The sequence below is a fragment of the Janthinobacterium saanense genome (assembly GCF_014200675.1).
Taxonomy (GTDB): Bacteria; Pseudomonadota; Gammaproteobacteria; order Burkholderiales; family Burkholderiaceae_D; genus Janthinobacterium.
In genome coordinates, this window is sequence record NZ_JACHCI010000030.1 from 1 (window position 1) to 52,804 (window position 52,804).

At 61.1% G+C, this 52,804-nt stretch carries 49 protein-coding genes and 1 riboswitch; of the genes, 22 read left to right on the plus strand and 27 right to left on the minus strand.

Annotated elements, in window-relative coordinates:
* The first annotated feature begins 166 nt into the window (after positions 1-166).
* The 20 genes from cobT to yacG all read left to right on the plus strand — a co-directional run bounded on the left by cobT (position 167) and on the right by yacG (position 18,750).
* Positions 167-1,207 carry a nicotinate-nucleotide--dimethylbenzimidazole phosphoribosyltransferase gene (gene cobT / locus HDE72_RS26040; protein WP_183748168.1) on the plus strand — a complete coding sequence of 347 codons (1,041 nt, stop codon included), beginning with the start codon at positions 167-169 and terminating at the stop codon, positions 1,205-1,207.
* A 2-nt stretch (positions 1,208-1,209) separates the two neighbouring features.
* Positions 1,210-2,016, plus strand: coding sequence for an adenosylcobinamide-GDP ribazoletransferase (locus HDE72_RS26045; protein WP_183748170.1), 807 nt, complete (start codon positions 1,210-1,212; stop codon positions 2,014-2,016).
* Between the two features lie 10 nt (positions 2,017-2,026).
* Complete coding sequence (locus tag HDE72_RS26050) at positions 2,027-2,572, plus strand: histidine phosphatase family protein (protein ID WP_311735289.1); 546 nt, start codon at positions 2,027-2,029, stop codon at positions 2,570-2,572.
* Between the two features lie 44 nt (positions 2,573-2,616).
* Positions 2,617-2,859: riboswitch (cobalamin riboswitch) on the plus strand.
* 83 nt (positions 2,860-2,942) lie between these two features.
* Positions 2,943-4,928: a TonB-dependent receptor family protein gene (locus HDE72_RS26055; protein ID WP_183748175.1), complete on the plus strand. Its 1,986-nt coding sequence runs from the start codon at positions 2,943-2,945 to the stop codon at positions 4,926-4,928.
* 131 nt (positions 4,929-5,059) lie between these two features.
* Positions 5,060-6,085, plus strand: coding sequence for a FecCD family ABC transporter permease (locus HDE72_RS26060; protein ID WP_183748177.1), 1,026 nt, complete (start codon positions 5,060-5,062; stop codon positions 6,083-6,085).
* A 19-nt stretch (positions 6,086-6,104) separates the two neighbouring features.
* Positions 6,105-6,878, plus strand: coding sequence for an ABC transporter ATP-binding protein (locus HDE72_RS26065; RefSeq protein ID WP_183748180.1), 774 nt, complete (start codon positions 6,105-6,107; stop codon positions 6,876-6,878).
* Entirely contained in the window at positions 6,875-7,507 is a 633-nt protein-coding gene (gene cobO / locus HDE72_RS26070; protein WP_183748182.1) for a cob(I)yrinic acid a,c-diamide adenosyltransferase, read from the plus strand. Before HDE72_RS26065 ends, cobO begins: the two co-directional genes overlap by 4 nt.
* 7 nt (positions 7,508-7,514) lie before the next feature.
* The gene (gene cobU / locus HDE72_RS26075; RefSeq protein WP_183748184.1) at positions 7,515-8,081 is read left to right on the plus strand and encodes a bifunctional adenosylcobinamide kinase/adenosylcobinamide-phosphate guanylyltransferase; all 567 of its coding nucleotides are present in this window, start codon (positions 7,515-7,517) and stop codon (positions 8,079-8,081) included.
* The gene (gene cbiB / locus HDE72_RS26080; protein WP_183748186.1) at positions 8,075-9,028 is read left to right on the plus strand and encodes an adenosylcobinamide-phosphate synthase CbiB; all 954 of its coding nucleotides are present in this window, start codon (positions 8,075-8,077) and stop codon (positions 9,026-9,028) included. The genes cobU and cbiB overlap by 7 nt, the downstream gene beginning before the upstream one ends.
* The gene (gene cobD / locus HDE72_RS26085) at positions 9,021-10,013 is read left to right on the plus strand and encodes a threonine-phosphate decarboxylase CobD (protein ID WP_183748188.1); all 993 of its coding nucleotides are present in this window, start codon (positions 9,021-9,023) and stop codon (positions 10,011-10,013) included. The genes cbiB and cobD overlap by 8 nt, the downstream gene beginning before the upstream one ends.
* On the plus strand, positions 10,010-10,921 hold the full coding sequence (locus HDE72_RS26090) for a cobalamin-binding protein (protein ID WP_183748190.1): 912 nt from the start codon (positions 10,010-10,012) through the stop codon (positions 10,919-10,921). The genes cobD and HDE72_RS26090 overlap by 4 nt, the downstream gene beginning before the upstream one ends.
* Complete coding sequence (locus tag HDE72_RS26095; RefSeq protein ID WP_260176966.1) at positions 10,918-12,372, plus strand: cobyric acid synthase; 1,455 nt, start codon at positions 10,918-10,920, stop codon at positions 12,370-12,372. The genes HDE72_RS26090 and HDE72_RS26095 overlap by 4 nt, the downstream gene beginning before the upstream one ends.
* 97 nt (positions 12,373-12,469) lie before the next feature.
* Positions 12,470-13,942: a DHA2 family efflux MFS transporter permease subunit gene (locus HDE72_RS26100; RefSeq protein WP_221291410.1), complete on the plus strand. Its 1,473-nt coding sequence runs from the start codon at positions 12,470-12,472 to the stop codon at positions 13,940-13,942.
* 87 nt (positions 13,943-14,029) lie between these two features.
* A complete protein-coding gene (locus HDE72_RS26105) occupies positions 14,030-15,226 on the plus strand; it encodes a type II secretion system F family protein (protein ID WP_183748192.1) in 1,197 nt (398 codons plus the stop codon).
* Positions 15,227-15,312: 86 nt separating this feature from the next.
* Positions 15,313-15,660, plus strand: a complete 348-nt coding sequence (locus tag HDE72_RS26110) for a type II toxin-antitoxin system RelE/ParE family toxin (protein WP_221291411.1) — start codon at positions 15,313-15,315, stop codon at positions 15,658-15,660.
* Positions 15,657-16,007 (plus strand): helix-turn-helix domain-containing protein, encoded by a 351-nt coding sequence (locus HDE72_RS26115; RefSeq protein WP_183748196.1) that lies wholly within the window; start codon positions 15,657-15,659, stop codon positions 16,005-16,007. The genes HDE72_RS26110 and HDE72_RS26115 overlap by 4 nt, the downstream gene beginning before the upstream one ends.
* Before the next feature lie 118 nt (positions 16,008-16,125).
* A complete protein-coding gene (locus HDE72_RS26120) occupies positions 16,126-16,995 on the plus strand; it encodes a prepilin peptidase (RefSeq protein ID WP_183748198.1) in 870 nt (289 codons plus the stop codon).
* Positions 16,996-17,005: 10 nt separating this feature from the next.
* Positions 17,006-17,650, plus strand: coding sequence for a dephospho-CoA kinase (coaE, locus tag HDE72_RS26125; protein WP_409254987.1), 645 nt, complete (start codon positions 17,006-17,008; stop codon positions 17,648-17,650).
* A 123-nt stretch (positions 17,651-17,773) separates the two neighbouring features.
* A complete protein-coding gene (zapD, locus tag HDE72_RS26130) occupies positions 17,774-18,529 on the plus strand; it encodes a cell division protein ZapD (protein WP_183679945.1) in 756 nt (251 codons plus the stop codon).
* Positions 18,530-18,564: 35 nt separating this feature from the next.
* Positions 18,565-18,750 (plus strand): DNA gyrase inhibitor YacG, encoded by a 186-nt coding sequence (yacG, locus tag HDE72_RS26135; RefSeq protein ID WP_183748203.1) that lies wholly within the window; start codon positions 18,565-18,567, stop codon positions 18,748-18,750.
* Positions 18,751-18,752: 2 nt separating this feature from the next.
* Here the strand turns inward: yacG and HDE72_RS26140 are convergent, their stop codons facing one another.
* The 8 genes from HDE72_RS26140 to secA all read right to left on the minus strand — a co-directional run bounded on the left by HDE72_RS26140 (position 18,753) and on the right by secA (position 29,564).
* Positions 18,753-19,901: a PepSY-associated TM helix domain-containing protein gene (locus tag HDE72_RS26140; protein WP_183748205.1), complete on the minus strand. Its 1,149-nt coding sequence runs from the start codon at positions 19,899-19,901 to the stop codon at positions 18,753-18,755.
* A 22-nt stretch (positions 19,902-19,923) separates the two neighbouring features.
* A complete protein-coding gene (locus HDE72_RS26145; protein ID WP_183748207.1) occupies positions 19,924-22,407 on the minus strand; it encodes a TonB-dependent siderophore receptor in 2,484 nt (827 codons plus the stop codon).
* A gap of 128 nt (positions 22,408-22,535) precedes the next feature.
* On the minus strand, positions 22,536-23,546 hold the full coding sequence (locus tag HDE72_RS26150; RefSeq protein WP_183748209.1) for a FecR domain-containing protein: 1,011 nt from the start codon (positions 23,544-23,546) through the stop codon (positions 22,536-22,538).
* Positions 23,546-24,070 carry a sigma-70 family RNA polymerase sigma factor gene (locus tag HDE72_RS26155; RefSeq protein WP_311735290.1) on the minus strand — a complete coding sequence of 175 codons (525 nt, stop codon included), beginning with the start codon at positions 24,068-24,070 and terminating at the stop codon, positions 23,546-23,548. The genes HDE72_RS26150 and HDE72_RS26155 overlap by 1 nt, the downstream gene beginning before the upstream one ends.
* Before the next feature lie 107 nt (positions 24,071-24,177).
* A complete protein-coding gene (locus HDE72_RS26160) occupies positions 24,178-24,591 on the minus strand; it encodes an NUDIX domain-containing protein (RefSeq protein ID WP_183748211.1) in 414 nt (137 codons plus the stop codon).
* On the minus strand, positions 24,588-25,454 hold the full coding sequence (locus HDE72_RS26165; RefSeq protein ID WP_183748213.1) for an ATP-binding protein: 867 nt from the start codon (positions 25,452-25,454) through the stop codon (positions 24,588-24,590). Before HDE72_RS26165 ends, HDE72_RS26160 begins: the two co-directional genes overlap by 4 nt.
* Entirely contained in the window at positions 25,451-26,689 is a 1,239-nt protein-coding gene (gene argJ / locus HDE72_RS26170) for a bifunctional glutamate N-acetyltransferase/amino-acid acetyltransferase ArgJ (RefSeq protein WP_183748215.1), read from the minus strand. The genes HDE72_RS26165 and argJ overlap by 4 nt, the downstream gene beginning before the upstream one ends.
* 109 nt (positions 26,690-26,798) lie before the next feature.
* Positions 26,799-29,564 carry a preprotein translocase subunit SecA gene (gene secA, locus HDE72_RS26175; RefSeq protein ID WP_183748224.1) on the minus strand — a complete coding sequence of 922 codons (2,766 nt, stop codon included), beginning with the start codon at positions 29,562-29,564 and terminating at the stop codon, positions 26,799-26,801.
* A 283-nt stretch (positions 29,565-29,847) separates the two neighbouring features.
* Between secA and HDE72_RS26180 the strand changes: the two genes are divergently transcribed.
* On the plus strand, positions 29,848-30,357 hold the full coding sequence (locus HDE72_RS26180; RefSeq protein WP_183748226.1) for a DciA family protein: 510 nt from the start codon (positions 29,848-29,850) through the stop codon (positions 30,355-30,357).
* Position 30,358: 1 nt separating this feature from the next.
* Here the strand turns inward: HDE72_RS26180 and lpxC are convergent, their stop codons facing one another.
* From lpxC to HDE72_RS26195, 3 genes are all read right to left on the minus strand, one after another.
* A complete protein-coding gene (gene lpxC, locus HDE72_RS26185; protein ID WP_183748228.1) occupies positions 30,359-31,294 on the minus strand; it encodes a UDP-3-O-acyl-N-acetylglucosamine deacetylase in 936 nt (311 codons plus the stop codon).
* Positions 31,295-31,369: 75 nt separating this feature from the next.
* A complete protein-coding gene (locus HDE72_RS26190) occupies positions 31,370-32,212 on the minus strand; it encodes a DMT family transporter (protein ID WP_183748230.1) in 843 nt (280 codons plus the stop codon).
* A 140-nt stretch (positions 32,213-32,352) separates the two neighbouring features.
* Positions 32,353-33,126, minus strand: a complete 774-nt coding sequence (locus tag HDE72_RS26195) for a helix-turn-helix transcriptional regulator (protein WP_183748233.1) — start codon at positions 33,124-33,126, stop codon at positions 32,353-32,355.
* Between the two features lie 113 nt (positions 33,127-33,239).
* Between HDE72_RS26195 and HDE72_RS26200 the strand changes: the two genes are divergently transcribed.
* Positions 33,240-34,007, plus strand: coding sequence for a class I SAM-dependent methyltransferase (locus HDE72_RS26200; RefSeq protein WP_183748235.1), 768 nt, complete (start codon positions 33,240-33,242; stop codon positions 34,005-34,007).
* A gap of 47 nt (positions 34,008-34,054) precedes the next feature.
* Here the strand turns inward: HDE72_RS26200 and HDE72_RS26205 are convergent, their stop codons facing one another.
* The 16 genes from HDE72_RS26205 to mraZ all read right to left on the minus strand — a co-directional run bounded on the left by HDE72_RS26205 (position 34,055) and on the right by mraZ (position 52,126).
* Positions 34,055-34,561 (minus strand): peroxiredoxin, encoded by a 507-nt coding sequence (locus HDE72_RS26205; protein ID WP_183748237.1) that lies wholly within the window; start codon positions 34,559-34,561, stop codon positions 34,055-34,057.
* 224 nt (positions 34,562-34,785) lie between these two features.
* The gene (gene ftsZ / locus HDE72_RS26210) at positions 34,786-35,994 is read right to left on the minus strand and encodes a cell division protein FtsZ (protein ID WP_183748240.1); all 1,209 of its coding nucleotides are present in this window, start codon (positions 35,992-35,994) and stop codon (positions 34,786-34,788) included.
* A gap of 156 nt (positions 35,995-36,150) precedes the next feature.
* Positions 36,151-37,383 (minus strand): cell division protein FtsA, encoded by a 1,233-nt coding sequence (gene ftsA / locus HDE72_RS26215; RefSeq protein ID WP_183679971.1) that lies wholly within the window; start codon positions 37,381-37,383, stop codon positions 36,151-36,153.
* A 57-nt stretch (positions 37,384-37,440) separates the two neighbouring features.
* Positions 37,441-38,253 carry a cell division protein FtsQ/DivIB gene (locus HDE72_RS26220; RefSeq protein WP_183748242.1) on the minus strand — a complete coding sequence of 271 codons (813 nt, stop codon included), beginning with the start codon at positions 38,251-38,253 and terminating at the stop codon, positions 37,441-37,443.
* A gap of 1 nt (position 38,254) precedes the next feature.
* On the minus strand, positions 38,255-39,223 hold the full coding sequence (locus HDE72_RS26225; RefSeq protein ID WP_183748244.1) for a D-alanine--D-alanine ligase: 969 nt from the start codon (positions 39,221-39,223) through the stop codon (positions 38,255-38,257).
* Position 39,224: 1 nt separating this feature from the next.
* Positions 39,225-40,628, minus strand: a complete 1,404-nt coding sequence (murC, locus tag HDE72_RS26230; RefSeq protein ID WP_183748246.1) for a UDP-N-acetylmuramate--L-alanine ligase — start codon at positions 40,626-40,628, stop codon at positions 39,225-39,227.
* Positions 40,629-40,638: 10 nt separating this feature from the next.
* Entirely contained in the window at positions 40,639-41,694 is a 1,056-nt protein-coding gene (gene murG / locus HDE72_RS26235) for an undecaprenyldiphospho-muramoylpentapeptide beta-N-acetylglucosaminyltransferase (protein WP_183748267.1), read from the minus strand.
* A gap of 44 nt (positions 41,695-41,738) precedes the next feature.
* Positions 41,739-42,950, minus strand: coding sequence for a putative lipid II flippase FtsW (ftsW, locus tag HDE72_RS26240; RefSeq protein ID WP_183748248.1), 1,212 nt, complete (start codon positions 42,948-42,950; stop codon positions 41,739-41,741).
* The gene (gene murD / locus HDE72_RS26245; RefSeq protein WP_183748269.1) at positions 42,950-44,509 is read right to left on the minus strand and encodes a UDP-N-acetylmuramoyl-L-alanine--D-glutamate ligase; all 1,560 of its coding nucleotides are present in this window, start codon (positions 44,507-44,509) and stop codon (positions 42,950-42,952) included. The genes ftsW and murD overlap by 1 nt, the downstream gene beginning before the upstream one ends.
* Before the next feature lie 17 nt (positions 44,510-44,526).
* A complete protein-coding gene (gene mraY / locus HDE72_RS26250) occupies positions 44,527-45,702 on the minus strand; it encodes a phospho-N-acetylmuramoyl-pentapeptide-transferase (protein ID WP_183748250.1) in 1,176 nt (391 codons plus the stop codon).
* A gap of 2 nt (positions 45,703-45,704) precedes the next feature.
* On the minus strand, positions 45,705-47,141 hold the full coding sequence (locus tag HDE72_RS26255; RefSeq protein ID WP_183748271.1) for a UDP-N-acetylmuramoyl-tripeptide--D-alanyl-D-alanine ligase: 1,437 nt from the start codon (positions 47,139-47,141) through the stop codon (positions 45,705-45,707).
* 2 nt (positions 47,142-47,143) lie between these two features.
* The gene (locus tag HDE72_RS26260; protein WP_183748252.1) at positions 47,144-48,658 is read right to left on the minus strand and encodes a UDP-N-acetylmuramoyl-L-alanyl-D-glutamate--2,6-diaminopimelate ligase; all 1,515 of its coding nucleotides are present in this window, start codon (positions 48,656-48,658) and stop codon (positions 47,144-47,146) included.
* Between the two features lie 8 nt (positions 48,659-48,666).
* Entirely contained in the window at positions 48,667-50,445 is a 1,779-nt protein-coding gene (locus HDE72_RS26265) for a peptidoglycan D,D-transpeptidase FtsI family protein (protein WP_183748254.1), read from the minus strand.
* Positions 50,445-50,714: a cell division protein FtsL gene (ftsL, locus tag HDE72_RS26270; RefSeq protein ID WP_183748256.1), complete on the minus strand. Its 270-nt coding sequence runs from the start codon at positions 50,712-50,714 to the stop codon at positions 50,445-50,447. Before ftsL ends, HDE72_RS26265 begins: the two co-directional genes overlap by 1 nt.
* Positions 50,711-51,688, minus strand: a complete 978-nt coding sequence (gene rsmH / locus HDE72_RS26275; RefSeq protein ID WP_183748257.1) for a 16S rRNA (cytosine(1402)-N(4))-methyltransferase RsmH — start codon at positions 51,686-51,688, stop codon at positions 50,711-50,713. The genes ftsL and rsmH overlap by 4 nt, the downstream gene beginning before the upstream one ends.
* Positions 51,689-51,697: 9 nt before the next feature.
* Positions 51,698-52,126, minus strand: coding sequence for a division/cell wall cluster transcriptional repressor MraZ (mraZ, locus tag HDE72_RS26280; protein WP_183748259.1), 429 nt, complete (start codon positions 52,124-52,126; stop codon positions 51,698-51,700).
* Positions 52,127-52,804: the final 678 nt, after the last annotated feature.

Consider the following 52,804-nt stretch of genomic DNA (forward strand, 5'->3'; position numbering starts at 1 on the left):
CCTTCTTTTTTACTCGCTTCATTCAGCATTTGCATGCATCGTTCAGCGAGGGGGCGAATTATAGCCAAGGCTAGCCGGCGCCGCAAGGGCTATTTTGCGGGCTGGTCAATATTGCCTTGTGCTATCGTAGCGCTGGCAACTCAGCCACCTCCCCTATCCTGACCCTATGCCTATTCCACACATACTCTCCACCACCAATCCCGCCCTGGCCGGCGAACTCGATCACGCCATCAATAACAAGACCAAACCCCTGGGCAGCCTGGGGCTACTGGAAACACTGGCGCGCCAGATTGGACTGATACAGCAAAGCACGCAACTGAGCTTGCGTGATCCCGCCATCATCGTGTTTGCGGCGGACCACGGCGTAGTGGACGAAGGTATTTCAGCCTATCCGCAAAGCGTGACCTGGCAAATGGTAGAAAACTTCCTGGGCAATGGCGCGGCCATCAATGTCTTCGCCCGCCAGAACAATAGCGCCTTATATATAGTCGATGCGGGTGTGAAGCACGATTTCGGCCCGCGCGATGGACTGATCGACCGCAAGCAAGGCCCAGGCACGCGCAACTTTGCCCAAGAGCCCGCCATGAGCCGCGAACAATGCCTGGCCGCCCTGCAGGCGGGCATGGACCTGGCCGCCACATTACAAGGCAATGTGCTGGGCTTCGGTGAAATGGGCATCGGCAATACCACCGCCGCCGCTGCACTGATGCACAAACTGACCCAAACGCCGGTGGAACAGTGCGTGGGTGCCGGCACCGGCCTGTCTGCCGACGGCGTCCTGCACAAGCAGAAGGTGATCGAGGCGGCCGTCGCGCACCATGCCGGCGTCACCGATCCGCTCGACGTGCTGGCCACGTTTGGCGGCTTCGAGATCGCCATGATGGCCGGCGCCATGCTGAAGGCCGCTGAACAGCGCATGATCCTGCTGATCGATGGCTTTATCGTCAGCAGCGCATTGCTGGTGGCGGCGCGGCTGCAACCGGCTATCCTCGACTACTGCGTGTTTTCGCACTGCTCCGATGAAAACGGCCACCGCCAGCTGCTGGCCAGCCTCCATGCGCGCCCGCTGCTGCAACTCGATTTGCGCCTGGGCGAAGGCACCGGTTCCGCACTGGCCCTGCCGCTGCTGCACGCGGCCGTCAATTTCATGCGCGAGATGGCGACGTTCGCCTCGGCCCAGGTCAGCGAAAAGTCAGCACAAGACTAAGCATGGCCAATCCCGCTTCCGCCATCCTCCACCAGTGCCGATTGTTTTTTATCGCGCTGCAGTTTTTCACGCGCTTGCCGATACCGCGCTGGGTAGGCTTCGAGCCTGACTGGCTGCAGCACGCGTCGCGCTACTTCCCACTGGTGGGTCTGGTCGTGGCGGCGATTTCCAGCGCCGTATATCTGCTGGCAAGCTGGTGCTTGCCGTCGACGGTGGCCGTGCTGCTGGCGATCGCCTCAGGCATTTACCTGACGGGCGCCTTCCACGAAGACGGTTTCGCCGACATGTGCGACGGTTTCGGTGGCGGCTACACGCGCGAGCGGGTACTGGAAATCATGAAGGATTCACGCATCGGCGCGTATGGCGCCATCGGCATCATCTGCCTGCTGGCCATCAAATGCCTGGCGCTGGCCTCCTTGCCACCTGCCGTGGTGGTGGCAACGCTGTTGGTCGCCCATCCACTGTCGCGCCTGGCCGCCGTTTCGCTGATCTGGTGCATGGATTACGCGCGTGATGAAGGCAAGGCCAAGCCCATGGCGCAATCGATGGGTACGGGCGAATTGATCATCGCTGCCATCTGCGGCCTGCTGCCAGCCATCGTGTGCGCTCTATTGGGGATATTCGCCTGGAGCGCGCTGCTGACCGCCATGCTGGCAGCGGCCGGCGCCGCCTGGTGGCTGGGCCACACATGCCGGCGCCGCATCGGTGGCTACACGGGCGATTGCCTGGGCGCGGTGCAGCAAGTGGCGGAAGTACTGATTTACCTGGCCATCCTGTCCAGTTTTCAGCCACCTGTGCACCTTTATTAATATGCGCCTGATGCTCGTCCGCCACCCTGCGCCGCAGGTGTCCAGCGGGATTTGCTACGGCCGCAGCGACGTGGCCGTAGCCTCCCATGAAAGGGAGAAAGTACGGACCAGCCTGCGGCACAGCCTGCCGCCCAATATACCGATCTACACCAGTCCCTTGCTGCGCTGCCTGGATCTGGCGCAACAACTGGCGGAAGATTTGCCCGCCAGCGCCCTGCATATTGACGCCCGCCTGGCCGAGATGGATTTCGGCGCTTGGGAAATGCGGCCCTGGCAGGCCATACCCCGCATGGAAATCGATGCCTGGGCGGCCGATATGGTCCATTACCGGCCTGGTAGCGGCGAAAATGTGCTGGCCATGGCCACTCGACTCCAGGCCTTCCTGCACGATCTGTTGCGCGAACAACACGGTGTAGCCATCCTCATCTGCCATGCGGGCACCATCCGACTGCTGTCAGCATTGCAAGAGGGTTTGTCATTGGAGGAAACTGCCTTGCTGGCCGCTACTTCTGCCCACAAAATCGGCTATGGCGCGACAATCACTGTCAACTTTTGATGATTGAGTGTCAAGTCTGATATTTCAGGCCAGCTCCGCTCCACGTATAATGGAAGGGTTTTGGTGCCCGCGTTCATGTCCATGAGCGCAGTTAAACGGGAAACACGATGCCGCCAGCGCGGCGAACGTGTGCTGCCCCCGCAACGGTAAGCAAGTGTCGCCCACTTATATGAAGAAACGGGCGACGAGCGATCTCTGTCAACCACTGTGCCTGTCATTATCAGACATGGGAAGGTGAGACCGCCGCACTTGCCAGCCCGGATACCGGCCAGGACAGGTGGAAGTGCGAGCCTCGCAAGGCGACGCTCCTTCTGTTGAATCTGGCTTGCGGGGACGCAGGCCGGATGATTTTTCCGAAGAAAACGATATCATGACTCCTGTATTACACCGTCGCGCGCCGGCATTGGCGCCGCGCGCCCTGGTTTCCGCCATTTCCCTGTGCTTTATCGCCGCTGCTCCTGCATTTGCGCAAACGGCCGGCCAGACGCTGGACCAGATCGTCGTGACCGGCTCGCGCTTCAATAGCGACCCGGCACTGCAGCCTATCGGCGCCACCATCATCACGGCCGATGAAATCCGCCGCGCCGGTGTCAGCGATGTAAACCAGGCAATCCGCAAAATTGGTGGCGTCTATGGCCGCCAAAGCCTCGATGGCAGCCCAGACTTCACCCTGGATATGCGCGGCTTCGGCTCCAATAGCAGCCAGAATATGGTGGTGGTACTCGATGGCGTGCGCCTGTCGGAAAACGAGCTGGCCAATCCCCTGCTGTCGACCATCCCCATCGACAGCGTCGAGCGCATTGAAGTCACGCGCGGCGGCAGCAGCGTCCTGTACGGCGACGGCGCAACGGGCGGCATCATCAATATCGTGACCAAGCGTCCTGACCAGCAAACTGGCCGTGGCACCATCTATACGGAAGCGGGCCAACTGGGCAAGCGCGAAGTGCGCGGCTCCATCGCCCAGACCTGGAACAACGTTTCCCTCGACGCCGCTGTCGGCAAGCAGGAAACCGATAACTACCGCGACAACAACGACTACAAGCAAACCACCTTCAGCGGCGGCGCCCAATGGGTAGGCAAGGATGTCCGTACCGGTGTGCGCATCGACAGCACGCGTCAGGACTCGCGCTTCCCTGGCGGCTTGACCCTGGCACAGTTCAATGCCAACCCACGCCAGGCAAAAACCCCGAATGACTTCGGTTCGCTCGATAGCGACCGCTACACCGCATTCGCAGAAGGCCGCCTGGGCCAGTTTGACCTGGCTGCAGAACTGTCGCACCGCGAAAAAACGCTGAAATCGACTTACTTCTTCGGCGGCTTCCCGTCGCCATCCCAATACAAGAGCAAGCAAAACCAGTTCTCGCCACGCCTGCGCCACCTGGGCCAGTTTGACGGCATGCTCAATGAAGTCGTCGCTGGCATCGACTTCATCAAATGGAACCGCGTGACGGATGCATCGTACTCGCAAGCCGACGCGAATCAAAAATCGCAAGCAGTCTATGTACGCGATGAACTGAAGTTCGCCGGACCTCAAAACGTCCGCGTGGCAGCAGGCGTGCGCCATGAAACCTTCGACAAGGATTCCGTGGATCCTGCGCCGTTCACCAGCGCTACCTATAACACCAAGCAAAGTTTCAATGCCTGGGACGTACAAGCGAGCTTCGACGTCATACCGCAAGTCAATCTGTACGCCAAAGCCGGCCAGAGCTACCGCGTCGCCAATTCCGATGAAAACGGTGCGACGCCAGTGGCCAACCAGCCTTTGAAGGGCCAGTCTTCGCATGATCTGGAATTCGGTGCAACCTACACCAACAGCATCGTCAAGCTCGACGCACGCGCCTTCCGTAACAAACTGACCAATGAGATCTATTACGATCCGACGGCCGGTGCATTCGGCGCCAACACCAACCTGGATCCAACCAAACGCCAGGGCTTCGAACTCGATGCCAGCGCCAATATCGCAGCCGACTGGCGCGTCAGCGGCCACCTGCAGCACGTGCAAGCGTCCTTCACCGACGGCAGCAATGCTGGCAAAGAGATGGTACTGGTGCCCAAGAACACACTGTCGACACGTTTGTCGTGGGTGCCGAAAGATGGCCAAAGTGCGGACATCGGCGCACAATGGGTGGACAGCCAGCGTTATGGCGGCGATTTCAGCAACACCTGCACCGCTAAAATCCCCTCGTTTACCACCATCGACGCACGTTATGCGCGCAAGTTCGGTCCATGGGAAGTGGCTGTCAGCGGCTTGAACCTGACCGACAAGCACTACTTCACCAACGCCTTCCGCTGCCAGGGCAGCATCTATCCTAGCGATGGACGTCAAATGAAGATCTCGGCACGCTACGATTTCTAATTCGGCCCCGAGATGATTACAATGGCCCGTACGCGCAAGCGCATGCGGGCCATTTTTCATAGACGTTCCAGCAACGCATCCGAACAAATCGGCAACATCTTGCACCGCTCCCGTTTTACCTGAGGCAGTACATGCACCCATTTTTCCGCAATCTGCGCCACCGCGCCATCTTGATACTCACGGTGCTGATCGTGTGCGCGATTGCCAGCCTGATTTTCTCCGGCATGACCGGCTCCGTCGCGATTCCGCTCGCCGACCTGCCTTCCGCCCTGCTACACCTGATCCAGGGCAAAACCGATACGCTTGCCGCCACCCTGCTCGAGCTGCGCCTGGGCCGCGCGCTGACCGCCTTCGTCACCGGCGCGGCGCTGTCGCTGGCCGGCGTGATGATGCAGGCGCTACTGCGCAATCCGCTGGCCGACCCGTATGTGCTGGGCATTTCAGCTGGCGCTTCCGTGGGCGCGCTGGCCGCGCTGCTGTTCATGTGCGCGCTGTGGGTAGTCGATGCGGCTGCCTTCGCTGGCGCCGTGGGTATCTCCATGCTGCTGTATCTGTTTGCCCGGCGCGACCTGCGCGGCGGCACGGCGGCCGAAGGCGGCGCTTCGCTATTGCTGCTGACGGGCGTGATCCTGTCGTCAGCCTGCATGGCCATCGTCACCCTGATGCTGTCGATTGCGCCCGAAAGCCGTTTGCGCAGCATGGTGTTCTGGATGATAGGCGATTTGTCCGGCGCACCGGCGCGGCTGATGCCCTGGCTGGTACTGGCCGCCGCCCTGGTTTTTGCGCTGCGCAGCGCGCGCGCCATGAATGTGATGGCACTGCATGCAGAAGCGGCCAGCACCCTCGGCGTGCGCGTGGGCGCCCTGCGCAAAGGACTGTTCTTTTGTTCGGGACTGCTGACGGCCAGCGCCGTCACCAGCGCCGGCAGCATAGGTTTCGTCGGCCTGATCGTGCCGCATGCGCTGCGCTTTGCCTTCGGCCCTGACCACCGCCTCTTGACCCCGGCCGCGGCACTGGTAGGCGGCACTTTCCTGGTACTGGCCGACACCGTGGCGCGCACCGTGCTGGCGCCGCTGCAACTGCCCGTCGGCGTGATCACGGCGATGATAGGCGCGCCCGTCTTCCTGTACCAGCTGCACCGCTTGCGCCGTGGATGACAAAGTGGATGAACAAGCGATGATACGTACCGACCAACTGAGTTTGAAAGCGGGCACGCGCACGCTGGTGGACAATTTAAACTGGAGCATCCGCGCAGGCGAATGCTGGAGCGTGATCGGCCGCAACGGCGCTGGCAAGAGCACCTTGCTGCGCAGCCTGGCCGGTCTGCGCGAACCCGATGCCGGCCAGGTCACGATACAGGATCGCGCATTGAAAGACTGGCCGTTGGCGGAACTGGCGCGCGAGCGGGCTTTTCTGGCACAAGCCCGGCACGACGCGTTTTCGTATAGCGTGATCGAGACGGTGCTGTCGGCGCGCCACCCTTATCACGACAACCATTACTGGGAAGGCAGCGACGACCAGCTGATCGCCCTCACGGCGCTGGCTTCGATGGAAGTCGATCATCTGGCCGCGCGCGACGTGCGCAGCCTGTCGGGCGGCGAACGCCAGCGCGTGGCGATTGCCGCCATGCTGGCGCAGGATACGCCCTTGCTGCTGCTCGACGAACCGGCCAATGCGCTGGACCTGGCGCACCAGGTCAGCGTGATGGGCTTGCTGGCAAAACTGTGCCGCGAGCAGAAAAAAACCGTGGTGATGGTGGGCCACGACCTGAACCTGGCGCACAGCGTCTCGACCCACGCACTGCTGCTGATGGGCGATGGCAGCTGGCTGGCCGGCCCCGTGGCCGAAGTGATGCAGGCATCCATACTGGGCGACTACCTGGGCCATCCGATCGAGATCATCGAACACGGCAAACGCAAAATATTCATACCGAAAGAGGACATAGCATGAGCGAGAACAAAATCATCGAAGCAGAAACTGCAGCGATCAACGAACGCCACCGTGTGCGCATGGAGCGCAAGAAGGCCATCATCGATGCAGCCATCGCCAAGGCCGACAAGGAAATCGGCATCATCATCGTCAACACGGGCAACGGCAAGGGCAAGAGCTCCAGCGGTTTCGGCATGGCGATACGCGCCATGGGCCATGGCATGAAAGTGGGCGTGGTGCAGTTCATCAAGGGCGCCATGTCCACCGGCGAAGAAAAATTCCTGCGCCGCTTCCCCGATGAAATCAGTTTTCACGCCATGGGCGAAGGCTATACCTGGGAAACCCAGAACCGCGAACGCGACATCGAAAAAGCGGAACTGGCGTGGGAACAGGCAAAAACCTTTTTGGCTGACCCCAGCTACGGCCTGGTGCTGTTCGACGAACTCAATATCGCCCTCAAATACAAATACCTCGATGTACACAAGGTCATCGCCGACCTGCTGGAGCGTCCGGCCATGCAGCATGTCGTCATCACGGGCCGCGGCGCGCCCGAAGAGTTGATCGCGATTGCCGATACAGTCACCGAGATGGCCGTCGTCAAGCATGCGTATGCGGCCGGCATAGTCGCGCAAGCCGGCACCGAGTGGTAACAGCGCCATGACGCGCACCCTGGTCTTCGGCGGCGCCCGTTCCGGCAAGAGCGCCTACGCCGAACAACTGGCCCGCAGCTCGGGCAAGGAAGTCATCTACATCGCTACCGCGCAAGCCGGCGATGGCGAGATGGCCACACGCATCGTCCACCACCGCCTGCAGCGCCCACCTGAATGGATCACGCTGGAAGAACCGCTCTGCCTGGGTGAAGTCATCCTGCAGCAGGCGCGCCCCAACCGCTTGCTGCTGGTCGATTGCCTGACCCTCTGGCTGAGCAATCTGCTGTTCTCCACCGGCGAGACTTATCCGGACGTGGGCGATATCACCCTGCCCGAACGGTTTCACAGTGAACGCGCGCTGCTGCTGTACGCGCTGGCCGACCTGCAAGATACTGGCTGCGACATCGTGCTGGTATCGAATGAAGTCGGCATGGGCATCGTGCCCTATGGCGCCATTTCGCGCTGTTTCACCGATGAAGCGGGGCGCCTGAACCAGGCGGTGGCGGCCATCTGCGACAAGGCCGTGTTGGTGGCGGCCGGCCTGCCGCTGCACCTGAAAGGCGGGCCATGCTGAGTGGATTGTCCCTGCCCATGCTGGCCGCGCTGATGACGGCCGGCGTACTGCTCGACATTATCCTGGGCGAGACGCGCCGCTGGCATCCGCTGGTGGGCTTCGGCCGCCTCGCCAACGCCATCGAACGCTTGCTGAACCGGGGCCGTGCACGCTTTGTGCGCGGCACGCTGGCCTGGCTGCTGGCCGTGCTGCCGATCACCGTACTCACCGCTTGGCTATGCGGCCTGGCTGGCGCCGCGCTGCACGTGTTTTTGCTGTATCTATGCCTGGGCCTGCGCAGCCTGCGCGACCATAATCAACCGATCGCCGATGCGCTGGCGCTCGATGATCTTGACAACGCGCGCCTGCTGACGGCGCGCATCGTCAGCCGTGATACGGCCAACGCCGACGCGGCCAGCCTAGCCAAGGCCAGCACCGAATCCCTGCTCGAAAACGGCAATGACGCCGTCTTCGGCACCCTGTTCTGGTTCGCGGTGGCGGGCGGCCCCGGCGCCGTGCTGTTCCGCCTGGCGAACACGCTGGACGCCATGTGGGGCTACCGCAACGAGCGCTTTGACTGGTTCGGCTGCTGCGCCGCCCGCATCGACGATATCCTCAACTACCTGCCGGCCCGCTTGACAGCTGTATCGTATGTCTTGCTGGGTAAAACCATGGCGGATAAAAAGCGCGCCTGGTGTTGCTGGCGCACGCAAGCACCCGCCTGGGGCAGCCCGAACGCAGGACCCGTGATGGCCAGCGGCGCCGGCGCCCTGGGTTTGGCGCTCGGTGGCGACGCCATCTACGACGGCGTACTGGAAAGCCGCCCGCCGCTGGGCAGCGGACGCCCGGCCGAGGCGCGCGACATCGACCGCGCCTGGCGCCTGGTGGCCGAAACGGCCGTGTTATGGCTGATCTGGATGGCGCTGGCGGCAGGCCTGATTTATTTGCGCGGGGTCTTCCATGCTTGAACACGGCGGCAACCTGCGCGACGCGGCACGCGAATATGGCCGGCCACTGGCAGACTGGATCGACCTGTCGACCGGCATCAACCCGCACGGGTATGCAGCGCCAGCACCGAACGCCAACGCCTGGCACCGCCTGCCGGAAGCCGACCCGGAACTGGCGGCCGCCGCTTGCGCCTATTATGGCGCGCCAGCCATGCTGCCAGTGGCAGGCACGCAGGCAGCCATCCAGGCCCTGCCCCGCTTGCGCCCACCATCGCGCGTGGTCGTGGCTGCACCGTCGTATGCCGAACATGCGCACCACTGGGGCCAGCACGGCCACCAGTTGCGGCAAGTGCCGTATGCGCAATTGGCCGACGCCGTCGACAGCTGCGATGTACTGGTGATCTGCAACCCGAACAATCCCACCGGCGAACGTATCGCGCCCGAGCTGCTGCTGGACTGGGCCGGCCGGCTGGCCGCACGCGGCGGCTGGCTGGTCGTCGATGAAGCATTTGGCGACACGGAAATACCAGCCAGCCTGGGACCGCATACTCATACGCCCGGCTTGATCGTGCTGCGTTCAGTCGGCAAATTCTTTGGCCTGGCGGGATTGCGCCTGGGCTTTGTCGCTGCCCATCCACAGCTGCTGAAAACGCTGGCCGATTTGCTGGGCCCATGGGCTGTCAGCGGCCCGGCGCAGCAGGTGGCGCTGGCGGCGCTTACCGATACGCCGTGGCAGGTGGCGATGCGCAGCCGCTTGCAGCAGGATAGTGCGCGGCTACGCAAACTGCTGGCCGCGCATGGCGTCGCCAGCAGCGGCACCGATCTGTTTCAATGGTGGCCCGAAGCGCGTGCCGAAGACTTTTGGCGGCATATGGCAGAACGCGGCATCTGGGTACGATTATTTCGCCAGGCCGCGCGCGGCATCCGCCTGGGCCTGCCGCCCAACGACGCCGCCTGGTCAAGCCTGCAACAGGCACTCACCGCATGGAACAAGGAAAACACATGAAACACTTGCATCTCGCCGCCCTACTGGCTACCTTCGTCTCACTGAACGCGCACGCCGCCATCACCGTGCGCGATGACGATGGCAATCCCGTCACCATCGACAAGCCGGCGCAGCGCATCCTGGCGCTGGCGCCGCACATCACGGAACTGCTGTTTGCCGCTGGTGGCGGCGACAAGATCGCCGGTGTCGTCAGCTACAGCGATTATCCGGAAGCGGCAAAAAAGCTGCCGCAGGTGGGCGATAACCGCCAGTTCGACATGGAACGCATCATCGCCATGAAGCCCGACCTGATCGTGGTCTGGATGCATGGCAGCGCCGAGCGCCAGATCGCCATGCTGCGCCAATTGAAGGTGCCCGTCTTTCACAGCGAACCGCGCAAGCTGGCCGACATTCCCGACAGCCTGGAGCGCCTGGGCCAGCTGATGGGCACGGAAAGCGTGGCCAGGCCGGTGGCCGCCCAGTTGCGCGGCAAGCTGGCCAGCCTGACGGCGCACTATGCGCAGCGCCCTCCCGTGCGCATGTTTTACCAAGTGTGGGACAAGCCGTTGTACACCTTGAGCGGCGCGAGCATCGTCAGCGACGCCATGCGCGTGTGCGGCGCGCAAAATATCTTCGCCACGCTGAGGGTAGTGGCGCCTGTCGTCACACAGGAAGGCGTGCTGCAGGAAGACCCGGAAGCGATCTTTGGCACCAGCGAAAAGAGCGATCCGCGCAGCGAAGGCGGGCTGGCCATGTGGCGCGCCTTCCCGTCGATGAAGGCAGTGCGCAGCAATAACCTGTTTCTCCTGAATGGCGATTTACTGAACCGCGCCGGCCCGCGCATGATTGAAGGCACAGCCGCCCTGTGTGAAAAAATCGAACTGGCCCGCCTGCACCGCACCAATCCAACGGCACAAAGCGCGCCATGAGATCGCCATCGCTCTTTTCCACCCTGATGGTGCAGGGTACGACCTCGGATGCGGGCAAGAGCACGGTGGTCGCCGCGCTGTGCCGGCTGCTGAAACGCCGTGGCATCTCCGTGGCGCCGTTCAAGCCGCAGAACATGGCCTTGAACAGCGCCGTCACGGCCGATGGCGGTGAAATCGGCCGCGCCCAGGCGCTACAAGCCCTGGCGGCCGGCATTGCACCGCACACGGACATGAATCCGGTGCTGCTGAAACCATCGTCGAACACGGGTGCGCAAGTCATCATCCATGGCAAGGTGCGCGCCGAGATGCAGGCGCGCGATTATCAACAATACAAAACGGTGGCGATGGGCGCCGTGCTGGAATCGCATGCGCGCCTGCGCTCGCAATATGAGGCCATCATCGTCGAAGGCGCGGGCAGCCCGGCCGAAGTGAATTTGCGCGCGCGCGACATCGCCAACATGGGTTTTGCCGAAGCCGTCGATTGCCCGGTGATCCTGGTGGCCGATATCGACCGTGGCGGCGTGTTCGCCCACATCATCGGCACCCTGGCCTGTTTGTCCGACAGCGAACGGGCGCGCATCATCGGTTTCGTGATCAACCGCTTCCGCGGCGATATCTCGCTGCTCACGCCGGGCCTCGACTGGCTGGAACAGCAGACGGGAAAACCGGTGCTGGCCGTGCTGCCGTATCTGCAAGGGCTGTTCCTCGACGCGGAAGACGCGGTCGAAGCGACGCAAGCGGAACGGGGCGCGTTCAAGGTGGTGGTGCCGCAACTGCCGCGCATCAGCAACCACACGGATTTCGACGCGCTGCGCTCCCACCCGGGCATCGACCTGCAATTCATCCAGCAGGGGCAAGCGATACCGCCGGCCGACCTGGTGATACTGCCCGGCAGTAAAAACACGCGCGGCGACCTCGATTGGCTGCAGCAGCAAGGCTGGCCGACCTACCTGGCCAAACACCTGCGCTATGGCGGCAAGGTGATCGGCATTTGCGGTGGCTTCCAGATGCTGGGGCAAAGCGTGCACGATCCGCTGGGCGTGGAAGGCGCGGTGGGAAGCTCGTCGGCACTGGGCTTGCTGGACATGGCAACGGCGCTGACACAGGAAAAGCGGCTGGAGCAGGTCAGCGGCCACTGCGCATTTGACCACGCGGAAGTGCGCGGCTATGAAATCCATATGGGCGTGTCGCAGGGTCCGGCGCTGTCAATACCCGCCTTTATCATCGGCGGCCGGCCGGAAGGCGCCGTGTCTGCCGATGGACAGATCCTGGGCAGTTATTTGCATGGCATGTTCGATACGCCCACCGCCTGTTCGGCGCTGCTGCGCTGGGCCGGAGTCGACTCGGACCATACGGTCGATACCGCCGCCCTGCGTGAAGCAAGCCTGGAGCGCATCGCCGATGCAGCCCTGCCCTTGCTGGACGCACTGGACAAATTAAACCAGGGGTAAAAGCTCAAACGCGCACGGATGGCGGCGCGCTAGCGCCTTTTGTGTAACAATTCGGGGCACCGTTGGCTCCGTCCCAACCTCCTCAGGCTCCGCATCCATGTCCAGTTCTGCCGCTAAAAGCTACCTTCCCTGGGTGGTCGCTACCGCCCTTTTCATGGAGCAACTCGACTCCACCATCGTCAACACCGCCATTCCCGCCATGGCCGCCAGCCTGAACGTGACGCCACTGAGCCTGAAGGCGGTGGTCACCAGCTACATCCTGAGCCTGGCAGTGTGCATCCCCGTCAGCGGCTGGATGGCCGACCGTTTCGGCACGCGGCGCGTGTTTTCCGCCGCGATTGCCATCTTCACCATCGCCTCCATCCTGTGCGGCCTGTCCGTCAATTCACCGATGCTGGTGGCGGCGCGGCTGCTGCAAGGCGTGGGCGCGGCCATGATGATGCCGGTGGGCCGGCTGGCGATCATCCGCACCTTCCCCAAGTCGCAATTGCTGGCGGCGATGAATTTTGTCATCATCCCTGCCCTGATCGGCCCCTTGCTGGGGCCTACCGTGGGCGGGCTGATCGTGCACTGGCTGTCGTGGCGCGAGATTTTCTTTGTCAACGTGCCCGTCGGCCTGACGGCGCTATACCTGGCGCACCGCTACATGCCCGACTATTATGGCGACAAGCAACGGCCACTGGACTTGATCGGCCTGGTGCTGTTCGGCACGGGTATCGCCTTGCTATCCTGGCTGCTGGAAATTTTCGGCGAGCACAAGCTAGACCTTACCTCGGCCGCCGTGCTGCTATTCATTTCCATCAGCCTGCTGGCCGCCTATGCCTGGCATTCGCGCGAAGTGCTGCATCCGCTGCTGCGCCTGACCCTGTTCAAGATCCGCACCTTCCGCGTTTCGGTGGTGGGCGGTTTCGTCACGCGCTTGGGCGTGGGCGGCTTGCCTTTCCTGCTGCCGCTCTTGTACCAGCTGGGCCTGGGCTTGCCCGCCTGGCAGTCGGGCTTGCTGATGATGCCGTCAGCGGCCGCCGCCATGTTCATGAAATTCATTTCCGCGCGCGTACTGGCCCGCTTCGGCTACCGCCAGGTACTGGTCATCAACACGGTGCTGATCGGCGTCACCATCGCCATGTTTTCGCAAGTGGGCGCCAACACGCCGATTTATGTGATCGTCGCCATCAGCCTGTGCCTGGGCTTTTTCAATTCGCTGCAGTTTTCCAGCATGAACACGATTGCCTATGCGGACGTGGACAAGACAGACTCCAGCATGGCCAGCACCATCGCCAGTTCGATGCAGCAACTGTCGATGAGCTTTGGCCTGGCCTTCGGCTCGCTGATCACGGGCTGGTTCCTGGGCGACATGCCGCAATCGGACCGGGTCCAGCTCACCAGTGCCTTGCACCATGCCTTCCTGGCCCTGGCAGCGCTGACCATTTTGTCTTCGCTGACCTTCTGGACCTTGCGCCGCGACGATGGCGAAAGCATCAGCAAGGGTTCGGACAGCGATGACGATGATGCGGACGAGGTCAAGGCCCAGGCCGTCGTGCAAACGGAAGTGCAGACAGCGAAGAACTGAGCCGCAAGCTGAGCCGCATCAAAGCCGCCGGCGTACACGCTGGCGGTTGTCACCCCGCCGGTGCTAAGGTAAGCGCTGGGGGTGCACATGACGGGCGAACGGCAATTTGCGTGGGTAGGCACTGACCGCCACGGCAAGCGCGTGCAAGGTAGTCTGCGTGCTGCCGATGCCGCCGCCGTCATCCTGGCCTTGCGCCGCCAGGGCATACTCGCCACCCGCGTGCGCGCCCGCCGCCATGCGCCGGGCAAGGCCATCACGCACAAGGATATCGCCCTCTTCACACGCCAGCTGTCGACCATGATGGCGGCCGGCGTGCCCCTGCTGCACGCCTTCGACATCGCTGGCAAGGGTCACGCCAAGCCGGCAATCACCGAGCTGATGGCGGACTTGCGCCACGATATAGAAGCGGGCAGCAGCTTGCAGCAAGCCTTCCGGCAATTTCCCAAGCTGTTCGACAGCCTGTATTGCAGCCTGTTGGCCGCTGGCGAGCAAGCCGGCATCGTGCAGGAATTGCTGGCGCGCCTGGCCACGCACCAGGAAAAGAGCATCGCCCTGCGCCGCCAGTTGCGCGGCGCCATCATGTATCCGCTGGCCATCGTGTTCGTTGCCATTTTCATCACAGCCATCATCATGAGCTGGGTCGTGCCCGCCTTTCGCCAGGTCTTCGACAGTTTCGGCGCGCCCTTGCCCCTGCCGACCTTGATGGTAATGGCCATCTCGGCCTTTCTGGTGCGCTACTGGCTGGCCATGCTGGCCGCCTTGGCGTTGCTGGGCCTGCTGCTGCACCTGGCCTGGCGGCGTTCACCCGCCCTGCGCACGCAGCTGCAATTGCAGGCGCTGCGTTTGCCCCTGTTCGGGCCGCTGCTGCGCCGTGCCGCCATCGCACGCTGGACGCGCACCCTGGCCGCCATGTTTGCCGCCGGCGTGCCACTGCTCGACTCGCTGGCACTGGTCGGCGCCGCCTCCAATCACCCGCTATACCAGGACGCCACCTTGCGCATCGAACGCGAAATCCGCGCCGGCGGCAGCCTGGCCCTGGCCATGGACCACAGCGGCGTGTTTCCTGAACTGTTGACGCAACTGGCACTGATCGGTGAAGAATCGGGCGTGCTCGACACTATGCTCACGCGCGCGGCCGACATCATCGAAGCAGAAATCGCCGCCACCGTCACCATCCTGTCCTCGCTGCTGGAACCGGCCCTGATGGTGGTGCTGGGCGTGCTGGTAGGTGGCCTCGTGATTGCCCTGTATTTGCCGATTTTTAAATTGGGTGCCGTCATTTGACTGAAGCAGATGATTGATACCGATCAAGCTGCTTTTATCGTGGTGTCGCATGAATGTATAAAATTTGATACAATCAAGGAGTTGTGATGGAAGAGAAACCCATCGACTGGCGCGGCAGTTCTTTGGCCGACCTTAAAAATGATCATATTTTCACCATCGATGCACGCCGGGAAGCTGGCCACCAGCTGAGCCAGGTGCAAGCCGGACTGGAAGCGGATCGCTGGAAACCTTTTGACGAGGTCGGTACTGGCACCAAGGAAATCATCATCAATCTCGATGATGGCTGGTTCAGAGTAATGTACGTCGCCAAATTTCCCGAAGCCGTCTATGTTTTACATTGTTTCAAAAAGAAAACAAACACCACTTCCAGGCAAGACAAAGAGATTGCAATCGTCCGCTACAAGGCCGTGGTCAACATGAGGACACAGAAATGAACACCAAGCTCAAGCAGCACAGTGACAGCGAATCAGCGCACATCACGCCCGCCGGCGGCAATATCTTTGCCGACCTGGGCTTTGCGCCACAGGAAGCGGCCGCGCTGCAAACACAATCCAGGCGCATCATCTCCGACAAGATCGCCATCAAGGAAAAGTTGATGGCCGAGTTGGCGCTGTGGATAGACTCGGAAAACCTGAAACAGGCCGATGCCGCCCAGATATTGGGCGTGAGCCGCCCCCGTGTTTCCGATGTGATCAACAAAAAAACGCCCAAGTTCACCATCGACGCCCTGGTCGACATGCTCGCCAGGGCTGGCCGGCGCGTGGAGTTCCGGATTGCCTGAGATTTACAATATCCAAGGCTAACGCTCCTGAAAACATCGCCACGCGCTGGCGGATGTTTTACACTGCGGCAGTGCCAGGCAATGTCTGCGCGGCACTATTTCCTCGGACCACACCACCATGCTGCAAGACACCCTGCTGTTCGCCGCGCCCGGCAATCTGTTCGTCACCCTGGTTGCCGCCCTGTTTGGCCTGATCGTCGGCAGCTTTCTCAATGTGGTGATACACCGCATCCCGAAAATGATGCAGCGCGAGTCCGATAACTATGTAGCGGTGGAAAGCGGCTTGCCTCCCCCCCATACCGAACGCTACAACCTGATGCTGCCGCATTCGCATTGCGGCGCCTGCGGCCACAAGATCAGCGCCATGGAAAACATTCCCGTCCTCAGCTATCTGGTGTTGCGTGGCAAGTGCCGCGCCTGCCAGGCGCCGATCTCGGCGCGCTATCCGCTGGTCGAACTGCTGACGGGCGCCCTGTCGGCCGTGCTCGTCTGGCATTTCGGCAGCGGCTGGGCAGGACTGGCCAGCCTGGTGTTTCTGTGGCTGCTGATCTCCATGACGTTTATCGATGCCGATACGCAAATGCTGCCCGACGACCTGACCTTCCCCCTGCTGTGGGCAGGTTTACTGGTCAACATCAACGGCACTTTCGTGCCGCTGCAGGACGCCGTGATCGGCGCGGCCGCCGGTTACCTGGCCTTGTGGAGCGTGTACTGGGCCTTCAAATTGGCGACAGGCAAGGAAGGTATGGGGTATGGTGACTTCAAATTGCTGGCGGCGCTGGGCGCCTGGCTGGGCTGGACGATGTTGCCGACCATCATATTATTGTCGTCGCTGGTCGGCGCCGTGGCCGGTATCGCCCTGATCGTGCTTGCCAGGCGCGGACGCGACAAGCCGATACCCTTCGGCCCTTACCTGGCCGCCGCAGGCTTGATCGCCATGCTGTACGGCACGCCGTTGTCGCACTTGACGCTAACCCTGATCAGCTAAGGGCACGGAGATGAACATGGATGCACCTTACTTCAGCGTAGGATTAACCGGCGGCATCGGTTGCGGCAAGAGCACGGTGGCCGACCTGTTTGCCGCGCGCGGCGCCTCGATTATCGATACCGACCAGATCGCCCACAGCCTGACGGCGCCCGATGGCGCAGCCATGCCCGCCCTGGTGGCTGAATTTGGCCCATCGTACGCTGATGCGAATGGCGCGCTGGACCGTGCCAAGATGCGCGCACTGGTGTTTTCCGATGCAAACGCCAAGGCGCGGCTGGAGGCGATACTGCATCCGCGCATCCGCCAGGCCACCTTGACGGCGGCGGCCGAAGCGACGGGCAGCTATGTCATCTTTGCCGTGCCCCTGCTGGTCGAGTCCGGTGGCTGGGTGGAGCGGGTCAACCGGGTGCTGGTCATCGATTGCCTGGAAAGCTTGCAAGTAGCGCGTGTGATGGCCCGCAATAATTTGGCAGAAGAGCAAGTCAAAGCCATCATGGCAAGCCAAGCCACGCGCACCATGCGGCTGGCGGCGGCCGACGATGTGATCGATAACAATGGCGATTTGGCAGCGCTGGAGCCGCAGATAGCCCAGTTACACGATGTATATCTGGCATTTTCAAAAAGAATCACTGGAATGGGCTCGCAACGTTTGTAATTTGTCGACGCTTGGTTCAAAATCACGGAATTGTTTGCGGGTTCATAGTCACCGCGTTTTCAGACGTACTTACAGCAACGGGCAACCTATCGTTTTGCCGGCTGTTACCAAAGGGATGTTATTTTGATTGTCTACGAATACCCTTTCAACGAACGCATACGTACGCTGTTGCGGCTGGAAGACCTGTACGACAAATTCAAGTTCTTTATCCAGCAAGAACACGCCATGCAACATCATGTTGCCTTGGCGACAATCTTCGACATGCTCGAAGTGGCTGGCCGCGCCGACCTGAAATCGGACCTGTTGCAAGAACTCGAGCGACAGCGCCAAAGCCTGCTCGGCTATCGCAGCAATCCCAATGTGGAACCGCATACGCTGGACGCGATACTCAGCGAACTCGACAGCGTGAGCGGCGCGCTGGTGTCGGCGCAAGGCAAGACGGGCCAGAATATCCGCGACAATGAATGGCTGATGAGCATACGCGGACGCACCATCATTCCGGGCGGCGCCTGTGAATTCGATTTGCCGTCTTATTATGCGTGGCAACAACGCAGCTCGGAGCAACGTCTGGCTGATATCCACGCCTGGTTCGCCCCGCTGGCGCCCCTGTTTGCCGCGCTGGCCCTGGTGCTGCGCCTGCTGCGCGACTCGGGCGGCCCCGTCAAGCTGATCGCCAGCGCCGGCAGTTACCAGCAGATGCTGCAAGGGAAGGTTTACCAGATGCTGCGCCTGACCCTCGATGAAAGCAGCGGCGCCATCCCGGAAATTTCCGCCAACAAATATATGTTGTGGGTGCGTTTCACCACTCAGGGCGGCGACTTGAAACCGAAGCCGCTGGAAGAAGATGTGCCCTTCGAGCTGACGCTCTGTAATTTTTAATTGCTAGTTCTTATACATTACCAATTGCTGCACTTATGACTACCGTTAATTGCCCTACCTGCGCCGCCAAAGTCGAATGGACGGAAGCCAATAAATTCCGCCCCTTCTGCTCGGAGCGTTGCAAACAGATCGATCTGGGCGCCTGGGCCGAAGAAAAATACACGATACCAGCCACCAATCCGCTGGACGACCCACTGGATGAAGATGGCTTGAAGGAATAGTCTCAAGGGCCCGTCTGCAAGGACAAACGGGACCGCACCGCCTTGCTGCGAACCAGCCACAGATACACGCCGCTGCCCAGCACGACAATCGTGATCAGGTCGAACACCGCCCACAGTAGCTTCAGCGGCAAGCCGCCATAATCGCCAAAATGCAAAGGCCGCGCCAGTTCCAGCGCGCGCAAATACCACGGCATCCGCACTTTCGCCGTCAACTCCCCCGTACGCGCATCGATCATCACCGGACTGAACAGCCGCGACGTCAGCGGCGTCTTGCCCTTGGCCCAGATCAGATAATGGTAGGGCGTGGCAAACAGATTGCCCGGATATTCAACGCTGACGACGCGCATGTCCGGCAGCGCCTTGCGGGCCTTGTCGAAAGCCGCATCGAGCGAATACAGCGCGCCCGGCGCCAGAGCAGGCTTGCCTTGCCACCGTTGCAGCATCGCTTCCATGTCTTGCTGCTGCCACAGGGCAAACAAGGGTGTCGTCAGTTCATTGAGCGCGCCCGTCGCCCCCACCAGCCCAGCCCAGGCCACCGTCGTGATGCCCAGCAAATTATGCATATCCAGCCATTTCACCCGCGCCGAGCGGCCACTGCGGATAGTGCCGAAGGCCAGCTTTTTCATGAAGGGGCCATACAGCACGACACCGGACACTATCGCCGCCAGAAACAGCAGCGCCATGGCAGCGAACAGCAATTCTCCAGTCAGCCCCGCAAACAGGTCGGTATGCAAGCGCCGCACGAACAGCATGAGCTTGAAACTGTCCCTTGGCTTGCTATGCAGCGAGTCTTCCAGCAGCACACCGGTGCGCGCATCGAACTTCAAAGCATGGATGCGCTGCGGCGCGTCGACCGCCAGTTGATACGACGGCGCCAAACGCACCCGCACTTGCGGTTCCGCATCGTCCATGAAGGCGGACAAGATCACGTCCGCCGGATAACGCCGGCGGCTTTCCGCGATCAAGCCGTCGATGCTGGCCAAGGGTGTGTTGGCCGGCAGCACCGCGTACGGCGGCCCCTGGTCCAGCCACTGCGCTATTTCCTCTGAAAAAATCAGGGGCAATCCCGTGACACAGACCAGCAGCAGGAACAGCGAGCACAGCAAGCTGCTCCAGCGGTGCACCAGGCCCCAGGCGTGCAAGCGGCTCATGTCATTGTCCTATGCACCACGCCTACCATTTGTATTTCAGATTGGCCAGTATCGAGCGTTCCATGCCAAAGATGCAGGTGGCGCTGCTGGAACAGCTGGCAATGAAGTTTTTGTTACTCAGGTTGCTCGCGCTCAAGGTCGCGCTCCAGCCTTGCCAGCCTGGCGACAAATGCGCCAGATCGTAGCGCAGCGACACGTCCAGCAAGGTAACACCCGGCACCTTGAAGGAATTGATGCTGTCGCCATAGCTGCTGCCCGAGTAACGCACGCCACCGCCCAGCTGCAAGCCGGCCAGCGCTGCGGCCGTGAAATCATAGTTCAGCCAGACTCCCGCCATGCTGCGCGGAATGCCAGCCGGCACCTTGTCCAGGTTATTCGTATTGCTGCGGGTATTTTTCAAATCGGTATAGGTATAGCTGGCAATACCTTGCAGATTGGCCGTCAGATTGGTGCGCGCCTCGAGTTCCAGGCCCCGGGAATGGACTTCGCCCGTCTGTATCTTGAAACCCAGCTTGTTCGGATCATTGGTCAGCACATTGGTTTGCGTCAAGTCAAACACGGCGGCCGTGACCGAACTGTCGGAGCCGGGCGGCTGGTACTTCAGGCCGGCTTCATATTGCTTGCCTTCCGTCGGCTTGAAAATATTGCCGGAAGCATCCGTGCCGATGGCGGGCTGGAAGGACGTCGCATAGCTGACGTAGGGCGAGACACCATTGTCGAACAGGTAGACGGCGCCCGTGCGCCAGGTAAATGCATGGTTGTCCTGGCTGCTGGTCTTGCCGCTGGTATAAGCCAGCGAGCTGCTACTGACCTGATCTTGCCGTCCGCCCAGCAGGAAAGCCCAGCGCTGCCAGCGGATCTGGTCTTGCGCATAGACGCCCAGTTGCCTGGAAACATCGTCGGTGGAACTACCGTACATGAAATCAGGCTCGGCTATGGGCTGGCCATACACGGGATGGGCGATACTGATGGACGGCGCCAGCGCATCTCCCTGGCCTATGTATTTGTGGTCGTAATGCACGCGCTGGTAATCGAGACCAACAATCGCCGTATGCCGCACGGCGCCCGTCTCGAAACTCGCTTGCAGCTGATTATCGGCCGCCACCGTATTGACGCTGCCGTCATGGCGGTAGGCTTCCCGTCCTATCGACAGACCATCGGGATTCAAGCCGTAGCTGGCGTCGAGCATGCGGATGTGCAAGCTGTTGCGCAGCACGCGCAGGTTTTGGCGGAAAGTCCACGTTGCATTGAGCTTGTGTTCGAATTCGTAGCCTATCGATTCCTGTTCCTTTTTATAGGAGTTGTCATCAGGATCGCCCACAAAGAAGTTACGCGGCACCGTCACTTTGCCCGGCAAGACCGTACCGGCCGCCGGCACGAAATTGTAGACGCCGGCTTGCGGATCTTGTTGATAATTGAGGAAGGCCGTCAGATGCGTATCGCTGTCTGGCCGCCAGGTCAGGGCGGCAGCGATGGCGGTCCGCTGTTCGCGCACGAAATCGGTTTGCGTGCCCGTATCGAAGGTATCGGCGGTCAAACGGTAGGAAAACTTGCCGGCCTCGTCCAGCGGACCGCCGACATCGACAGCCGCCTGCTTGCGGCCGTGGCTACCCGTCTGCAACATGATTTCGTGCAAGGGAGCTGCCGTCGGGCGCTTGCTTACCAGGCTCAGCAAGCCACCGGGCGATGTTTGTCCATACAGTACCGAGGCTGGGCCACGCAGCAATTCCACCCGTTCGAACATATACGGGTCCATGCTGGTGATATTGAAACCGTTGTCGGGCAGGCGCAAACCATTCCAGTATTCATCGATCTGGAAACCACGCGCATAGATATATTCCAGCGAATCGGTATTGACGCCGCGCTGCTCCGACACCACACCTGGCGTGTAGCGCAGCGCCTGCGGCACGCTTTGCACGTTTTGTCCATCCATCTGTTCGCGCGTAACCACCGAAATCGATTGCGGCGTTTCCAGCAGTGAACTGTCGGTCTTGGTGGCGGTGGCGCTGCGCCGGGCCACGTAACCGGCCGCCGGGCCGGTGGCCGTTTCGCGCTCCGCATAGGCATTGACCGTAATGCCAGGCAAGGTTTTCTCTGGCCCCGCCGCGTTGCCGTTGCTGGTACTGGCCGCCACTTTTCTAAGCAGATAACTGCCATTGGCTTGCACGTTTGCTTGTAAACCGCTGCCCGCCAACAAGGTTTCCAGTCCGCTATTGATCGAATAGCCACCCTGCAAGCCGTTGCTGCGCAAACCGGCCGTCATTTCTGGCGCAAACGACAAGGTAATACCCGCTTCTTGGCCGAAACGGCTCAAGACGCTTTCCATGCTGCCGGCAGGAATGGTGTAGTGGCGCTGCGGCGCCGCTTGCGCCAGCACCACTTGCGGCAAGGCCAGCAGCGTGACAGCGGTCAAGGTGCCAGCGCTGAAACGGCTGATGGCAGATGCCAGTACCTTGCGGACCAGCAATTGTTGGGACGGGCGCCGTGGCGCGCTAGGGTGACTCATGTTCGACCTTTCGTGGGGTTCTCAGCATGGAAATAAGGGAGTGCTTACCTGCCATGTCCCGCGAGAAATCCAAAAGGGCCACCTCGGCGGCATTTTTTTGAAAAAAACTGAACGCGTGTCTGGTCTGCTTAACTTATGCTGGTACGCGGGCGCAAACGGATGCCCGTCACTTGCCGGCCCCAGAAACGGCTCACGATTTCCTGTTCCAGGTGCAGCATGACGCTGACGGTATCGAGCAATGTGTCGATGTCGGCCAAGGCATAGGAGCCGGACACGCGGCGCCCGGCAACGGCAGGATCGCAACTGAGGGCGTAAGAGCAATATCTGCCGACATCTGCCAGGAAGTCATCCAGGCGCAAGCCCAGTGCGACGATAAAACCGTCGGTCCAGGCCGTGCTGCCTTCGAGGACAGGCAATACCGGCAAGATGCTTGACGCCGTAAAACTGGCTTGCTGGCCCGCGTGCAGAATCAAAGTGGGTGCTCCTGAGACAGGCGCAATTTCTACCGCGCTATGCAAGACCTTGACGCAGCTCGCGTCACCCAATTGCTGCACGCTGAAACGCGTACCGAGCGCCCGCGCCCGGCCATGCCGGGTTTGCACCAGGAAGGGCCGCGCGGTGTTTTGCTGATCCTTGGCGGTGGTGACCAGGATTTCGCCGGCAATCAACTCGACCAATCGCCGTTCGGCATCGAAATGGAGATTCACGGCGCTATTGGTGTTCAAGATCATTTGCGTGCCATCGGCCAGCACCACGCTGCGCCGCTCGCCCACGGCGGTGCGGTAGTCGGCCGACCAGCGCCGCCACGGTGTTTGTTCCTGCGCCACCCAGCCTGCGCTACCGGCGAAGATCAGCACGGCCAGGGTCTTGACGGCCTGGCGCCTTTTGGGCGTAGCGGGACGCGTCAGGGTAGCGTGGGTAATCGCCGAATGCACGGGCGAGGACAAATCCTGCAACTGCCCATTGAACGCTTCGATGCGTTGCCAGGCCCGTTCATGATCGGGATGCTGCGTGCGCCAGCGCTGGAAATGTTCCAGCGCCTTGGGCGGACGCGGCGTGCTTTGCAAGTCGACCAGCCATTCCAGCGCCCGCTGGGCTACCGCCTGCGGAATCGGTGCCTGACCCGTTGCCGCAACCATCAGACCAGGTCCATGGCGGTCGTGCCGAAATAACATTGCAAGCCGGCCTTGACGATATGGCGCTTGACGGTGCGCACGGAAATACCCAGCAGCTCCGCCGTCTCGGCATGGCCCAGGCCATCGAGCTGGGTCAGCAAAAAGGCCCGTTTCACCAGCAGCGGCAAGCCATTGAGCACCTGATCGAGTTCGATCAGCGCTTCGAGCAAGATGCTGCGTTCTTCGGGAGATAGTTCAAAGTGCGGCGGGGCCAGCATCAAGGCGTCCAGATACGCCTGCTCCAGCTTCTGGCGCCGCCAGTGATTCGATAGCACGCGCTGGGCGATGGTGGTCAAAAAGGCGCGCGGCTCATTGAGTGCCGGTAATGCTTGCTGCGATGACAAGACGCGCAAGAACGTGTCTTGCGCCAGGTCGGCAGCCTGATCGATGCAGCCGAGTTTCTTGCGCAACCACGCGCGCAGCCAGGGATGGTGGTCGGCATACAGAGTGCCGATGGACTCTGGCCGTATGGCGCTGGAAATGGTCACGATGGGGTCACGATGGAAGTCGATCTATCGGCTATAAATGAGAATCAATCTCATTCTATAGTGATCGACTTCCGTTTGCAATGCGTTAAAACGGCGTCAGGACTGCATTACAGCGTTGTGCGGCGTACCTCGTCCAGCCATTCCAGCAAGGGTATCGTGGCTGGCAGCAAGGGTTCCACACCGACTGTGCCCTGCCAGGCAAACGCCTGCCCTTCCAGGCTTTGCGGCTCGCCGCGCCAGTCGCGGCTGATGTAGAAATGCAGGCGCACGTGCGCATGTGGATACACATATTCCACGCCGCACCAGGCTTCGGCGCTGTCGATATGCAAGCCCAGCTCTTCGACAAACTCGCGTTTCAAGGCGTCGAGTATGCTTTCACAGGGCTCGACCTTGCCACCGGGAAATTCCCAATAGCCGTCATACGGCTTGCCGGCCGGACGCTGGCCCAGCAGCACATCGCCATTCGGCTTCATCAGGATGCCGACGGCCACGTCGATCGGTTTGATGGTTTTATCGTTCATTGCGGCAACTTTCCCGCGTAATCGCGCGCAAATTGCCAGGCAACCCGGCCCGAACGCGAGCCGCGCTGCAAGGCCCAGCGCAGGGCATCGCCACGCGCCTGGGCAACTTGTTCAGCCGTACAGCCGAACGACGCCAGCCAGTGCGCCACGATATCGAGATAATCATCCTGCTTGAACGGGTAGAACGACAGCCACAAGCCGAAGCGTTCGGACAGCGAGATTTTCTCTTCCACCGTTTCGCCCGGATGCAGATCGCCATCGTCGTCCGTCTTGTAGCTGCTATTGTCGGACATGCGTTCCGGCATCAGATGGCGCCGGTTCGAGGTCGCGTAGATCAGCACATTGTCCGATTGCGCGGCGATGCTGCCGTCGAGCGCTACTTTCAGCGCCTTGTAGCCGCTCTCGCCTTCTTCAAACGACAGGTCGTCGCAGAAGATGATGAAGCGCTCGGCGCGCGCCGCCACCAGGTCGACGATGTCGGGCAAGTCGGCCAGGTCAGCCTTGTCCACCTCGATCAGGCGCAAGCCCTGGCTGGCGAACTGGTTCAGACAAGCCTTGATCAGGGACGATTTGCCGGTGCCGCGCGCGCCCGTCAGCAACACATTGTTGGCCGGGCGGCCAGCGACGAACTGGCGCGTGTTTTGCTCGATCTGCGCTTTTTGCGTGCCGATATTGTGCAAATCATCAAGCGCGATGGACGACACGTGGGCGACGGCCTGCAAATGGCTGGCCGCACCCTGGCGGCGGCGCCAGCGGAACGCAAAGCTGCTCCAGTCTGGCGCAGGCGCCGCCTGCGGCAAGATCGCTTCCACGCGCGCCAGCAAGGCTTCGGCACGCAGCAGGAATTGATCGAGGTTGCTCATGAGCGGTAGTCGGCGTTGATCGACACGTAGTCATGCGACAAATCGCAAGTCCACAAGGTCGCTTGCGCCTCGCCGCGCGCCAGTTTCACGCGGATGGTGATTTCGCTTTGCTGCATCACGCGCTGGCCATCCTGCTCCTTGTAGTCCGGGTTGCGGCCGCCATCCTTGGCCACCCACACATCGTCCAGGTACAGGTTCAGCTTTTCCACTTCCAGGTCGTCCACACCGGCATAGCCGATGGCGGCCAGGATGCGGCCCAGGTTAGGGTCGGAAGCAAAGAAAGCCGTTTTTACCAGTGGCGAATGGGCGATCGAATAAGCGATCTTGCGGCACTCTTCCACGTTGCGGCCGTCTTCCACGGTCACGGTCATGAACTTGGTCGCGCCTTCGCCGTCGCGCACGATGGCTTGCGCCAGGAACGTCGACAGCTCGGTCACGGCGGCGGCCAGGGCCGCGTATTCAGGCGTATCGACACTATCAATTTTCAGGCTGCCGGCGCCGGTGGCGATCAGCATGAAGGAATCGTTGGTCGAGGTGTCGCCATCGATGGTGATGCAGTTGAACGATTGGTCGGCCGCCTGTTTGACCAGCTGGTCCAGCACGCTCTGGGCCACGGTGGCGTCAAACGCCAAAAAGCCCAGCATGGTGGCCATATTCGGCTTGATCATGCCGGCGCCCTTGCTGATACCCGTCAGGGTGACGGTATGGCCGGCGATGGTGACCGTGCGCGAACCGGCTTTCGGCTGCGTGTCGGTGGTCATGATGGCTTCGGCGGCCGAGAACCAGTTATCCGTCGTCAGCGCAGAGACGGCTTGCGGCAAGCCGGCAACCAGGCGCGGCACCGGCAGCGGTTCCAGGATCACGCCGGTGGAAAACGGTAAAATCTGTTGCGGCGTGCAGCCCAGCAGCTCGGCCAGCGCGGCGCAGCTCTCCTGCGCGGCGGCCAGGCCCGATGCACCCGTGCCCGCATTGGCATTGCCCGTGTTGACCAGCAGCGCGCGGATCGGCGCGGCGCCCTGGGTCACGGCCGCCAGATTGGCTTTGGCCACCTGCACCGGTGCGGCGCAGAAGCGGTTCAGGGTGAACACGCCAGCGACGGTGGCCGTCGGCGCCAGTTTCAATACCAGCAAATCCTTGCGGTTCGGTTTCTTGATGCCTGCTTCGGCTACACCGATTTCAATGCCGGCGACGGCTTTCAAGTCGAAGGCGACGGGCTTGGGAGAATTGACGGCCATATGAGTTCTTCTGCTAGGGAAAATGGAAGCGCTATTGTAGCGCCTTCGCAGTGTGAGTCACAAAATCGACAGGCATAAAAAAACGGAGACCGCAGTCTCCGTTTTTCTCTTAAGCCAGCTTGCCGTGGCAGGCCTTGTACTTCTTGCCGCTGCCGCAAGGGCAAGGATCGTTACGGCCCACTTTGACGCCCATGCTCAAGCTCAGGTCGTCCACATCCTGATTACCGCCGGCGGTCGGCGCCAGCAGTTCTTCCGGCGCTGCGTTCGGGTCGAATTCAGCGTGCTGGTAGTGCACGTTTTCCACGTGCGACTGCTGCATCGCCTGTTCGGCTGCATCGACTTCTTCGCGCGACTGGATACGTACCGTCATCACGTGCTTGGTGACGTCGTTCTTGATCATGTCGAGCATCTGGCCAAACAGTTCAAACGCTTCGCGCTTGTATTCCTGTTTCGGGTTCTTTTGCGCGTAACCGCGCAGATGGATACCCTGGCGCAGGTGGTCCAGCGCCGCCAGATGTTCACGCCAGTGGCTGTCCACGCTTTGCAGCATGACATTGCGCTCGAAGCCGCCAAACGATTCCTTGCCGACGATATCGATCTTCGACTGGTACACCGCATCGGCAGCGACCAGCACTTTTTCAACGATCTCTTCATCGTTCAGGGTCGGATCGGCTTCCAGCATCGCTTGCAATGGCATCTCGATCAGCCATTCGCCAACCAGCACTTTTTCCAGGCCCTTGATATCCCACTGCTCTTCCACCGATTCAGGCGGCACATAGCCATGTACCAGGTCGGTGAACACGCCGTGGCGCAGGGAAGCGATCATTTCCGAGATATCGGTGGTTTCCAGCAGCTCGTTACGCTGCTGGTAAATCACTTTGCGCTGGTCGTTGGCGACGTCATCGTATTCCAGCAATTGCTTGCGGATGTCGAAGTTGCGTGCTTCCACCTTGCGCTGGGCCGATTCGATCGAGCGCGACACGATGCCCGCTTCAATCGGTTCGCCTTCCGGCATTTTCAAACGGTCCATCACCGCGCGCACGCGGTCGCCGGCGAAGATGCGCAGCAGTGCGTCGTCCAGCGACAGGTAGAAGCGGGACGAACCCGGATCGCCCTGGCGGCCGGCACGGCCACGCAGCTGGTTGTCGACGCGGCGCGATTCGTGGCGCTCGGTGCCGATGATGTGCAAGCCGCCTGCCTCGACCACGTGGTCATGCAAGGACTGCCATTCATCGCGCAGCTTTTGCGACTGGGAAGACTTGTCGCCGTCGCTCAGTTCAGCATTCGCTTCGATGAACTTGATCTGGTTTTCCACGTTACCGCCCAACACGATGTCGGTACCGCGACCGGCCATGTTGGTAGCAATGGTGATGGCTTTCGGCCGGCCTGCCTGGGCAATGATTTCTGCTTCGCGTGCATGCTGTTTCGCGTTCAGCACATTGTGCGGCAGCTTGGCCTTTTCCAGGATGCTCGACAACAGTTCCGAGTTTTCGATCGAGGTGGTACCCACCAGCACAGGCTGGCCGCGCTCGTAGCAATCGCGGATATCGATCACCATCGCATTGTATTTTTCCGCCGACGACTTGTAGACCTGATCCTGGCGGTCCTTGCGCTGCAATGGACGGTTTTGCGGAATCACGACCGTTTCCAGGCCGTAGATTTCCTGGAATTCGTAGGCTTCGGTATCGGCCGTACCGGTCATGCCGGCCAGCTTGGCGTACATGCGGAAGTAGTTCTGGAAGGTGATCGAGGCCAGAGTCTGGTTCTCGTTCTGGATCTTCACGCCCTCTTTCGCTTCGACAGCCTGGTGCAAGCCATCGGACCAGCGGCGGCCCGTCATCAGACGGCCCGTGAATTCATCGACGATCACCACTTCATTGTTCTGCACCACATAGTGCTGATCCTTGAAGTACAGCGCGTGTGCGCGCAGGGCGGCGTACAGATGGTGCACCAGCGTGATGTTGGCCGAGTCGTACAACGACGCGCCTTCGGGCAGCAAGCCCATTTGCATCATGATGCCTTCGGCTTTTTCGTGACCGGCTTCGGTCAGCAGCACCTGGTGCGCTTTTTCATCCTTGGTGTAATCGCCTGGCACCTCGACCTTGCCCTTGCCGTCCGGCGTTTCTTCGCCGATTTGCAGGGTCAGCAGGCCAGGCACTTCATTGATCTTGTGGTACAGGTCCGTATGGTTCTCGGCCTGGCCAGAAATGATCAAAGGCGTACGGGCTTCATCGATCAGGATCGAATCGACTTCATCGACGATGCCGAAGTTCAGGACACGCTGCACGCGGTCGCGCGCTTCGTAGACCATATTGTCACGCAAGAAATCGAAACCGAATTCATTGTTGGTGCCATAGGTGATGTCGGAGTTGTACGCCTGCTGCTTGGCGCTGTGCTCCATTTGCGACATGTTCACGCCGGTCGACAGGCCCAGCCACGCATATAGGCGGCCCATGGTTTCCGCATCGCGCTGTGCCAGATAATCATTGACGGTCACGATATGCACGCCCTTGCCGGACAGCGCGTTCAGGTAGGCTGGCAGGGTTGCCATCAGGGTCTTGCCCTCGCCGGTACCCATTTCCGCGATCTTGCCGTAGTGCAAGACCATACCGCCTATCATCTGTACATCAAAGTGGCGCATGCGCAAGACGCGCTTGGAGGCTTCGCGGCAGACGGCGAACGCTTCAGGCAACAAGGTATCGAGCGATTCGCCAGCGGCGATGCGTTCCTTGAAGGCTGGCGTCTTCGCTTGCAGCTCGGCATCCGACAGCTTTTCGATGACCGGCTCGAGCGCATTGATCTCGCGTACCGTTTTTTGGTATTGCTTGAGCAGCCGCTGGTTGCGGCTACCGAAAATCTGGGTCAGTAATGACATGCTTGAATTCTTGAAAAAACGCCGTTAAAAAAAGCTCGGTAGCTGACAGCGAGGTAACAATCGCGTGACCGCACGGAGTTCGACTATGGCAAAAGACGATGATTTTATCATGCGTTCCCGCCAAGGTTGGGGTAATGCACCATATAACAATAGCGTAAAGACAAACAACTACGGGAAAATACGGACATTTTCCATACTGTAAGGAAATGCGCCGGCACTGCGCACCCGCCGCTGCACCACCGTGGTGCTCGCCATGCGCAAGCCAGTATGCTATGTTTCGGCCATGCGAACTCCCACTTACTCTCCGGCCCCGCGCCGCAGCTACGGCTTTGCCCGCTCGGGCCCGGCCGTCACGGGCGCCACCGACTTTTTGCGCGGCAATGCCACGATGGCGGCATTGATGCCCACCGTCACGCGTCTGGCCGCCCTGCAAAAAGATTGCGCCAAGGCCTTGCCGGTGATGTTCGAGCATTGCGACATTCTGCAATTCGAGGGCGGACAACTGGTGCTGGCCACGCCCAATGCGGCGCTGGCGGCCAAGCTCAAGCAGCAACTGCCGAAACTGCAGACGGAACTGGAAAAAAAGGGCTGGCAAATTTCAGGCATCAAGCTGAAAGTGCAAGTCATCAAGAGCATCGCGCCCATCGTGCATACGCGGGCACTGGTCTTGCCGGAAAAAGCCATGTCGGCGCTGGAAGACCTGAGCACAGCCCTGCCCGCGTCGAAACAGAATGAGCAACTGATCGCGGCGCTGCGCAATATGGTATTGCGCCACCGCGAACCGAAGGATTAAATCAGGTCAGCGACCACTCGCGTTCCATCTGACGTAGATACGACTGTGGCGCTTCCTCATTGGTGGCAAACGAGACGACTTCATAAGAATCGGGCTGTTCCAGCAGCGCCAGCAGCAGCAGATTATTGAGCGCATGGCCTGATTTATGCGCCGTGTAATACGCCAGCAGCGGATGGCCCACCAGATACAGGTCGCCGATGGCGTCGAGTATCTTGTGGCGCACGAACTCGTCTTCATAACGCAAGCCATCGGCATTGAGGATGCGGTATTCATCCATCACGATGGCGTTTTCCAGCGAACCGCCACGGGCCAGGCCCATGCCGCGCAAGCTTTCCACATCCTGCATGAAGCCGAAAGTGCGCGCACGCGCCACATCGTGGATATACGACACGTCGCCAAAATCGACGGAAGCGCGCTGCATGGTGCCATCGACAGCCGGGTGATTGAATTCGATGAAGAAATCGAGCTTGAAACCATCATACGGCGTCAAACGGGCCCATTTCTCGGCGTCGCCCTTGCCCTGGCGTACTTCCACCGGCTTGATGACCTTGATGAATTTCTTCGCCGCCGCCTGCTCTTCCACGCCAGCTTGTTGCAACAAGTACACGAAGGAAGAAGCGGAACCGTCCATGATGGGAATTTCTTCCGCATTCACGTCGATCAGCATATTGTCGATGCCCAGGCCGGCAGCGGCCGACATCAGGTGTTCCACGGTCGATACACGGGCGCCATCCTTGATCAGCACGGAAGCCATGCGGGTATCGCCGACAGCCATCGCGCTGGCGGGAAACTCCACCACGGGATCGAGATCGATGCGGCGAAACACGATGCCCGTGCCGATGGCGGCCGGGCGCAAGGTCAGTTCCACCTTGGTGCCGGAGTGCAAACCGACACCGATGGTGCGGACCAATTGTTTGATAGTGCGTTGTTTTAACATCCCTCGATTATAGCGATTTGCCGGATTATCGTTGCGGCGCGGGATAATGCACGCCAAAAAAGCCACACTCGCGGTTCAGGGATGTTCGCTTTCCGCATGCACTGCTTCCCGCCGCACCAGATAGATACCGCTACCGATAATGATGGCGGCGCCGACCAGCGTGTATTCATCAGGCAAGGTGCGCCACAGCAACCAGTCTAGGCCCATGCCCCAGGCCAGGGCCGAGTATTCGAACGGCGCCACGCTGGACGCCTTGCCGATGCGAAATGCTTCCGTGATCGCCAGTTGCCCCAGGAAACCGCTGACCGATAGCCCCAGCAACAGCAGCCAGTCTTCGCGGCGGATGGCCACCCACTCATGCGCCGACAACACTACGCCACCGATGGCCATCATGACCATCAGCCAGAACACCATGCTTTCACTGGCGTCCGTGCGGCTGAGAATACGGCCCGTAATCGCCGACACGGCATAACAGCTGGCTGCGCCCAGCACAGCCAGGCCGGCCAGCGAAAAGAATTCGCCGCCGTCAGGGCGCAGCACCACCAGCACGCCGCCCATGCCGATGGCAATCGCGCACCAGCGCGCCAGGTCCACTCTTTCCTTCAGGATAAAAACCGACAGGGCCGTAATCAGCATCGGTGCAATAAAGAACAAAGAATACGCCTCGGCCAGCGACATGCGCTTCAAGCCAAACGCAAACAGCGTAATCATGGCCACGCCCAGCGCGCCGCGCAGCAAGTGCAGCGGCCAGCGCACCTTCAGCACGTTTTTGAACGCGCCGCGGTACAGCAAATACAGGCAGACCAGCGGCAAGGACGACAGCGCGCGCAAGGCCGTCACCTGCATCGCGGGATAATGTTCGGATAGCAGCTTCATGGCTGTATCCATCAGGGAAAACATGCCGGCGGCCGTCAGCATCGCATAGACGCTGCGCAGATTTTGAGAGCGGGAAGTCAGAAAAACTCCTGGCGAGTTACTGGGATCGTCATCATGGCGACGACCGGAGCCAGGACACGCCAGCGGATTGCCGTGCGGTCACTGTCATTATAGCAATCCCTTTAATGCACCGGCAGCAGCATCACCAGCTTCAGTTCATGCTGGCGCGCCAGATGCAAGGTCACCTGGTGAAAGGCCAGCGGCCCTTGCTGCGGATGCTGGAAACGGCGCAGGCCGCCATCGCGCCCTTGCACCTGCTGGGTTTGCCACCACTGGCGAAATTCGCTGCTTGCTTGCGACAGCTCGGCGATCAGGCCGGCCAGCGGCGCCTGGTCCGCATGGCGGCCGATATCGGCGCGGAACTCGGCCACCAGCCGCCGCGCGCGCTCGGGCCAGTCGTCCACCAAGGTGCGCGCGCCTGGCTCCAGGAACATGAAGCGCAGCTGGTTGGGCGCCACCGCCTCTGTGTGCAGCCAGGGAGAAAACAGGCTGGCCGCCTGCGTATTCCAGGCCACGGCATTCCATGCCCGGTCCAGGATATAGGCAGGAGCATCGATGGCGGCCACGATGGCGGCCAACTCAGTGGCGGCCGCGCCATCGCCCTCGCCGTCCCCATGGTGCGGGTCAGCCTTGTCGGCCACTTCAAACAGATAGGCGCGCTCGGCCACGCTCAGCTGCAGCACCTGCGCCAGGCGCGCCAGCATCTTGGCTGAAGCCGACACGGGCCGGCCCTGTTCCAGCCACGTCAGCCAGGTGGGACTGACCTCGCACAGCTGGGCCAGTTCTTCGCGGCGCAAGCCCGGCGTACGGCGCCGTCCACCACCGGGCAAACCGGCCATGGCGGGCGTGACGGCCTCGCGTCGGGCACGGATGAATTCAGCCAGTTTGCTTGACATGATGGTCTCTCATTTTTTGCATGGTAGTAGTTATACCAGTATAAGTTCTTGTCTTGTTACAGGATAAAAATGCTTCTATTCTGCATGAACTCATTCATCAACAGGAGAAACCCATGCAGCAGCACGATGTCGTCGCCGAACAATTTGGCCAGACCGCCAACGCCTATCTGAGCAGCGCGGTGCACGCGCAAGGCGCCGACCTGGTGCTGATGCAGGAATGTGCGCGCCGCCATGGCAAGCCGCAGGTACTCGACCTGGGTTGCGGCGCCGGCCACGCCAGTTTTGCCATCGCCCCCGTGGCGACATCGGTAGTGGCGTACGACCTGGCGCCGCAAATGCTGGACGTGGTCGAGCATGCCAAGGTGCAGCGTGGCCTGCACAACATCAGCACGCAACAGGGCGACGTGGCCAGCCTGCCCTTTGCCGACGCCAGCTTCGACATGGTGGTCACGCGCTTTTCCGCCCACCACTGGAATGATGTGGCGGGCGCGCTGGCCGAAGCCTGGCGCGTGCTGCGCCCGAACGGCAGCTTGCTGGTGATCGATATCGTGGCGCCGAAAACCGCCTTGTACGACACGACTTTGCAAGCGGTGGAATTGCTGCGCGACGGCTCGCACGTGCGCGACTACCGCTGCTGCGAATGGGGCGCCAAGTTCGACAATGCCGGTTTTATCCACCAGTTGCGCAGCGTGTGGAAACTGACCATGCGCTTTGACGACTGGGTCGCCCGCATGCGCACGCCGCTTGACCGCGTGGCGGCCATCCGCAACCTGTTCGACGCGGCCCCCGAAGAAGCGCGCCGCTATTTTGCGCTGCAGGACGATTACTCGTTCAGCATCGATGCGGCCATGTTCGAGGCGACCAAGCCGCAAGTGCAATAAAAAAAACGGCACCGAAAGGTGCCGTTTTTCATACGAAGAAAAAACGCTTAAGCCAGTTGGCCCAGCAGGGTTTCCGCGTTCGATACTTCAAACTTGCCGCCTTGCTCGATGTTCAATTGCGTCACGACGCCATTGTCGACCAGCAGCGAGTAGCGCTGCGAGCGCGTGCCCATGCCGTGCTTGCTGAAATCTGCGTCCAGGCCCAGGGCCTTGCTGTAGGAAGCGTTGCCGTCGGCCATCATGCGTACCACGCCGGTGGCTTTCTGATCGCGGCCCCAGGCGCCCATCACGAACGCATCGTTGACGGAGATGCACCAGATTTCATCGACGCCTTTGGCTTTCAGGTCGGCAGCGTGCTGCACATAGCCTGGCACGTGTTGTGCGGAGCAGGTTGGGGTGTAAGCGCCTGGCAGGCCGAAGATGGCGATCTTCTTGCCTTTGACCAAGTCTTGCACGTTAAACGTGTTCGGGCCCAGCGCGCAGCCTTCGGTTTCGTTTTCGATAAATTCAGCCAGGGTGCCTTCTGGCAGGGTATCGCCAATTTTGATGGTCATGTTGACTCCTGTAAGTCGAGGTTCATGGAAGCGCGCCCGTGCAATGCACGGACACGCGTGAAGAGGGTGTTGCCGGCGCAATGCCAGCACTGCGCAATAGTATGCCTGACTTGCCATCTTTGTGCAGAAAATAGCCAAAACCACAAATACGAAAATCAGGCCAAAAAAACGGCGGCCCGAAGGCCGCCGCTAGTCTTGCTGCATCAGATCACCTCATCAGGCAATCAGTCTGCCTGCTTGCGCAAGAACGCTGGAATGTCATACGTTTCCATGCCATTTTTTTCCATCGCACGCACTTGCTCCGAGGCCGATTCACGGCGCCAGACTGCCGGCGCCTTCATGCCATCAAAGCCAGCCGCTGGCGTTGCCGCACCCACCGAAGTGGCCACGGTTTGCGCGCCACCCAGTGCTGCCGATGGGCTCAAAGGGCTGTTGTGCGTACCGGTGCGCAGCACTTGCTGCGGTACCAGCTGGATGTTTTTCTTGGCACGGCCCAGGCCAGTAGCCACCACGGTGACGCGGATATCGTCGCCCATGGCGTCGTCGTAGGCGATACCTTGCGCGATCGACGCGTCCGGAGCGGCAAAGGCGCGCACGGCAGCCATGACTTCCTTGATTTCCTTGCCCTTCAGGCCACGGCTGGCAGTGACGTTGACCAGCACGCCGCGCGCGCCGGACAAATCAATGCCGTCCAGCAGAGGCGAAGCGACTGCCTGTTCGGCAGCGATGCGCGCGCGGTCCACGCCCGACGCCGTTGCCGTACCCATCATGGCCTTGCCCTGCTCGCCCATGATGGTTTTCACGTCATTGAAGTCGACGTTGATATGGCCTGGGACATTGATTATTTCAGCGATACCCGCCACCGCGTTGTTGAGCACATCGTCGGCGTGCTGCATCCATTCCAGCATGCTTTCATCTTCGTAGATCTCTTCCAGTTTTTCATTGAGGATGATGATCAGCGAATCGACGTGCAAGGAGAGCTGCTCCAGGCCTTCGTCGGCGATGTCCATGCACTTCTGGCCTTCGTACGAGAATGGCTTGGAGACCACCGCCACCGTCAGCGCGCCCAGTTCCTTGGCGACTTCCGCCACGATAGGCGCCGCGCCCGTACCGGTGCCGCCGCCCATGCCGGCCGCGATGAAGACCATGTGCGCGCCGCGCAGCGAATCGGCGATGCGCGTGCGCGATTCCTCGGCCAGCTGGCGGCCGACAGCAGGCTTCATCCCTGCACCCAGGCCGGTATCGCCGATCTGGATGATGTTATGGGCCTTCGATGTCGACAGAGCCTGTGCGTCGGTATTGGCGGCAATGAACTCCACGCCCGACATGCCTTTGTTAATCATGTGTTGGACTGCATTGCCACCCGCACCGCCGACGCCAACGACCTTGATGACGGTACCTAAAGCTGTGTTATCGACCATATCGAACTCCATGATGTGCTCCTATCAGAATGCGGTTTCCAAGCGCCAGGCCTCATAGTGGTAGGAGAACTGGAGATTGAAAACTGCGGTTAAATTTAAAATAAAATGTATGTATGTGTACCTGCGTTGCTACCAAAAAACCTGTCCTGCCGGGCAAAAAACACGCCCTTAAAAATTCCCTAAAAACCATTCCTTCATGCGCTGCCAGACTGCCTTCACCGAGCCGTCCTGACGCGTCACGATGTGACCGCGCAGGTACTGCTTTTTCGCTTCCAACAACAAACCCAGCACGGTGGCGTAGCGCGGGCTGCGCACCACGTCGGCCAGCTGGCCGCGATACTCCGGCGTGCCCAGGCGCGCCGGTTTCAAAAAGATGTCTTCCGCCATTTCAACCATGCCCGGCATGATGGACGTGCCGCCGGTCAGCACGATGCCCGACGAGAGCACACCCTCATACCCCGATTCGCGCACCACCTGATGCACCATCGCGAACAGCTCCTCGACACGCGGTTCGATCACTGCCGCCAGCGCCTGGCGCGACAGGTTGCGCGGGCCGCGGTCACCCAGGCCCGGCACTTCCAGCGATTCGCCCGGGTCGGCCAGCACCTGCTTGGCAACGCCATAACGCATCTTGATTTCTTCCGCTTCTGCGGTCGGCGTGCGCAAGGCCATGGCGATATCGTTGGTGATCTGGTCGCCGGCAATCGGGATGACGGCAGTATGGCGGATCGCGCCATCGGAAAACACCGCCACGTCGGTCGTGCCGCCGCCGATATCGATCAGGACCACGCCCAGTTCTTTTTCATCGGCCGTCAATACGGCGTCGGCCGAGGCCATCGGCTGCAGGATCAGGTCCGACACTTCCAGGCCGCAGCGGCGCACGCATTTGACGATGTTCTGCACGGCAGACACGGCGCCGGTGACGATGTGTACTTTCACTTCCAGGCGGATGCCGCTCATGCCGATCGGCTCGCGCACATCCTCCTGGCTGTCGACGATGAATTCCTGCGGCACCGTATGCAGCAATTGCTGGTCGGTCGGAATGTTAACCGCTTTGGCCGTCTCGATGACGCGCGCCACATCGGTCGCCGTCACTTCCTTGTCCTTGATGGCCACCATGCCGCTGGAATTGAAGCTGCGGATATGGCTGCCCGCGATACCCGCGTACACATTGCGGATCTTGCAGTCGGCCATCAGCTCGGCCTCTTCCAGCGCGCGCTGGATGGACTCCACCGTGGCCTCGATATTGACCACCACGCCTTTTTTGAGGCCCTTCGATTCGTGCTGGCCCAGCCCGATCACTTCGTGGCGCCCGTCGGACATCACTTCGGCTACCACCGCCACCACTTTCGAGGTGCCGATGTCGAGACCGACGATCAGGTTTTTCGCGTCTTTTGTCATTTCTGTCGCCTAAGGTATGGGCTATTAATTAGTTAATTTAGTTAATTGATTACTTGTTTAAACCGGCTTCTTGATCGGACTACTGGTTTTCTTGCGCATCACGGGCCGGCCATCCTTGCCTTCCGGCGGTATCACCAGCCCGGCGGAACTCAGTGCCAGACCATTCTGGTAACGCATATCGATGGTGTCGATATTTTCCAGCCTGCTCGCCAGTTGCGGATAAATCCCCACCAGGCGGTCTACCCTTTCCTTCAGGGTCGTATGATTCTGCTCGCGCCCCAGCGCCACCACCATGCCGTTACTGAGCTTGACGGTCCACGCATAGCGGCTCGACAAGGTCAGCTCTTCGAGCGACATCTTCAGCGGCGCAAACCATCTCTGCAGCTCGCCATACGTGGCCAGCACTTCTTTCTCGCTGCCGTCCGGGCCTGCAAAGGCGGGCAACACATGGTCGTCCTCAGCCTCGGCCACATTGGCCGTAAACACATCACCCTTGACCGACAGCAGACGGCCATCTTCACCCCAGGTTCCCAGTGCGTCGTGTTCTTCCAGCGCCACGATCAACTGGTTCGGCCATTCGCGGCGTACACTCGCGCGGCGCACCCAGGGCACCGCTTCAAACACGCTGCGCACGCTTTCCAGGTTGGCCGTGAAAAAATTGCCCTTGATGCGGCCCAGCGTACCGCTGCGTAACGTCAGGTAATTCACATGGCGCAGTCCCTTGTCGTCCACGCTCTCCACCTTGACCGAGCGCAGATCGAACATGGGGCGCTGCGACACCCACCAGACGCCGGCAGCCACGCACACGACCAGGACCGCGGCGAGCAAGCCGTTGGCTGTCGTATTGAGGCTTTTAGCGTCATGCCACATATCAGTTCTGTCCCTTGACCATTTTCAAACGCGCCGCCGCCACGATTTCCAGGCACAGGTCTTCATAGCTGATGCCCACCGCGCGCGCCGCCATCGGCACCAGCGAATGGGTGGTCATGCCAGGCGAGGTGTTCACTTCCAGCAGAAACAGCTTGCTGTCCGCATTGCGCATCAGGACATCCACCCGTCCCCAGCCTTCGCAACCGAGCGCGCGGTAGGCTTCCACCGCGATACGCTCCATCTCGGCCACGATCGCCGCATCCAGCTGCGGCGGGCAAAAATACTTGGTGTCGTCCGTGAAGTACTTGTTCTGGTAATCGTAATTGCCTTGCGGGGCGACGATTTCAATCGGCGGCAGCGCGCGTGCCGTGGCGCCCTGCCCCAGGATCGCTACCGTGAATTCGCGGCCCGTGATGAATTCTTCGGCCAGCACGGAGTCATCGAGACCGGCGGCGATATCGTAGGCGGCCCGGAAGTCCGATGCTTGCTTGACGGTGGTGATGCCGATGCTCGACCCTTCATGCGGCGGCTTGACGATCAGCGGCAAGCCCAGTTCCGCCGCCACTTTGGCCAGGTCGGCACTGTCGTTCAACACGGCGTATTTCGGCGTCGGCAACTGGTGCATCAGCCAGATCATCTTGGTGTAGACCTTGTCCATGCCGACCGCGCACGCCATCACGCCGCTGCCCGTGTAGGGAATGCCCAGTTGTTCCAGCGCGCCCTGCAGGCTGCCGTCTTCGCCGTAGCGGCCGTGCAGCGCGATAAAGACGCGGTCAAATTTTTCAGCGGCCAGTTCGGCCAGGCTGCGCTCGCCCGTGTCGAACGCATGCGCGTCCACGCCACGGCTCAGCAAAGCGGCCAGCACGCCGGTGCCGGACATCAGCGACACTTCGCGCTCGGCAGAGCGGCCGCCGAACAGCACGCCGACCTTGCCCAGTTGTTTTACATCGATAGCTGAAGCTGCGTTCACGTCAGGCCTTTACAGTGTTGGTTTGGTACTTGGTCAATTGGTTCGGGATGCCGCTGATGGAGCCGGCGCCCATGGTCAGCACGACATCGCCGTCGCGCGCCACACTCATGATGGTGTCAGCCATATCTGTCATGGACTCGACAAAAATCGGTTCGATCTTGCCGCGCGCACGCAGCGCATGCGCCAGCGAGCGGCCGTCGGCGGCCACGATAGGCGATTCGCCGGCCGCATACACCTCGGACAGCAGCAGCACATCGGGCGCGCCCAGCACCTTGACGAAATCTTCGAACAGGTCGCGCGTGCGGCTGTAGCGGTGCGGCTGGAAAGCCAGCACCAGGCGGCGGCCTGGATAGGCAGCGCGCGCAGCGGCCAGGGTCACTTCGGTTTCCACCGGATGGTGGCCGAAATCGTCCACCAGGGCGAAGCTGCCGCCATTCGGCAAAGCCACGTCGCCATAGCGCGTGAAGCGGCGGCCCACACCGGAGAATTCAGCCAGGCCCTGTTGCGTGGCGCTGTCGGCAACGCCGATTTCACGCGCGATCGCCACGGCCGAACAGGCATTCTGCACATTGTGCATGCCGGGCTGGTTGAGCACGATGTCGAGCTCGGGATAACCTTGCTGCAGCACCGTGAAATGCATTTCCAGCCCCACGGCGCGCGCATTGATGGCGCGTACTTCCGCGTCTTCGGCGAAACCGTAGGTGGTCACCGGTTTGGTCACGAACGGGATGATGGCGCGTACGTGCGGGTCATCGATGCACAGCATGGCGCGGCCATAGAAGGGCAAACGGTGCGTGAACTGCACGAAGGCCTGCTTGAGCTTTTCAAAATCGTGCTCGTAGGTGTCCATATGATCGGCGTCGATATTCGTGATGACTTCGATCATCGGCGTCAGGTTCAAAAACGAGGCATCCGATTCATCGGCTTCGGCCACCAGGTAATCGCCGGAACCGAGCTTGGCGTTCGCGCCGGCGCTGGTCAACCGGCCACCGATCACAAACGTGGGATCGAGCCCGCCCTGCGCCAGCACCGAAGCGACCAGGCTGGTGGTGGTGGTTTTACCGTGCGTGCCGGCGATGGCGATACCGCGTTTCAAGCGCATCAATTCACCGAGCATCACGGCGCGCGGCACCAGCGGGATCTTGCGCGCACGCGCCGCCGCGACTTCAGGATTGTCTTGCGGGACAGCGCCCGACGTCACCACCGCATCGGCGTCGCCGATGTTTTCTGCCGCGTGACCGAGCATGACGGTCGCGCCCAGACTCGCCAGGCGCTGCGTTGCCGCATTGCTGCCCAGGTCGGAGCCCGACACTTTGTAGCCCAGATTGACCAGCACTTCGGCGATGCCGCTCATGCCGCTGCCGCCGATGCCGACAAAGTGGATATTGTTTACTTTATGCTTCACAGAGCTAACCTCATGCCAATTTTTCCAATACGTTTGCGATCGCCGCATTGGCGTCGCGCTTGCCTGCTGCCAGTGCCGCCTGCGCCATCTGCTGGCAGGCGTCGCGGCCCAGCGACGCCAGCAAAGCGCTCAGCGACGCTGCACTCATTTCATGTTGCGGCAAATGAATCGCCGCACCCTGCTTTGCCATCCATTGGGCGTTATTGCGCTGATGGCTGGTGGTCGACGCCACTAGCGGCACCAGCACGCTGGCCACGCCGGCGGCCGTCAATTCCGACAGGGTGATCGCGCCTGCGCGGCAAATCACTACATCGGCTTCGGCATAGGCCCTGGCCATGTCGTCGATAAAGTCGACCACATAGGCGCTCACGCCTGCCTCGGCATACGCTGCGCGCAAGGCATCGATATTCTTTTTGCCCGACTGGTGCGTCACCTGCGGACGTTCGCCTTCCGGCATCAGCGCCAGCGCGGCGGGCAAGCTGTCGTTCAGCGCTTTGGCGCCCAGGCTGCCGCCCACCACCAGGATGCGCAGCGGGCCGCTGCGGCCAGCGTAACGTTCGGCCGGCGGCGCCATGTCGAGGATTTCCTGGCGCACGGGATTGCCTGTGACGACAGCCTTGCCGGCAGCAGCGCCGAAATCGGCAGGAAAGCCGAAGCATACGCGCTGCGCCAGGGGAGCGAGCGTCTTGTTGGACAAGAGCAGCGCCGCATCGGCATTCACCAGCACCAGCGGCACGCCCTTCAGGCGCGCCATCAGGCCGCCCGGCACCGTCACATAACCGCCCATGCCCATCACCACGTCCGGCTTGCGGGCCGAAATAAAACGGCGGATGGCGAAGAAACTGGCCAACATCTTGAAGCCGCCCTGGATGGTGTGCACCAGGCCCTTGCCGCGCATGCCGGAAAAGGCGATGGCATCCATCGGGATGCCGCTCTTGGGCACCAGCTCCTGCTCCATGCCGTGCGTAGTCCCCAGCCAGCTCACTTCCCAGCCGCGCGCGCGCATCGTCTGCGCAATCGCCAGGCCAGGGAAAATATGGCCGCCGGTACCGGCCGCCATGATCATCAGTTTTTTCGCGGGTTTCAAATTCGTCACAGTCTTTACGTCAGTCATAGCCGGCCTCCGCGCATCAGGATCCGGTTTTCATAATCGATGCGCAGCAAAATCGCCAGGCCGATACAGTTGATCAGCACACCCGTGCCGCCATAACTCATCAAAGGCAAGGTCAGGCCTTTGGTTGGCAACAGGCCCAGGTTCACGCCCATATTGATAAACGTCTGCACGCCGATCCAGATGGCGATGCCCTTGGCGGTCAGGCCGGCAAAGGTCTGGTCGATGGCGATCGCCTGGCGGCCGATGTCGAAGGCGCGCTTGATGATCCAGTAAAACATGCCGATCACGATCAGCACGCCGACCAGGCCCAGTTCTTCGCCGATCACGGCCAGCAAAAAGTCGGTATGCGCTTCGGGCAGGTAATGCAGCTTTTCCACGCTGCCACCCAGGCCTACGCCGAATATCTCACCACGGCCGAAGGCGATCAGCGAGTGCGTCAGCTGATATGCCTTGTTCAGCGCATTGTCTTCCTGCCACGGATCGAGATAAGCAAAAAACCGCTCACGGCGGAATTTCGACAAGGCGATGATGGTCACGAAAATCGCCGTCAGCATGGCGCCGATGCCGCCGAACCAGATGGCGTTCACGCCGCCCAGGAACAGAATGCCCATGGCGATGCAGACGATCACGCCGAAAGCGCCCAGATCGGGTTCCATCAGCAGCAGCAAGCCGACAAAGCTGACCGCCAGCGCCATCGGCATGAAGCCCTTGGTCAGCTTGTGCATGTATTCCTGCTTGCGCACCGTGTAATCGGCCGCGTACAGCACCATCACCACCTTCATCAGTTCGGACGGCTGCGGGCGCAAACCCGGTAAATTCAACCAGCGGCGGCCGCCGTTGACGGACACGCCCAGGCCCGGCACCAGCACCATTACCAGCAGCACCAGGGTGCCGATGAACAGCCAGGGCGCCATTTTTTGCCAGGTCGAGACGCGGATGCGGAACACCAGTGCGCTGACGACTACCGAAATGGCGATGAACAGGGCCTGGCGGACGACAAAATAATTGTTGGTATAGGCAGCGAACTTGCGCGCATCGGACAGCGAGATCGAGGCCGAATACACCATCACCATGCCCAGCAACATCAGCAGCAGCACCACCCACACCAGCGGCTTGTCGTACTCCATCATCTTCGACTGCCGCGCGCGGCTATCGAGCGGCTTGCCAGCCGATGGGGTACCGAAACCGAAAGGCAGCTGGAAGGCCATCAGATATCCTGTCCGTTTTCCAGGGCGATGTCGCGCACGGCGTCGACAAACACCTGTGCGCGATGCGCATAGTTCTTGAACATGTCCAGGCTGGCGCACGCTGGCGACAGCAGGACTGCATCATGGGCTTGCGCCAGTGCGCTGGCGCGCTTGACCGCCTCTGGCAAGGTGACGCAATCAAACAGCTCCACGCCGGCCGGCTCCAGGGCCGCGCGCAAGGCCGGTGCATCGCGGCCGATCAGCACCACGGCGCGCACATAGCGCGACACGGGTTCAGCCAACGGCGAGAAATCCTGGCCCTTGCCATCGCCGCCGGCGATCAGCACCAGCCGCTGCTCTGCACCGCCGAAGGCCTTGCCCAGGCCGTACAGGGCAGCCACCGTGGCGCCCACGTTGGTGCCCTTGCTGTCATCGTAGTATTCGACGTCATTGACGGCCGTGATCAGTTCCACGCGGTGCGGCTCGCCCTGGTATTCACGCACCCCATGCAGCAACGGCGCGAATGGCAGGCCGATGGCGCGGCACAGGGCCAGCGCCGCCAGCGCGTTCGAGGCATTGTGCTGGCCGCGGATTTTCAGCGCGTCGGCCGGCATCAGTTTTTTCGCCAGGGTAGGCACCGGTTCCGGCGCCGGATCATTCTTGCGGCGTTTTTTCTCGATCACTTCTTCGCTGGGCACGGCTTGCGACAGCCAGAAAATGCCGCGCTCATTGACCAGGCCAAAGCTGTCGGCCTCCACCGGCTCGCCCGTGCCGAAAGTGACCGTCTCGCCCAGTGGATCGGCCATGCGCATGACCGCTGCATCGTCGCGGTTCAGCACGCGCACGGTATCGGTGCCAAAGATGCGCGCCTTGTCCTGGCCGTAGGCAGCCATGTCGCCATGCCAGTCCAAGTGATCCTGCGACAGGTTCAGCACAGTAGCCGCATCGGCTTGCAGGCTGAAGGTGGTGTGCAGCTGGAAGCTGGACAACTCCAGCACCCATGCTTGCGGCAAGGTGCTGGCGGCCGGTTCGGCAGGCTCGGCGCCCTCTTCTTCCACCACTGCTACTGGCGCCGGCTCGGCGTCGAGCACCTCGCGCAGCACATCCAGTGCGGCCGGGCTGATATTGCCGGCCACGCGCACCGACAAGCCCGCGCGTTCGCACAGCAGGCCCACCAGGCTGGTGACCGTGGTCTTGCCATTGGTGCCCGTGATGGCGATGACTTTCGGCGCGTAGCCGCGTTGCGCTTTCAGCGCTGCCAGCGCTTGCGCGAACAGTTCGATCTCGCCCCATACGGGGATGTTTTTCTCTGCAGCGGCTGGCGCGATCTCCGCCAGTTCGCGCTGCGGCGCCAAGCCGGGGCTGACGGCGACAAAGTCCACGCCATCGAGCAAATCAGCGCTGAAGGGACCCGCAAAAAATTGCGCCTGCGGCACGGCCGCCTGCAACGCGCCCAGGCGCTCGGGCGCCTGGCGCGTGTCGGCCACGCGCACGGCAGCGCCGCTGCGGGCCAGCCACAGGGCCATCGCCAGTCCCGACTCTCCGAGACCGAGCACCAGTGCAGTTTTAGCGTCGTACATCTTCACGGCGGCATCCATTAACGCAGCTTCAAAGTAGTCAGTCCCAGCAGGACCAACATCATGGTGATGATCCAGAAACGCACAACCACTTGCGTCTCTTTCCAGCCTTTTTGTTCAAAATGGTGGTGCAAGGGCGCCATCAGGAAAACGCGGCGGCCCACGCCATAACGCTTCTTGGTGTACTTGAACCAGACCACCTGGATGATCACAGACAAGGTTTCGACCACGAAGATGCCACCCATGATGAACAGCACAATTTCCTGGCGTACGATCACAGCGATGGTGCCCAGGGCGCCGCCCAGGGCCAGCGCGCCCACGTCGCCCATGAAGACTTTGGCGGGGTGCGTGTTATACCAGAGGAAGGCCAGGCCGGAACCAGCCAGCGCGCCGCAGAAAATCACCAGTTCGCCGGCGCCCGGAATGTGCGGAATGAACAGGTAGCGCGCATAGGTCGCGTTGCCGGTCAAATAGGCGAACAGGCCCAGAGCCGTACCCACCATCACGGTCGGCATGATGGCCAGACCATCGAGACCATCGGTGAAATTGACAGCATTGCTGGTGCCGACGATGACGCAATAAGTCAAAGCAATGAAGCCCCACACGCCCAGCGGATAGCTGATGGTTTTAAAGAAGGGCACGATCAGGTCGGCCTTCGGCGGCAAGTCCATCGCAAAGCCCGACTGCACCCAGGCGTAGATCAGATTCCATACCTGGCCTGCGTTCGGCTCGGAGATCGAAACGGAAAACGCCAGGTAAAAGGCGGCGACGATGCCGATCAGCGACTGCCAGAAGTATTTTTCGCGCGAGCGCATGCCTTCAGGGTCTTGATGCACCACCTTGCGGTAGTCATCGGCCCAGCCAACGGCGCCAAAGCCCAGGGTGACAATCAGCACGGGCCAGATGAAACGGTTCGACAGATCGGCCCACAGCAGGGTGGAAACACCGATGGCGATCAGGATCAGCACACCGCCCATGGTCGGCGTGCCGTGTTTTTTCAGATGCGTTTGCGGACCATCGGTACGCACGGCCTGGCCGACCTTCATGCGGGTCAGCATGCGGATCACGGCCGGACCGGCGCACAGGCCGATCAGGATGGCCGTCAGGGTCGCGAACACGGCGCGGAACGTGATGAAGTTAAAGACCCGCAGCGGGCCAATAGTGTCCTGGAAATACTGAGCGAGCCAGAGCAGCATGATTAGTGAGCTTCCTTGTTACTGTTATTTGAACCAATCAAATGCTGCACGGCCCGTTCCATCCTCATGAAACGGGAGCCCTTGATTAATACTGTTGCATCCGAGCGGCCAGCCAGATGCGCATCGAGCGCCGCCAGCAAACCGTCGAACTGTTCGAAATACTCCACGACCGTGCCCGAGTCCAGGCTTGCGCCGGCCTTGACCGCATTGACTGCATAGCGCGTCAAGCCGCCCGTCGCCAGCACATGTTCTATGCCTTTGGCGGCCGCGTAGGCGCCGATCTCTTCGTGGAACTGCTGCCCCTGCGTACCGACTTCGCCCATCTCGCCAAGTACCAGGATGCGTGGTGCGGCGCTGGCCGCCAATACATCGATGGCCGCCCGCACCGAATCCGGATTGGCGTTATACGTGTCATCGATGATGGTGGCGCCATTGGCCGCGCGTTTTTTCTGCAGGCGTCCCGCCACTGGCGCGAACGCTTCCAGGCCCTGCTTGATCTGTTCAAGGCTGATGCCGGCGCCGATGGCGCATGCCGCCGCCGCCAGCGCATTGCGCACATTGTGCTCGCCTGCCGCCTGCAGGGCGACGAAGAACTGGCGCACGCCGCCATCCTCGTCACGCACGCTGATGAACAAGTCGCTGCCAAAGTCTTCTGCTGCGCGATGCGTGCAGCTCACGTCCGCCTCTTTGACCAGGCCAAAGCTGATCACGCGGCGCGCGCCGGCCAGCGCGCGCCACAGCGGCGTAAATTCGTCGCCGTGCGGGAAGACCGCCACGCCGTCCACCGCCAAGGCTGACAACGCGGCGCCATTCTCGCGCGCCACCGCTTCCACGGTATGCATGAATTCCTGGTGCTCACGCTGGGCGTTGTTCACCATCGCCAGGGTAGGCGCGGCAATCGCTGCCAGGCGGCCGATTTCGCCGGCGTGGTTCATGCCCATTTCAATCACGGCCGCCTGGTGGCTGCCATCGAGGCGGAACAGGGTCAGCGGCACGCCGATTTCATTATTCAGATTACCGCGCGTGGCCAGGCGGCCTTCCTCGCCAAAGGCGGCCGCCAGGATAGAAGAAATCATCTCCTTGACGGTGGTCTTGCCATTGCTGCCGGTGACGCCGATCACGGGCAGGCTGAAACGGCGGCGCCAGGCGTTGGCGATGCGGCCCAGCGCCACCAGCGTATCGGCCACCACGATGGCCGGCACTTTGCTGCTGTCCCAGCCCTCCGGCAAATGCTCGACCACCACTGCGGCCACGCCCTTGTCTGCGACTTGTGTCAAGAAATCGTGGGCGTCAAAACTCTCACCGCGCAGGGCAACAAACAGCGAACCGACAGGCGCGCTGCGGCTATCGGTCGACACGCCGGCAAACGCGCGGCCGGCATCGCCCGTCAGGCGGGCGCCGTCCAGCGATGGCAGCAATTCGGATAGGGTAGCGTGCATCATCAATTCGTCCTCATCATGGTCAGGCGCGCCGACAGGGCCAGCTGCGCATGGTCGGCATCCGAGAACGGCAGTTTCTTGCCCTTGATTTCCTGGTACGGTTCATGGCCCTTGCCTGCCAACAGGATCACGTCCGGCTTGGCGGCATGCTTGATGGCCGACAGAATGGCGGCAGCGCGGTCTTCAATCGCTTGCGGCTGCGGGCCTTCGCTACGCATGCCGGCCACGATCTGGCTGATGATGGCGTGCGGGTCTTCGCTGCGCGGATTGTCGCTGGTGACCAGCACATGGTCGGCCAGCTGGGCAATGGCGCCCATTTGCGGACGCTTGCCCGGATCGCGGTCGCCGCCGCAGCCAAACACGCACCACAACTCGCCACCGCGCTCCTGCGCTACTTGCCGCAAGGCTGCCAGTGTTTTTTCCAGTGCGTCGGGCGTATGGGCGTAGTCGATCACCACCGTCGGCGCTTCCTGACCGCCCACCTGCTGCATGCGGCCGGGGGCCGGCAGCAAGGATTCGATGCCGTCGATAGCCGCGCGCAAACCGGTGCCGTGCGCCAGCAAGGCGCCCAGCACGGCCAGTGCATTGCTGATATTGAAGTGGCCGATCAGCTGCGTCTTGACCAGCGCCACGCCCAGTGGGCATTCCAGGTGGAAGTCGGTGCCGGCGTTACGGCTGCGGAACTGGCTGGCGCGCAGTGTCAGCACGCCCGGCAGGTCCGGTACCAGCGCAGCGTCTTGCAGGGTGTAGCCAATCACGGGAATCTCGCCCGTCAGCTTGCCCGCCACGTGCCCCGCCAAACGCAAACCCATGGCGTCGTCGAGGTTGATCACGGCCGTCTTCAGGCCCGGCCAGTCGAACAGCTTGACCTTGGCCGCCTCGTAGGCTGCCATGTCACCATGGTAGTCCAGGTGGTCGCGCGTCAGATTGGTAAACATCGCCACATCGAAATGCATGCCGGCCGCGCGCTGCTGGTCCAGGCCGATCGACGATACTTCAATCGCCACCGCCTGCGCGCCGGCGTCGCGCATGGCCGCCAGTTTGCGCGCCAGCAGCACGGCGTCTGGCGTGGTGTAGCCGGTCACGTCAAATTCGATTTCGCCGCGCGGCTTGCACAGGCCGACGCCCAGGGTGCCGATCACGGACGACGTCTCGCCCAGATGCGCGAGCGCCTGCGCCAGCCACAGTGCGCAGGAGGTTTTTCCATTCGTACCCGTCACGCCGGCGCTGAACATGGCGCTGTCGGGCATGCCGTACACCGCATGCGCGATGGGGCCGGCCTGGGTTTTCAGGCCGGCCACGGCCAGTTGCGGCACGTCCCAGCTGGCATCCCAGGCAAAGCCGGCATCGTCATACACGATGGCGGCCGCGCCCTGGGCGATGGCGGCTTGAATAAAATGCGTCGCGCCTGCATAGGCGAAAAACACGTCGCCGCGCTGTACGCGGCGCGAGTCGGATGTCAGCTGCCCCGAGGGCGCAGCTGCCTTGATCCACAAACTGATGTCTTGTATGGTCATGAGTGACTTCACATGGCCTCCGGACCGCCATTGGCGGGGACCACGATTTCGGTAACGGAAGAATCGGGCGGCACGTTCGCTGCGCGCAGCGCGTTGGTCGCAATCGCCGCGAACGCAGGGGCGGCAACCTGGCCGCCGTAATGGTAAAGGCCCGTCGGTTCATCGATCATCACCGCAATGATGAAGCGCGGCGCCGACAATGGCGCCAGACCAACGAAGGAACCGATATATTTGCGCGGCATCGCGTACTTGCCGTTTTCAACCTTGTAAGCTGTCCCCGTCTTGCCGCCCACGCGGTAGCCGGCGACCTGCGCCCGCTTGGCCGAACCATGCGGGCCCGACACCACCAGTTCGAGCATGGCGCGCATGTCGGCGGCGGTTTGCGGCTTGATGATTTGCTGGCCTACCGGCGCTTCGGTGACCTTCTGGAACGACAGCGGAATCGTGTCGCCATTACGCGCAAACATCATGTAGGCGCGTGCCAGCTGGATCAGCGAGACCGAGATGCCGTTACCGTAGCTCATGGTCGCCTGTTCCACCGGACGCCACGATTTATACGGACGCACGCGGCCTGCCACGGCGCCGGGGAAACCCCATTTCGGCTGCTGGCCGAAGCCCACCTTGGTAAACATTTCCCACATATCTTGCGCCGGCATGCTCAGCGCGATCTTCGAAGCGCCGATATTGGACGACATTTCAATCACTTCCGAGGCGCTGATGACGCCATGCGCCGAGGTGTCGGTAATGGTGCGGTCGGCAATCGTGTAACGGCCCTTGCCCGTGTCGATCAGGGTGGTCGGCTTGATACGGCCCTCGTCGAGCGCCAGCGCCACCGTGAACGGCTTCAGGGTCGAACCCGGCTCGAAGGTATCGGTCATCACGCGGTTACGCAATTGCTGGCCGGTCAGGGTGCGCCTGTCATTCGGGTCGTAGCTGGGGTAGTTGGCCAGAGCCAGCACTTCGCCCGTATGCACGTCCAGCACCACGGCGCCGCCCGCCTTGGCGTTGAATTTTTGTACCGCTTCTTTCAGCTGCGTGTAGGCGATGTACTGTATCTTGCTGTCGACCGACAGGGTCAGGTCCTTGCCATCGTGCGGTTCGTGGATAAAACCGATGTCTTCGACGATATGGCCCAGGCGGTCCTTGATCACGCGGCGGCTGCCATCGCTGCCCGCCAGGGTTTTCTGCTGCGCCAGTTCCATGCTTTCCTGGCCCACGTCTTCCACATTGGTGAAGCCGACCAGATGGGTCATGACTTCGCCCTGCGGATAATAGCGCTTGTATTCCTTGCGCTCGTCGATACCGCCGATGCGCAGTTTGGCGATCTTGTCGGCCACGTCCATCTCGACCTGGCGCTTCAGGTACACAAAGCTGCGGTCGGAATCTAGCTTCTTGCGCAATTCCGTGACGTTCATTTCCAGCAAGGCAGCGAGCGCATTGATTTTTTCAGGTGGCGCCTGCAGCACATCCTCAGGAATCGCCCAGATGGCTTTTACCGGCACGGACGACGCCAGTACCTGGCCATTGCGGTCGGTGATCTTGCCGCGCGTGGCCGGCAAATCGAGGGTGCGCTCATAGCGGGCGGCGCCCTGCTTTTGCAGGAACTGCGTCGATACGCCCTGCAGCCACATGGCGCGCGCGCCCAGGCCGACGAAGGAGAAGAACAGCAGGAACAGCACGACGCGCGAACGCCATACGGGCAGGCGTACCGCCAGTACAGGGTTCTTCGAGAATGGCACGCCTTTCGACGCTGCCACCCGGCCGTTGCTGTTACCACCCAACTTCATTACTCGCCCTCCGTCAGATATTGCGTGCGCGACGCCGTCAGCGGCGTCATGCTCAGGTCGCGCCGTGCAATCGCTTCGATACGTTCATGCTTGCCCAAGGTGGACTGGTCCAGCTGCAGCTGCGCCCAGTCGATGTCAAGCTGGCGCGACAACTGCTGCGCGCGGTCCAGGTCGATCAGCAAATGGCGCGACTGGTACTGCGCATTCACATGCGACAGGCCGCATACGACCAGCAGGGCCGACAGCACGACGCACAGCTTGCCAGTCATCGCGCGCCATCCTTGGCAGCTGCGGCCAGCGGCAATCGCTGCGCCACGCGCATCACGGCCGAACGCGAACGCGGATTGGCTTCAATCTCGGCGCCGGACGGCTTCATCTTCGAAATCAGCTTCATTTCAGGCTGCGGCAAGTCCACTGCGCGGATCGGCAGGCGGCGGTCAGGCTGCTCCACGTTCGCCTTCGAGGCGAAAAAGCGCTTGACCATGCGGTCTTCCAGCGAGTGAAAGCTGATCACGGCCATGCGCGCGCCGGGCGCCAGGCTGGCATACGCCTGGTTCAAGCCGATCTCGAGATCCTCGAGCTCTTTGTTAATGAAAATGCGTATGGCCTGAAAGGTGCGGGTAGCGGGGTCCTTACCCTTCTCGCGGGTCTTGACGGCGCCTGCCACGATGCTGGCAAGCTGTCGTGTGCTTGAAATTGGCTGGACTGCCCGGCCAGCAACAATCGCCTTTGCAATCTGAAAAGCAAACCGTTCTTCCCCATAATCGCGTATCACCTTTTCTAAATTCTGCTCGGTTTCCACGGCCAGCCACTCGGCTGCGGAAATGCCGCGCGTGGTATCCATGCGCATGTCCAGCGGTCCGTCGTTGCGGAAGCTGAAACCGCGCGCCGCATCGTCGACCTGCGGCGAAGAGATGCCCAGGTCGAGCAGGATGCCGTCCACCTGCTGCACGCCATGCGCGGCCAGGCTGGCCGTCATGGTGGCAAAGCTGTCATGGACGATTTCAAAACGCGGGTCGGCTATCTGTTCGGCGGTGGCGATGGCTTGCAAGTCCTTGTCGAAGCCGATCAGGCGTGCGTCGCTGGCCAGACGCGACAGGATCAAGCGGCTGTGGCCACCGCGGCCAAACGTGCCATCGACATAAATGCCGTGCGCGCGGTCGCCCGACAGGTCGAGCGCATCGACCGCTTCATCGAGCAGCACCGTGCGATGCTGAAATTCCGGCACCGTGAGTAGTGTCATTACGGAGCCTTAGAAAGAAAAATTGGAAAGTACATCGGGTGTGCCGCCGGCGATGGCCTGCTGTTCTTGCTCGGCCAGTCGGGCGGCGTCCCATATTTCAAAGTGGCTGCCCATGCCCATCATCATCACTTCGCGCGACAAGCCTACGGCGTTGCGCAATTCAGGCGAGATCAGCACGCGGCCAGCCGAGTCCAGCTCGACGTCAACGGCGTTGCCAAGGAAGATGCGCTGCCAGGCGCGCGCCGACATGGGCCAGGCGGCGATTTGCTGGCGGTGGCTTTCCCACACGGGACGGGGGAAAAACAGCAGGCAGCCATCGGGGTGTTTGGTCAGGGTCAGACGGCCTTCGCATTGTATCGACAGCGCGTCACGGTGCTTGGCGGGGATAGACATCCTGCCTTTGGCATCGAGATTGATTGCGGACGCGCCTTGAAACACGGAAGACCTTTTTGAGCTTGGTTTGCGACACCGTCGTATCGCGCTGCAGAGGGAAAAATTCCCACAAAAACACACTTTTTCACACAGTTGCCCACTTTAGAGTAAGCAAAGATAGTGGTCAAGCGGTTTCCGATTGGCAAAACAGGAATTTTGTTAATGAAATTAAGGACTTAGCGCATATCGTTGAAGGAGTCTCAAATAAAAATATATCGATAAATTAGATACTTATGGAAGATACTGAATGTGCTACCTCATCTGCACACATGTGTTTTCCTACTATAAAGATCGAAAAAAGCGAAATCAAAAAATTGAAATTTTTACAGTTAGTTGATACATGACAATATTTTCCAGATTCGGGCACAAGCGTAAATCCAGCACCGAAAAGTCATGATTAACAGATAATTTTTCAGCCACTTCCACTCACAGCCCAGTCATTCTCCGGGCTGGACGCAGTGCTGGAAATTTATTTTGCATTGCAGCAATTAATTAAATATTAGAAACTTTAACCTATTATCCATTTTAGTTGTCTATACAACTTATTTGTAAATGGTGTTTATTTGAAAATAAAAAAAGCCCCATTGCGGTAATGCCGTTCAGTTAAGACTGAACGGCATTTTTATTTGGGTCTTGTAAACGGCAAGTTCAGCTGTTAACCTGCCGAGCATGCTCGATGACCCT

Bases quoted from the DNA above. Each gene is read 5' to 3' on its own strand.
- yacG (WP_183748203.1), top strand. From the start codon at position 18,565: ATGACTACCGTTAATTGCCCTACCTGCGCCGCCAAAGTCGAATGGACG.
- HDE72_RS26260 (WP_183748252.1), bottom strand. From the start codon at position 48,658: ATGACCATACAAGACATCAGTTTGTGGATCAAGGCAGCTGCGCCCTCG.
- ftsA (WP_183679971.1), bottom strand. From the start codon at position 37,383: ATGACAAAAGACGCGAAAAACCTGATCGTCGGTCTCGACATCGGCACC.
- HDE72_RS26160 (WP_183748211.1), bottom strand. From the start codon at position 24,591: ATGAACGATAAAACCATCAAACCGATCGACGTGGCCGTCGGCATCCTG.
- lpxC (WP_183748228.1), bottom strand. From the start codon at position 31,294: ATGTTAAAACAACGCACTATCAAACAATTGGTCCGCACCATCGGTGTC.
- cobO (WP_183748182.1), top strand. From the start codon at position 6,875: ATGAGCGAGAACAAAATCATCGAAGCAGAAACTGCAGCGATCAACGAA.
- cbiB (WP_183748186.1), top strand. From the start codon at position 8,075: ATGCTGAGTGGATTGTCCCTGCCCATGCTGGCCGCGCTGATGACGGCC.
- cobD (WP_183748188.1), top strand. From the start codon at position 9,021: ATGCTTGAACACGGCGGCAACCTGCGCGACGCGGCACGCGAATATGGC.
- HDE72_RS26190 (WP_183748230.1), bottom strand. From the start codon at position 32,212: ATGCTGACGGCCGCCGGCATGTTTTCCCTGATGGATACAGCCATGAAG.
- HDE72_RS26110 (WP_221291411.1), top strand. From the start codon at position 15,313: ATGGAAGAGAAACCCATCGACTGGCGCGGCAGTTCTTTGGCCGACCTT.
- HDE72_RS26065 (WP_183748180.1), top strand. From the start codon at position 6,105: ATGATACGTACCGACCAACTGAGTTTGAAAGCGGGCACGCGCACGCTG.
- HDE72_RS26115 (WP_183748196.1), top strand. From the start codon at position 15,657: ATGAACACCAAGCTCAAGCAGCACAGTGACAGCGAATCAGCGCACATC.
- HDE72_RS26180 (WP_183748226.1), top strand. From the start codon at position 29,848: ATGCGAACTCCCACTTACTCTCCGGCCCCGCGCCGCAGCTACGGCTTT.
- murG (WP_183748267.1), bottom strand. From the start codon at position 41,694: ATGATCATGGCGGCCGGTACCGGCGGCCATATTTTCCCTGGCCTGGCG.
- HDE72_RS26050 (WP_311735289.1), top strand. From the start codon at position 2,027: ATGCTCGTCCGCCACCCTGCGCCGCAGGTGTCCAGCGGGATTTGCTAC.
- argJ (WP_183748215.1), bottom strand. From the start codon at position 26,689: ATGGCCGTCAATTCTCCCAAGCCCGTCGCCTTCGACTTGAAAGCCGTC.
- HDE72_RS26200 (WP_183748235.1), top strand. From the start codon at position 33,240: ATGCAGCAGCACGATGTCGTCGCCGAACAATTTGGCCAGACCGCCAAC.
- HDE72_RS26265 (WP_183748254.1), bottom strand. From the start codon at position 50,445: ATGAAGTTGGGTGGTAACAGCAACGGCCGGGTGGCAGCGTCGAAAGGC.
- cobU (WP_183748184.1), top strand. From the start codon at position 7,515: ATGACGCGCACCCTGGTCTTCGGCGGCGCCCGTTCCGGCAAGAGCGCC.
- HDE72_RS26105 (WP_183748192.1), top strand. From the start codon at position 14,030: ATGACGGGCGAACGGCAATTTGCGTGGGTAGGCACTGACCGCCACGGC.
- murD (WP_183748269.1), bottom strand. From the start codon at position 44,509: ATGTACGACGCTAAAACTGCACTGGTGCTCGGTCTCGGAGAGTCGGGA.
- ftsL (WP_183748256.1), bottom strand. From the start codon at position 50,714: ATGACTGGCAAGCTGTGCGTCGTGCTGTCGGCCCTGCTGGTCGTATGC.
- ftsZ (WP_183748240.1), bottom strand. From the start codon at position 35,994: ATGGAGTTCGATATGGTCGATAACACAGCTTTAGGTACCGTCATCAAG.
- HDE72_RS26220 (WP_183748242.1), bottom strand. From the start codon at position 38,253: ATGTGGCATGACGCTAAAAGCCTCAATACGACAGCCAACGGCTTGCTC.
- HDE72_RS26060 (WP_183748177.1), top strand. From the start codon at position 5,060: ATGCACCCATTTTTCCGCAATCTGCGCCACCGCGCCATCTTGATACTC.
- HDE72_RS26140 (WP_183748205.1), bottom strand. From the start codon at position 19,901: ATGAGCCGCTTGCACGCCTGGGGCCTGGTGCACCGCTGGAGCAGCTTG.
- rsmH (WP_183748257.1), bottom strand. From the start codon at position 51,688: ATGACACTACTCACGGTGCCGGAATTTCAGCATCGCACGGTGCTGCTC.
- HDE72_RS26100 (WP_221291410.1), top strand. From the start codon at position 12,470: ATGTCCAGTTCTGCCGCTAAAAGCTACCTTCCCTGGGTGGTCGCTACC.
- HDE72_RS26195 (WP_183748233.1), bottom strand. From the start codon at position 33,126: ATGTCAAGCAAACTGGCTGAATTCATCCGTGCCCGACGCGAGGCCGTC.
- mraY (WP_183748250.1), bottom strand. From the start codon at position 45,702: ATGCTGCTCTGGCTCGCTCAGTATTTCCAGGACACTATTGGCCCGCTG.
- secA (WP_183748224.1), bottom strand. From the start codon at position 29,564: ATGTCATTACTGACCCAGATTTTCGGTAGCCGCAACCAGCGGCTGCTC.
- coaE (WP_409254987.1), top strand. From the start codon at position 17,006: ATGAACATGGATGCACCTTACTTCAGCGTAGGATTAACCGGCGGCATC.
- ftsW (WP_183748248.1), bottom strand. From the start codon at position 42,950: ATGGCCTTCCAGCTGCCTTTCGGTTTCGGTACCCCATCGGCTGGCAAG.
- cobT (WP_183748168.1), top strand. From the start codon at position 167: ATGCCTATTCCACACATACTCTCCACCACCAATCCCGCCCTGGCCGGC.
- HDE72_RS26145 (WP_183748207.1), bottom strand. From the start codon at position 22,407: ATGAGTCACCCTAGCGCGCCACGGCGCCCGTCCCAACAATTGCTGGTC.
- HDE72_RS26205 (WP_183748237.1), bottom strand. From the start codon at position 34,561: ATGACCATCAAAATTGGCGATACCCTGCCAGAAGGCACCCTGGCTGAA.
- HDE72_RS26165 (WP_183748213.1), bottom strand. From the start codon at position 25,454: ATGAGCAACCTCGATCAATTCCTGCTGCGTGCCGAAGCCTTGCTGGCG.
- HDE72_RS26045 (WP_183748170.1), top strand. From the start codon at position 1,210: ATGGCCAATCCCGCTTCCGCCATCCTCCACCAGTGCCGATTGTTTTTT.
- HDE72_RS26090 (WP_183748190.1), top strand. From the start codon at position 10,010: ATGAAACACTTGCATCTCGCCGCCCTACTGGCTACCTTCGTCTCACTG.
- HDE72_RS26150 (WP_183748209.1), bottom strand. From the start codon at position 23,546: ATGGTTGCGGCAACGGGTCAGGCACCGATTCCGCAGGCGGTAGCCCAG.
- HDE72_RS26255 (WP_183748271.1), bottom strand. From the start codon at position 47,141: ATGCACGCTACCCTATCCGAATTGCTGCCATCGCTGGACGGCGCCCGC.
- HDE72_RS26095 (WP_260176966.1), top strand. From the start codon at position 10,918: ATGAGATCGCCATCGCTCTTTTCCACCCTGATGGTGCAGGGTACGACC.
- HDE72_RS26120 (WP_183748198.1), top strand. From the start codon at position 16,126: ATGCTGCAAGACACCCTGCTGTTCGCCGCGCCCGGCAATCTGTTCGTC.
- HDE72_RS26055 (WP_183748175.1), top strand. From the start codon at position 2,943: ATGACTCCTGTATTACACCGTCGCGCGCCGGCATTGGCGCCGCGCGCC.